Source organism: Nocardia sp. NPDC057455 (assembly GCF_042802775.1).
GTDB lineage: Bacteria > Actinomycetota > Actinomycetes > Mycobacteriales > Mycobacteriaceae > Nocardia.
This window is the reverse complement of sequence record NZ_JBHVDM010000015.1, coordinates 57,079-104,592: the sequence shown is the minus strand read 5'-3', so window position 1 is coordinate 104,592 and position 47,514 is coordinate 57,079. Positions and strand designations below refer to the sequence as shown.

General features: G+C 68.9%; 45 protein-coding genes. 35 read left to right on the top strand and 10 right to left on the bottom strand.

The window, feature by feature from the left end; translation table 11 throughout:
- Nucleotides 1-357: 357 nt before the first annotated feature.
- Nucleotides 358-564, bottom strand: a complete 207-nt coding sequence (locus ACFU5M_RS09125; RefSeq protein ID WP_040867713.1) for a DUF5988 family protein — start codon at nt 562-564, stop codon at nt 358-360.
- Nucleotides 565-605: 41 nt separating this feature from the next.
- Entirely contained in the window at nt 606-1,541 is a 936-nt protein-coding gene (locus tag ACFU5M_RS09120) for an NADP-dependent oxidoreductase (RefSeq protein ID WP_379046288.1), read from the bottom strand.
- A gap of 97 nt (nt 1,542-1,638) precedes the next feature.
- Between ACFU5M_RS09120 and ACFU5M_RS09115 the strand changes: the two genes are divergently transcribed.
- A complete protein-coding gene (locus ACFU5M_RS09115; protein WP_379046275.1) occupies nt 1,639-2,613 on the top strand; it encodes a GlxA family transcriptional regulator in 975 nt (324 codons plus the stop codon).
- Nucleotides 2,614-2,629: 16 nt separating this feature from the next.
- Here the strand turns inward: ACFU5M_RS09115 and ACFU5M_RS09110 are convergent, their stop codons facing one another.
- Nucleotides 2,630-4,075: an alpha/beta hydrolase gene (locus ACFU5M_RS09110; protein WP_379046272.1), complete on the bottom strand. Its 1,446-nt coding sequence runs from the start codon at nt 4,073-4,075 to the stop codon at nt 2,630-2,632.
- Nucleotides 4,076-4,181: 106 nt separating this feature from the next.
- On the opposite strand from ACFU5M_RS09110, the gene ACFU5M_RS09105 reads away from it, so the two are divergent.
- The 5 genes from ACFU5M_RS09105 (at nt 4,182) to ruvB (ending at nt 7,600) form a co-directional block, all read left to right on the top strand.
- On the top strand, nt 4,182-4,697 hold the full coding sequence (locus ACFU5M_RS09105; protein ID WP_379046269.1) for an O-acetyl-ADP-ribose deacetylase: 516 nt from the start codon (nt 4,182-4,184) through the stop codon (nt 4,695-4,697).
- Between the two features lie 105 nt (nt 4,698-4,802).
- Nucleotides 4,803-5,258 carry an acyl-CoA thioesterase gene (locus tag ACFU5M_RS09100; protein ID WP_379046266.1) on the top strand — a complete coding sequence of 152 codons (456 nt, stop codon included), beginning with the start codon at nt 4,803-4,805 and terminating at the stop codon, nt 5,256-5,258.
- A gap of 81 nt (nt 5,259-5,339) precedes the next feature.
- On the top strand, nt 5,340-5,909 hold the full coding sequence (gene ruvC, locus ACFU5M_RS09095) for a crossover junction endodeoxyribonuclease RuvC (RefSeq protein WP_379046263.1): 570 nt from the start codon (nt 5,340-5,342) through the stop codon (nt 5,907-5,909).
- Nucleotides 5,906-6,511, top strand: a complete 606-nt coding sequence (gene ruvA, locus ACFU5M_RS09090; protein ID WP_379046260.1) for a Holliday junction branch migration protein RuvA — start codon at nt 5,906-5,908, stop codon at nt 6,509-6,511. The genes ruvC and ruvA overlap by 4 nt, the downstream gene beginning before the upstream one ends.
- Before the next feature lie 6 nt (nt 6,512-6,517).
- Nucleotides 6,518-7,600 (top strand): Holliday junction branch migration DNA helicase RuvB, encoded by a 1,083-nt coding sequence (gene ruvB / locus ACFU5M_RS09085; protein WP_379046257.1) that lies wholly within the window; start codon nt 6,518-6,520, stop codon nt 7,598-7,600.
- A 37-nt stretch (nt 7,601-7,637) separates the two neighbouring features.
- Here ruvB and ACFU5M_RS09080 read toward each other — a convergent pair whose 3' ends face one another.
- Together ACFU5M_RS09080 and ACFU5M_RS09075 are read right to left on the bottom strand one after the other, a co-directional pair.
- Entirely contained in the window at nt 7,638-8,195 is a 558-nt protein-coding gene (locus ACFU5M_RS09080) for a DivIVA domain-containing protein (protein WP_379046254.1), read from the bottom strand.
- A 151-nt stretch (nt 8,196-8,346) separates the two neighbouring features.
- The gene (locus tag ACFU5M_RS09075) at nt 8,347-9,012 is read right to left on the bottom strand and encodes a TetR/AcrR family transcriptional regulator (RefSeq protein WP_379046251.1); all 666 of its coding nucleotides are present in this window, start codon (nt 9,010-9,012) and stop codon (nt 8,347-8,349) included.
- Between the two features lie 36 nt (nt 9,013-9,048).
- Between ACFU5M_RS09075 and ACFU5M_RS09070 the strand changes: the two genes are divergently transcribed.
- From ACFU5M_RS09070 to ACFU5M_RS09040, 7 genes are all read left to right on the top strand, one after another.
- Nucleotides 9,049-10,539, top strand: a complete 1,491-nt coding sequence (locus ACFU5M_RS09070) for a flavin-containing monooxygenase (RefSeq protein WP_379046248.1) — start codon at nt 9,049-9,051, stop codon at nt 10,537-10,539.
- A 170-nt stretch (nt 10,540-10,709) separates the two neighbouring features.
- The gene (gene yajC / locus ACFU5M_RS09065) at nt 10,710-11,066 is read left to right on the top strand and encodes a preprotein translocase subunit YajC (RefSeq protein WP_379046245.1); all 357 of its coding nucleotides are present in this window, start codon (nt 10,710-10,712) and stop codon (nt 11,064-11,066) included.
- Between the two features lie 120 nt (nt 11,067-11,186).
- On the top strand, nt 11,187-12,866 hold the full coding sequence (secD, locus tag ACFU5M_RS09060; protein ID WP_379046242.1) for a protein translocase subunit SecD: 1,680 nt from the start codon (nt 11,187-11,189) through the stop codon (nt 12,864-12,866).
- A gap of 7 nt (nt 12,867-12,873) precedes the next feature.
- Nucleotides 12,874-14,103 carry a protein translocase subunit SecF gene (gene secF, locus ACFU5M_RS09055; RefSeq protein ID WP_379046239.1) on the top strand — a complete coding sequence of 410 codons (1,230 nt, stop codon included), beginning with the start codon at nt 12,874-12,876 and terminating at the stop codon, nt 14,101-14,103.
- Between the two features lie 17 nt (nt 14,104-14,120).
- A complete protein-coding gene (locus tag ACFU5M_RS09050; RefSeq protein WP_379046236.1) occupies nt 14,121-15,842 on the top strand; it encodes an ABC transporter substrate-binding protein in 1,722 nt (573 codons plus the stop codon).
- 35 nt (nt 15,843-15,877) lie between these two features.
- Nucleotides 15,878-16,450 carry an adenine phosphoribosyltransferase gene (locus tag ACFU5M_RS09045; RefSeq protein WP_379046233.1) on the top strand — a complete coding sequence of 191 codons (573 nt, stop codon included), beginning with the start codon at nt 15,878-15,880 and terminating at the stop codon, nt 16,448-16,450.
- Nucleotides 16,451-16,687: 237 nt separating this feature from the next.
- On the top strand, nt 16,688-18,277 hold the full coding sequence (locus tag ACFU5M_RS09040) for an ATP-binding cassette domain-containing protein (RefSeq protein WP_379046230.1): 1,590 nt from the start codon (nt 16,688-16,690) through the stop codon (nt 18,275-18,277).
- A 287-nt stretch (nt 18,278-18,564) separates the two neighbouring features.
- Here ACFU5M_RS09040 and ACFU5M_RS09035 read toward each other — a convergent pair whose 3' ends face one another.
- On the bottom strand, nt 18,565-18,897 hold the full coding sequence (locus tag ACFU5M_RS09035) for a YnfA family protein (RefSeq protein ID WP_379046227.1): 333 nt from the start codon (nt 18,895-18,897) through the stop codon (nt 18,565-18,567).
- Nucleotides 18,894-19,676 (bottom strand): metallophosphoesterase, encoded by a 783-nt coding sequence (locus ACFU5M_RS09030; protein WP_379046224.1) that lies wholly within the window; start codon nt 19,674-19,676, stop codon nt 18,894-18,896. The genes ACFU5M_RS09035 and ACFU5M_RS09030 overlap by 4 nt, the downstream gene beginning before the upstream one ends.
- Nucleotides 19,677-19,936: 260 nt before the next feature.
- On the opposite strand from ACFU5M_RS09030, the gene ACFU5M_RS09025 reads away from it, so the two are divergent.
- From ACFU5M_RS09025 to ACFU5M_RS08935, 19 genes are all read left to right on the top strand, one after another.
- Nucleotides 19,937-20,911, top strand: a complete 975-nt coding sequence (locus tag ACFU5M_RS09025; protein WP_379046221.1) for an alkaline phosphatase family protein — start codon at nt 19,937-19,939, stop codon at nt 20,909-20,911.
- Nucleotides 20,912-21,293: 382 nt separating this feature from the next.
- Nucleotides 21,294-23,702 carry a RelA/SpoT family protein gene (locus ACFU5M_RS09020; protein WP_379046218.1) on the top strand — a complete coding sequence of 803 codons (2,409 nt, stop codon included), beginning with the start codon at nt 21,294-21,296 and terminating at the stop codon, nt 23,700-23,702.
- A 297-nt stretch (nt 23,703-23,999) separates the two neighbouring features.
- Complete coding sequence (locus ACFU5M_RS09015; RefSeq protein ID WP_379046215.1) at nt 24,000-25,598, top strand: cutinase family protein; 1,599 nt, start codon at nt 24,000-24,002, stop codon at nt 25,596-25,598.
- A 57-nt stretch (nt 25,599-25,655) separates the two neighbouring features.
- Complete coding sequence (locus tag ACFU5M_RS09010) at nt 25,656-26,627, top strand: hypothetical protein (protein ID WP_379046212.1); 972 nt, start codon at nt 25,656-25,658, stop codon at nt 26,625-26,627.
- A gap of 15 nt (nt 26,628-26,642) precedes the next feature.
- Nucleotides 26,643-27,521, top strand: a complete 879-nt coding sequence (locus tag ACFU5M_RS09005) for a MinD/ParA family protein (RefSeq protein ID WP_379046210.1) — start codon at nt 26,643-26,645, stop codon at nt 27,519-27,521.
- Nucleotides 27,518-28,180: a DUF6668 family protein gene (locus tag ACFU5M_RS09000; protein WP_379046207.1), complete on the top strand. Its 663-nt coding sequence runs from the start codon at nt 27,518-27,520 to the stop codon at nt 28,178-28,180. Before ACFU5M_RS09005 ends, ACFU5M_RS09000 begins: the two co-directional genes overlap by 4 nt.
- A 51-nt stretch (nt 28,181-28,231) precedes the next feature.
- Nucleotides 28,232-28,528, top strand: a complete 297-nt coding sequence (locus ACFU5M_RS08995) for a hypothetical protein (protein WP_039799032.1) — start codon at nt 28,232-28,234, stop codon at nt 28,526-28,528.
- A 7-nt stretch (nt 28,529-28,535) separates the two neighbouring features.
- Nucleotides 28,536-28,811 (top strand): hypothetical protein, encoded by a 276-nt coding sequence (locus ACFU5M_RS08990; protein WP_040867663.1) that lies wholly within the window; start codon nt 28,536-28,538, stop codon nt 28,809-28,811.
- Between the two features lie 31 nt (nt 28,812-28,842).
- Nucleotides 28,843-29,499, top strand: a complete 657-nt coding sequence (locus ACFU5M_RS08985) for a hypothetical protein (RefSeq protein WP_379046204.1) — start codon at nt 28,843-28,845, stop codon at nt 29,497-29,499.
- Complete coding sequence (locus ACFU5M_RS08980; RefSeq protein WP_379046201.1) at nt 29,496-30,308, top strand: hypothetical protein; 813 nt, start codon at nt 29,496-29,498, stop codon at nt 30,306-30,308. Before ACFU5M_RS08985 ends, ACFU5M_RS08980 begins: the two co-directional genes overlap by 4 nt.
- Before the next feature lie 62 nt (nt 30,309-30,370).
- Nucleotides 30,371-31,138: a hypothetical protein gene (locus ACFU5M_RS08975; RefSeq protein WP_379046198.1), complete on the top strand. Its 768-nt coding sequence runs from the start codon at nt 30,371-30,373 to the stop codon at nt 31,136-31,138.
- A gap of 38 nt (nt 31,139-31,176) precedes the next feature.
- Nucleotides 31,177-32,604, top strand: a complete 1,428-nt coding sequence (locus ACFU5M_RS08970) for a hypothetical protein (RefSeq protein ID WP_379046195.1) — start codon at nt 31,177-31,179, stop codon at nt 32,602-32,604.
- Nucleotides 32,601-34,091: an SCO6880 family protein gene (locus tag ACFU5M_RS08965; RefSeq protein ID WP_379046192.1), complete on the top strand. Its 1,491-nt coding sequence runs from the start codon at nt 32,601-32,603 to the stop codon at nt 34,089-34,091. Before ACFU5M_RS08970 ends, ACFU5M_RS08965 begins: the two co-directional genes overlap by 4 nt.
- Nucleotides 34,092-34,098: 7 nt before the next feature.
- Nucleotides 34,099-36,243, top strand: a complete 2,145-nt coding sequence (locus ACFU5M_RS08960) for a hypothetical protein (RefSeq protein WP_379046188.1) — start codon at nt 34,099-34,101, stop codon at nt 36,241-36,243.
- Nucleotides 36,240-36,548, top strand: a complete 309-nt coding sequence (locus ACFU5M_RS08955) for a transposase (RefSeq protein ID WP_379046185.1) — start codon at nt 36,240-36,242, stop codon at nt 36,546-36,548. The genes ACFU5M_RS08960 and ACFU5M_RS08955 overlap by 4 nt, the downstream gene beginning before the upstream one ends.
- Nucleotides 36,549-36,585: 37 nt before the next feature.
- A complete protein-coding gene (locus ACFU5M_RS08950; RefSeq protein ID WP_379046182.1) occupies nt 36,586-38,250 on the top strand; it encodes a peptidoglycan DD-metalloendopeptidase family protein in 1,665 nt (554 codons plus the stop codon).
- Between the two features lie 65 nt (nt 38,251-38,315).
- Nucleotides 38,316-38,879, top strand: coding sequence for a hypothetical protein (locus ACFU5M_RS08945; RefSeq protein ID WP_379046179.1), 564 nt, complete (start codon nt 38,316-38,318; stop codon nt 38,877-38,879).
- A 42-nt stretch (nt 38,880-38,921) separates the two neighbouring features.
- Nucleotides 38,922-40,757: a type IV secretory system conjugative DNA transfer family protein gene (locus tag ACFU5M_RS08940; protein WP_379046176.1), complete on the top strand. Its 1,836-nt coding sequence runs from the start codon at nt 38,922-38,924 to the stop codon at nt 40,755-40,757.
- Complete coding sequence (locus ACFU5M_RS08935) at nt 40,754-41,140, top strand: DUF4913 domain-containing protein (RefSeq protein ID WP_233060934.1); 387 nt, start codon at nt 40,754-40,756, stop codon at nt 41,138-41,140. The genes ACFU5M_RS08940 and ACFU5M_RS08935 overlap by 4 nt, the downstream gene beginning before the upstream one ends.
- Nucleotides 41,141-41,222: 82 nt before the next feature.
- Here ACFU5M_RS08935 and ACFU5M_RS08930 read toward each other — a convergent pair whose 3' ends face one another.
- The gene (locus tag ACFU5M_RS08930; RefSeq protein ID WP_379046172.1) at nt 41,223-41,765 is read right to left on the bottom strand and encodes a hypothetical protein; all 543 of its coding nucleotides are present in this window, start codon (nt 41,763-41,765) and stop codon (nt 41,223-41,225) included.
- Between the two features lie 411 nt (nt 41,766-42,176).
- Entirely contained in the window at nt 42,177-43,058 is an 882-nt protein-coding gene (locus tag ACFU5M_RS08925) for a peptidylprolyl isomerase (RefSeq protein ID WP_379046169.1), read from the bottom strand.
- A 139-nt stretch (nt 43,059-43,197) separates the two neighbouring features.
- On the opposite strand from ACFU5M_RS08925, the gene hisS reads away from it, so the two are divergent.
- The 3 genes from hisS (at nt 43,198) to ACFU5M_RS08910 (ending at nt 46,392) form a co-directional block, all read left to right on the top strand.
- Nucleotides 43,198-44,469, top strand: a complete 1,272-nt coding sequence (hisS, locus tag ACFU5M_RS08920; protein ID WP_379046166.1) for a histidine--tRNA ligase — start codon at nt 43,198-43,200, stop codon at nt 44,467-44,469.
- Between the two features lie 152 nt (nt 44,470-44,621).
- Nucleotides 44,622-45,269 (top strand): hypothetical protein, encoded by a 648-nt coding sequence (locus ACFU5M_RS08915; RefSeq protein WP_379046163.1) that lies wholly within the window; start codon nt 44,622-44,624, stop codon nt 45,267-45,269.
- Nucleotides 45,270-45,387: 118 nt separating this feature from the next.
- Nucleotides 45,388-46,392 (top strand): malate dehydrogenase, encoded by a 1,005-nt coding sequence (locus tag ACFU5M_RS08910; RefSeq protein WP_379046160.1) that lies wholly within the window; start codon nt 45,388-45,390, stop codon nt 46,390-46,392.
- Between the two features lie 24 nt (nt 46,393-46,416).
- Here ACFU5M_RS08910 and ACFU5M_RS08905 read toward each other — a convergent pair whose 3' ends face one another.
- The gene (locus ACFU5M_RS08905) at nt 46,417-47,496 is read right to left on the bottom strand and encodes a 2-oxoacid:ferredoxin oxidoreductase subunit beta (protein WP_379046157.1); all 1,080 of its coding nucleotides are present in this window, start codon (nt 47,494-47,496) and stop codon (nt 46,417-46,419) included.
- Nucleotides 47,497-47,514: the final 18 nt, after the last annotated feature.

The window sequence follows — 47,514 nt, the reverse complement described above, 5'->3', positions numbered from 1 at the left end:
CCCCGAGCTTGTCCGGATAGTCCTCCTGCCGAGGTCGCTGTGCGGCACTTGGGCGACCTCGCGTGACCGCTCACGTCGTGTGCCGCGTCCTAGGTCACCAGGCGCGATGCACACATCCGGTCCGGTACATCTCGAGTGCGTCCAGATGGTGGCCGGAAGCGGGCTCGCCACTCGGTGAGCGCCGACAGCGGTCCGATGGGCAGGAGAAACGTCGTCTGCCTGCGCGGTCCTTCGCGCATCAGCCCTCTTCATCCGCAGGTACCCGCATCTGCGGGCGGCTGAAAGCGCAGGCCCGGTGGACTCCCCGGCGGTGCGCCGGGTACCGACGTCACCGTCGCCGGGGAGGTGGAGGCGGGCCTACTCCGCGATCTTGGTGCGCTCGCACCACTCGTAGACGCGCAGTCGCCCTTCGGGGGTGTCCTGCTCCCGCTGGGTGACCTTGAAGTGCTCGTATCCGCCGCGGAACGGCACCTTCAATTCGACTCCGGGCGGGGTGATCGGGACGATGCGCGCGGGCAGATCTTGCGGCCCGCCTTCGAGGACAGCTTTTGCACCAATGCTCATCCTCGGATGGTAGAAGCGGGAACGGCCTGATCGTGGCACATTCAGGGCACGGTGAGTACCAATTTGCCGACGGTTCGCCCGGTATCGCCCGCCGCGTGCGCTTCAGCCGCCTTCGACAGCGGGAACAGTCCGGCGATCGTCGGGCGCAGGGCGCCGGATTCGGCGAGCGCGGCGAGGGCGAGCATGCCCGCGCGATCATGTTCCACCAACATCCGGATCGCGCGGACGCCCCGGGTCTGCGCCTCGTGCGCGAGGTCGACCGTGCCGAAGGCGCGCAGGGACACCAGCAGCCCGCCGGGGCGCAGGGTGCGCAGTGACCGGATGCTGTTGTCGTCGTCGATCGAGTCCAGTACCACGTCGACGTCGCGGACCGCCTCCGCGACATCGGTCTCGCGATAGTCGATCACCTCGTCGGCACCGATCCCGCGCAGGAACGCGTGGTTGGGTGCGCTGGCCGTGCCGATGACGTACGCCCCGCGCGCCTTGGCGATCTGCACCGCGAAGTGGCCGACACCACCCGCGGCCGCGTGGATCAGCACACGGTGCCCCTCCTCGAGGTTTGCGGTGTCGACCAGCGCCTGCCGGGCGGTGAGCGCGGCGAGCGGAATGGCCGCCGCCTGCGTGTGGTCGAGGGCGGCCGGTTTGCGGGCGAAGGCGCGGGCCGGGCCCGCGACGTATTCGGCACAGGAGCCGTGGCCGTGCGGATACGGGAGCATGCCGAACACCTCGTCGCCGGGGCGGAACAGGGTGACGCCGATGCCGGTGGCAGCGACCTCGCCGGAGACATCCCAGCCGAGCACGAACGGCGGTTCCGGCAGGAAAAGTCCCGCGGTAGCGCGGTGGCGCCAATCGGTGGGGTTGAGTCCGGCCGCGCGGACCCGCACCAGGATCTGCCCGGGGCCCGCAACCGGTTGCGGGAGTTCGATTTCGGTGAGCACCTCGGGGCCGCCGAGGGTCTGCTGGCTGATCGCGCGCATGGTCGCGGTGCTGTCGATGTGGGTCACGGGTGTCAGCCTGCCGGGCCCGGACGACGAAGGAAATGGCACGATTGCCATTCTTCGATATGATCGTGCCATGGCGGACTCGACTGTGGCCCATCGGGTGGTGGTGCTGGCGTTGGACGGGGTCTATCCCTTCGAACTCGGTATCCCGAATCGGGTATTCGGTAGTGCCGCAGGCAGATACGAGGTGGTCACCTGTTCGGTCGACGGTCGTCCGGTGCGCAGCGCCGCCGATTTCGACATCGCGGTGGCGCACGACGGCCGGGCCTTGCGAACCGCCGACACCGTGGTGCTGCCGGCCTGCGACATCACCACGGCTCTCACCGGCACGCTGCCACAGCCGGTGCTCGACGCGTTCGCGCAGATCCGGCCGGAGGCCAGAATCGTCGCGATCTGCACCGGCGCCTTCGTCGCCGCGGCCGCGGGACTGCTCGACGGACGCCCGGCCACCACGCACTGGAATCAGGCCGATCTGTTCCGGCGCACCTTCCCGCGGGTGCGCCTCGACCCCGGCGTGCTCTACGTGGACGACGGGAACGTCCTCACCTCGGCGGGCGCGGCGGCGGGACTCGACGTGTGCCTGCACTTGGTGCGGCGCGATCACGGCAGTGCGGTCGCGAACGCGGTCGCGCGTCGCTGCGTGGTTCCGCCGTGGCGCGATGGCGGTCAGGCACAGTACATCGAGCAGCCGGTGCCACCCGCGACCTCGGCCGGGACCGCCGCGGCCAGGCAATGGGCACTGGAGAACTTGCGGCATCCGCTGACCGTGGACGAGTTGGCCGTCCGGGCCCGGATGAGTAAGCGCACCTTCGCCCGCCGCTTCCGGGACGAGGTCGGCATGAGCCCGGGCCGCTGGTTGATCCAGCAGCGTGTCTTCCGTGCCAGGCATCTGCTGGAGACAACGGATCTGACCGTCGATCGCATCGCGGGCGAGGTCGGCTTCGCCACCGGTACCTCGTTGCGCCAGCACCTGGTCGAGGCGATCGGCGTGTCACCGCAGGCCTATCGGCGTACATTCCGTGCGCGAACCGCCCCGGTGGCGAGCTGAGCGGGTTACCGAAAGCTCAGCCGGTGGCCGGAACCGGCAGACCCACGCGGCCGGCGACCCACGGCAAGGACGACGCGAACGCGGCTGCCGCGAACTGCCAGGTGTGCCCGCCCTCGGTGGTGTACACGGTGCAGTCGACGCCGACCGCGCGTCCGGCATCGCACAGTCTGTCGGCGGCACCGACTTCGCCGGAATCGGGCACTTCGTCACGCCCACCGAGGCCCGCGCTGTCGTCGTCGGAAGCCGGAGAGCGCCGGTTCGCGTTGTCGGAACGCTCAGCCGGGACGAGATCGTCGAACAGGCCGGCGACGCCGTTGTAGGGACCGTGGCGTGCCATGACGGTCAGCGGATCGAACGCGTCCCACGCGGCGGCGTCGCCGCCGAAGAGACGGGAGACGGTCTGCTCCTCGGTGCCCGAAGACGGCCCGAGATCGCCGGCGATGTCGACGAACGTGTGCAGCAGATCGGGGTGCATGACCGCCAGGTCCACCGCGCAGGTGCCGCCCATGGACCAACCCACCACCGCCCAGCGCGCGGGATCGGCGGAGGCGCCGAATCGCGCTTCTACGTAGGCGGGCACGTCCTCGGTCAGATGCGCGGCGGCGTGGCCGCGCGGCCCGTTCACGCATTCGGTGTCGTTGTTGAAGCTGCCGCCGGCGTCGACGAAGACCAGGATCGGCGCGAGGCCGCCGTTCGCCTTGGTGAAACCGTTCAGGGCGGGCATGATCTGGCCACTGCGGATCCAGTCCGCCGGAGTATTGAATTCGCCGCCGATCATCATCACCACCGGCAGTGCGGGCGGGGTCGGTCCGGCGAACCACGCGGGCGGCAGGTAGACGTATTCGGTGCGGTGCGCAAACCCGCTGCCCGTGTCGGGAATTCGCACCGGCACCACTTTGCCGTCGGTGAGGGCGGTGTCACGCAGGGCGGGCAGCGCCGAGAGGTCGGTCTGCTGCGGGAGCGGGCCCGCGGTGACCGCGCCCCACGCGGCCTGCACGGTGGGGTAGTAGCCGACCCACTGGTTGAGCACCACCCCGGTGCTCAGCAGCGCCGACGGGATGGCGATGACCGCGATCCCGCGCCGCCACCAGTGCGCGCCCGGCCAGCCGAGCAGCGCGGCCGCTGCCGCCGCGGCGGTCACGCCGACCCACACCCACAGCCGGGCGGGCGCGGGATCGGAAGCCAAACCCTCGTCGGCGACATACCAGGCAGCGGCCAGTGCCGCCGCGACGCCGACCGCCACGCAGGCCGGTAGCCGGATCAACCACCATCGCCTGGTTCGCCGAGCGACGGCGACCAGCAGGACCGCCGCTGCGAGCAGTTCGACGGTCGGCGGCAGCCAGCCGTGTAGCAGCGAGATTCCGGGATGAAACGCGTGCTGCTGGATCAGGACCGGGTTCGCCGGAGAAATCCGAGGCGGCGCCGGAGACGGGGGAGCAGCGAGTACTGACACGTCCGGCATTGTCGCCGCCGTTCCTCCGGGCAGGCTGTGAATCGGCTTCGGCAGTCCTGGGTGACCGGCCTCGCCGCGCTCGTGGGGCCGACGGCGCGCGAGGCAGAATGCGAGCATGGTCGAACTGGTGCTGGTACGCGGCGATATCACCGAACAGGAGGTCGACGCGGTGGTGAACGCGGCGAATTCCGCACTGCTCGGCGGCGGCGGAGTCGACGGCGCGATCCACCGGCGCGGTGGCCCGGAAATCCTCGCGGAGTGCCGCAGGCTGCGGGCGTCCCAGTATGGTTCGGGACTACCGACCGGGGCCGCGGTCGCCACCACGGCCGGTCGCCTGCCCGCGCGCTGGGTGATCCACACGGTCGGTCCGGTGTGGTCGGCTACGGAGGACCGCTCGGCCTTGCTGGCCTCGTGTTATCGGGAATCTTTGCGCGTCGCGGACGAATTGGGGGCGCGGACGGTCGCGTTCCCGGCGATCTCCACCGGCATCTTCGGCTGGCCGATGGAAGACGGAGCCCGAATCGCGGTCGACACGGTTCGCGCGACCTCCACGGAGGTGTCGGAGGCCCGGTTCGTCCTCTTCGACGAGCGTGCTCACGCCGTGTTCGCAAGGCAGGTCGCCAGGGACTGAGCCCGCCCCTTCCCGCTGTAACGCCGGATTCCCCCGTGCCGAGTGACGGAGCCGATCCCCGTCGCTGCGCCGAGCTTGTCGGTGGCCGCTGGCATAGTTCGGCGCGTGTCGTCGTTCAGTACCCATATCGAAGTCCGGGTGTCCGATTTGGACCCGCAATTGCACGTCACCGGCGCGGCTTACCATCAATTCGCCGACCATGCGCGCTTCGCGTGCGTCCGAGCGGCGGGTGTGTCGGTCGACGAGCTGATCGCCTCGGGCCTCGGGCCGGTCAACCTGGAGACCGTGCTGCGCTTTCAGCGCGAACTACGCGGCGGTGACACGGTCGAGGTGTCGTGCGCGTGGCAGTGGGGTGCGGGCAAGACTTATCGGGTCGAGCACACCCTGACGCGCGCCGACGGCGTGGTCGCCGCGACGGTGACCAATGTCAGCGGCTTGCTCGACCTGGCGGCACGGCGGCTGGTCGCCGATCCCGCGCACCAGTGGGCGGTGCGTGCGCGTCGTCCCGAGTTGCTCGGCCTGCCCGGCGCGTCGCGGGAAGCCGATGGCCTCGGCGGATAGCCGGGCCGTGTCGCTGGGCGGCGAAACACCAAGCCTCCGCTAGACTCTCGAACAGTTGTTCGTGTCCGGAGAGGGGTTGTCGTGCGGGTGATGGGCGTCGACCCCGGACTCACCCGCTGTGGCCTCAGCATCGTCGATGGCGGGTCGGGGCGGAAGGTCACCGCCGTGGACGTCGATGTGGTCCGCACTCCCGGAGATATGGATTTGGCCCATCGCCTGCTCGCGGTCGCCGACGCCGCCGAACGCTGGATGGACGCCCACAAGCCGGCGGCCGTCGCCATCGAGCGCGTCTTCGCCCAGCACAACGTCCGCACCGCCATGGCCACCGCGCAGGCGGGCGGAGTGATCGCGCTGGCCGCCGCGCGCCGGGGGATCCCGGTCGCGTTCCACACACCCAGCGAGGTGAAGGCCGCGGTCACCGGCAACGGCACCGCGGACAAGAAGCAGGTGACCGCCATGGTCACCCGGATTCTCGGCCTGGCCGCCGCGCCGAAACCGGCGGACGCGGCGGATGCGCTGGCGCTGGCGATCTGCCATTGTTGGCGGGCGCCGCTGCTGGAGCGGATGGCGGCGGCGGAGGCCAAGGCGGCCGCGGCGCAGCGCCGGTACATCGAACGGCTGGCCGAACAACGGAAGGCGGTGCACGGGTGATCGCGTCGATACGCGGTGAAGTGCTGGAAATCGCCCTCGACCACACGGTGATCGAGGCGGCCGGCGTCGGCTACCGGCTCAACGCCACTCCGTCCACTCTGGCCGGGCTCACCCGTGGCGAGGAAATCCGGCTCTACACCGCGATGATCGTCCGCGAGGACTCGATGACCCTCTACGGGTTCGCCGACACCGAGGCGCGCGACCTGTTCGGCCTGCTGCAAACCGTCTCCGGCGTCGGGCCCCGCCTCGCCATGGCGGTGCTGGCCGTGCTCGAGCCCGAGGCGCTGCGCAAAGCGCTGGCCGAGAGCAACGTGGCGGCCCTGACCCGGGTGCCCGGCATCGGCAAGCGCGGCGCCGAACGCATGGTGGTGGAACTTCGGGACAAGGTGAATCTCGTGCCGGTGCCGTCCGGCCCGCCGGGATCGGCGCCCGCGGCGGCGGGCACGCCGGTGCGTGAGCAGGTCGCCGAGGCGCTCGTCGGCCTCGGGTTCGCCGCCAGACAGGCCGAGCAGGCGATCGATGCGGTGCTGGCCGAACAGCCTGCCGTCGATACCTCCACCGCTCTGCGTGCCGCGCTCGGCCTGCTCGGCAAGAACCGGTAGAGCGTTATGGACCATCACGAGGAACCCGCCGAATCTCAGGTCGGCGCCGACTATCTGAACTCGGACGGCGAGATCGAGGCCAGTTTGCGGCCGAAATCGCTGGACGACTTCATCGGTCAGCCCCGAGTGCGCGAACAGCTCGCGCTGGTGTTGCGCGGAGCCAAACAGCGCGGCGGCACACCGGACCACGTCCTGCTGTCTGGCCCGCCGGGTCTCGGCAAGACCAGCATGGCGATGATCATCGCCGCCGAACTCGGCACCGCCCTGCGGATCACGTCGGGTCCCGCGCTGGAGCGGGCGGGCGACCTCGCCGCCATGCTCAGCAATCTGGTCGAGGGCGACGTGCTGTTCATCGACGAGATCCACCGGATAGCGCGCCCCGCCGAGGAGATGCTCTACCTGGCGATGGAGGACTTCCGGGTGGACGTGGTCGTCGGCAAGGGGCCCGGTGCGACCTCCATCCCGCTGGACATCGCTCCGTTCACCCTGGTCGGCGCCACCACCAGGTCCGGAGCGCTGACCGGCCCGCTGCGCGACCGCTTCGGTTTCACCGGGCACATGGACTTCTACGAGCCCGGCGAACTGCTGCGCATCCTGCAACGCTCGGCGCACATCCTCGGTGTCGTGATCGAGGAGGATGCGGCGGCCGAGATCGCGGGGCGCTCGCGCGGCACGCCCCGCATCGCCAACCGCCTGCTGCGCCGCGTCCGCGACTACGCCGAGGTCCGTGCCGACGGCCGCATCACCCGCGCCATCGCCCGAGCCGCGCTCGAGGTCTACGACGTGGACGTGCTCGGCCTCGACCGGCTCGACCGCGCGGTCCTCGGCGCGCTCGTCCGCAGTTTCGGCGGTGGCCCGGTCGGGGTTTCCACTTTGGCCGTGGCGGTCGGAGAAGAGGCCGCGACGGTGGAAGAGGTATGCGAACCGTTTTTGGTGCGCGCGGGCATGGTCGCGCGGACCCCTCGCGGCCGGGTCGCCACCGCGGCGGCCTGGGAGCACCTCGGTCTTGTCCCGCCGCCCGACCTGGTGTTCGGCTCCATCGAAGTGCGCGGGCGCGAGCCGCACCCCACGCTCGACCTCTTCGAATGAATCGCCCGTCCGGGTGAACGGGTTTCGCGGCCGCCGGTCAGCGGCGATGGCGCAGGGCGGCGGCGACCAAGTCGAGGAAGGCATCGACCTCGTCGCGTTGATAGCCGCGGGTGCCGAGGCGGGCCTCGGTGAAACGGACGGCCTCGACATCGGCGATGGTGAGACTGCCCGGGCCGCCGTGGACGAGCGTGGCGGCGACCAGATCCAGGAAAGCGCCGACCTCTTCCTCGTTGTATCCGCGTCGGCCCACCGCGGCCTGGCTGAATCGCATGCGCCGCACGTCATCGGCGGTGAGCATGGCGTGGCCGCCTGCGGCCGGGACCGGCCGGACCCCGCGCTGACGGAACTCCAGTTCGACGCGTAGCTGGTCGAGATATTCGTCGACCTGGTCGGCGCGGTAGCCGCGCCGGCCGAGCCCGGGCGCGCCGAAGCTGACGTTTCGTAGATCGTCGGCGGCCAGCGCGCCGTGCCCGGCCAGGGTCGCGGCGACGAGTTCGAGGAAGGCATCCACCTCGTCCGCGTGGTAGCCCCGGTGCCCGAGCGTGGGGGGCGCGAAACGGACGCGGCGCACGTCCTCGGGAGTCACGGGCGACATTCTGTCAGGCGCGGTGCGCCGGGCCGTTCGGAAGGGAAAATTCGTGTTTCCCTGGCCTTTTGCGAACAAGGGCCGTCCCCCTGGCGAAAGCGTCGGATCAGTGCGCCTCACCCTAGCGCCGGTGGCGGTGTCAGGGGGATTGCCCAGTCGCTCAGTCTTTGCGAACGCCGTCCACGAGCAGGCGGCGGATCGCCTGGGTCAGCCCGGCGATCGCGGCCTCGTCCGGTTCGCGTAGCGAGTACACGATGCCCGCGATCAGCATGCCGGTCACCGCCCGCGCGGTGTTGAGGGTGTCCAGGTCGGCGCGCAGGTAGCCCTGCTCGACGCCGTGGTCGAGATAGCCCGCGGTCAGCGCGTCGGCTGTGTCGAGCAGCCCGTACAGCCGCTGCGTGAGCTCGTCGTCGATGCCGGTGGCGTGGAAAAGCAGCAGCTGGGCCACCCGGCGATCGGCCAGCAGGATCTCGGTGAGGGCCACGCCGATGCGGTCGATCTGGGCGCGATATTCGTCGAGGTCGGCGGCGGCGTCCGGGGCGTTCTCGGTGCCCAGCGCGGCGATGATGCGCGCGGCCAGGTCGTCGATGACGTGGTCGATGATGTCGCGCTTGTTGCTGAAGTACCGGTAGAAGGTGCCGTGACCGATTCCCAGCTGTCCCGCGATGTCGGCGATACCGGTGGCGTGATAGCCCTTCTCCGCGAAACAGACGAACGCGGTGTCGATGATCTCTTGACGCAGTTCGGCTTTCCGTCGCTCGGCACGCGTGGATGGCTTCGTCACCTTGCCGATGATACAGTCATCACAAACGGAATGATGTGTCATTCTGTGATATGTGGTTCAGCTAGCAGGAGGTTCGGTGTGGCGCCTCAATACGACGCGGTCGTGGTCGGTGCGGGGTTCGGGGGAATGGGAGCGGGGATTCAGCTCGATCGGCTCGGCCTGAGCAATTACGTCATCCTCGAACGCGAGGACGATCTCGGTGGCACCTGGCACGTCAACCACTACCCGGGTCTGGCGGTCGACATCGCCTCGGTCACCTACTCCTATTCCTTCGAACCGAATCCGCGCTGGTCGCGGCTGTTCGCGCCGGGTGAGGAGCTGAAGAAGTACGCCGGACACGTCGCCGACAAGTACGGGCTGCGCCGCCGCATGCGGTTCGGCACCGTCGTCGACGGCGCGCGCTGGGACGAAGAGCAGCAGCACTGGGTGGTCTCGATCGCCGGCGGGGAGACCGTCACCGGCCGCTATCTGCTGACCGCCACCGGATTCCTGTCCCAGCCCTACACGCCGCCGTTCCCCGGCATCGACTCGTTCGCCGGCAAGATCATCCACACCACCGCGTGGGAGGACGGCTTCGACCTCACCGGTCGCAGGGCCGCGATCATCGGCACCGGCGCCACGGCCGTGCAACTGGTGCCGGAGGTTGCCAAGAAGGCGCAGGAACTCACGGTGTTCCAGCGCACTCCGATCTGGGTGGTCCCGAAGATCGACACCGCGATCCCCGCGCCGGTGCGGAAGCTGTTCGAACGGGTGCCCGCCACGCAGAAGGCGGCGCGACTGGTCAACACCAGCCTGCTGGAGGCGTTGATGGTGGTCGGCGTGCTGCACTTCAAGCAGGCCAAGCTGCTGAACCGGGGTGCTGGCGCGCTGGCCAAGGCGCATCTGCGAGCGTCCGTGCGCGACAAGGAAACTCGCAGGCAGCTGACCCCGCACTACGACTTCGGGTGCAAGCGCCCCACCTTCTCCAACCACTACTTCACCACGTTCAACCAGCCGCACGTGCGGCTGGAGACGAACTCGATCGACCACATCGAGCCGGACGGCATCGTCACCGCCGACGGGCACAAGACCGAGATCGACACGCTGATCCTGGCCACCGGCTTCAACCTGTGGGACGTGAACTTCCCCGCCATCGAGATCATCGGCCGCGACGGGGTGAACCTCGGCAAATTCTGGCGCGACAATCGTTTCCAAGCCTACGAGGGCATCACGGTGCCGAAGTTCCCCAACTTCCTCAGCCTCAACAGCCCGTACTCCTACAGCGGCCTGTCCTACTTCACCACCATCGAAGCGCAGATGAAGCACATGGGCCGCTTGCTCGGCGAGATGCGCCGCCGGGGCGAGACCATCTTCGAGGTCACCGAGCAGGCCAACGCGGCGTTCCTGGACCGGGTCACCGCCAAGCTGGGCTCCTCGGTCTTCTACGGCGGCGACTGCGCCACCGCGCGCAGCTACTACTTCAACCCGCACGGCGAGGCGGCCCTGCTGCGGCCCACCAGCACGCTCAACGCGCATCGCGAAGCGGTCGGCTTCCCACTGGAGGACTACGTCTACGGCACGACCGCCTGACGCCCGTGTCCGTCCTCGCCCGCCGGAGTGTCGTTCGGCGGGCGAGGCGGCGTGCGATGAGAAGTTGTAGCTGTCCAGCGGGCGTGCGAGTGTGGCACCCGCGCGGCGAACTGGCAGACTGTGTGGGTACTTGTCCATCCCACCCACGACACTAGGGACTGACTTCGACGATGGAACTGCTGTTTCCGCTGCTACTGGTAGCCCTGCTCGTGCCGATGTTCCTCGGTGTCCGCCGTCAGAAGCGGGAAGCCGAGAAGGTCGCCGGCATGCAGGACAACCTGAAAGTCGGCGATCAGGTCGTCACCACGTCGGGTCTGTACGGCACCGTGGTCGAACTCGACGACACCACGGTCGATCTCGAGATCGCCGAGGACGTGGTCACCACGTGGCTGCGCCAGGCCATCCGTGAGGTGCGCACCGAAGAGGTGAGCATCGAGGAGACCGGCACGGAGACCGGCGGCTCGGATGCGACCGAGGCCGTCGAGGAATCCGCCGAGCAGACCGAGACCCGCCTGACCAAGGACTGATCGTTCCGGATGTGCCCCGGCTCGCCGGATGTCGCCGCGGCCGCTGGTCCGCGCACCCGGCGGCGCTGGAGCACGCCCGCATGTTCCATCCTCGACTTCCCGCCTAGGAGATGACGTACTGTGCCACCTTCCCAGGGATCGGCGCACCCGCTGCGGTTGCTCGGTGTCTACGCCGCGCTGCTTGCCGTGGTCTATGCGCTGGTGTTCTTCACCGGTGACGAGTCCCCGACACCCAAGCTCGGTATCGACCTGCAGGGCGGCACCCGTGTCACGCTGTCCGCGCGTACGCCGGACGGCAGCAAGCCCAGCCAGGACAGCCTGAAAAAGGCGCAGGACATCATCGAGAACCGGGTCAACGGGCTCGGTGTCGGTGGCTCCGAGGTCGTCATCGACGGCGACAACATCGTGATCACCGTGCCCGGTGACGACGGGCAGCAGGCGCGCGCATTGGCGACCACCGCCAAGCTCTACATCCGGCCCGTGCTGCAGGCCGTGCCCGCGGCGGGACGCGGCGCTACCCCGCAGACGACGCCGGGCACGCAGCCCGCGCCGGCCGCGCAGCCGACGACGCCGGAGACGACGCAACCCGCGGCACCGGAGACCACCGAGCCCGCCCCGGCTCCGCAGCAGCGCGTGTTCCCCGCTCAGCAGCCGACGCAGCCACCCGCGGATCCGAGCCTGACGCCCACCGAAGAGGCGACGAAGGAGATCCAGGCGGCCAGGGCGCTGCGGCAGAGTTCCGACCCGTCCGTGCAGCAGACCGCGCTGGCCACCATGGATTGTGGAAAGGCCGATCCGCTCGCGGGCAACGACGACCCGGCTCTTCCGCTGGTGACCTGCTCGACCGACGGCACCGAAGTCCTCTTGCTGGACAAGAGCCGGATCGACGGCCAGGAGATCAAGGACGCCACCTCGGGGCTGAATCAGCAGCAGGCCAGGCACGAGGTCTATCTGGACTTCAGGTCCGGCGGCAGTGACGCGTGGGCGGCGCTCACCGGCGAGTACGTCTACAAGCGGGTCGCCTTCGTGCTCGACTCGAAGGTGGTCAGCGCACCGGTCGTGCAGCAGGGCCCGCAGCAGGGTGGTCGCACCCAGATCTCGGGCAACTTCACCGCGGCGTCCGCGAAGGAACTGGCGAACACGCTGAAGTACGGCTCGCTGCCGCTGTCGTTCCAGACCTCCGAGGCCGAGACGGTCTCGGCGACGCTGGGCTTGTCCTCGTTGAAGGCGGGCCTGCTCGCCGGTGCGATCGGCTTGGTGGTGGTGTTGCTCTACTGCCTCACGTACTACCGGATGCTGGGATTCGTCACCGGTTTGTCGCTGGTGGCCTCCGGATTCGCGGTGTACGGGATCATGGTGCTGCTCGGGCGCTGGATCGGCTTCACGCTCGACCTCGCCGGTATCGCCGGTCTGATCATCGGTATCGGTATGACCGCCGACTCGTTCGTGGTGTTCTTCGAGCGCATCAAGGACGAGATGCGCGAAGGCCGCAGCTTCCGGTCCGCGGCTCCCCGTGGCTGGCAGCGCGCCCGCCGAACCATCCTGTCCGGCAACGCCGTCAGCTTCATCGCCGCGGCCGTGCTGTACATCCTGGCCGTCGGTCAGGTGAAGGGCTTCGCGTTCACCCTGGGTCTCACCACGATCCTCGACGTCGTCGTGGTGTTCCTGGTCACTTCGCCGCTGGTGCTGCTGGCTTCGCGGACGGCGTTCTGGTCCAAGCCCTCGGTGAACGGCCTCGGCGCGATCCAGCAGATCGCCCGCGAGCGGAAGGCGGCCGAGGCCGCCCTCGGGAAGGCGTGAGGACGCGATGACCAACAGCCATACCACCCGCTCGCTCGACAAGACGAGCGCCACGGAGACTACCGACGTGTTCGCGGCGGTCGAGCCGCCGAGCAAGCACGGCTTCTTCAATCGCCTCTACACCGGTACCGGCGCGATCGACGTCATCGGCAAGCGCCGGATGTGGTACCTGATCACCGCCGCGATCGTGCTCGTCTCGCTGGGCAGCATCATCTTCCGCGGCTTCAACTTCGGCATCGACTTCGAGGGCGGTTCCCGCATCCAGTTCCCGGCGGGGAACGCGACCTCCAGTGCGGTGGAGGACGTCTACCGCGGCGCCATCGGCACCGACCCGGTCTCCGTCCAGACCGTCGGCACCGGCGGATCGGCCACCATGCTGATCCGCTCCGAGGCGCTGGACCAGCAGCAGGTCGAGACGCTGAACAACGCACTTTTCACGAAGTTCCAGCCGAAGGACAAAGCAGGCAACCCGAGCCGGGCCGCGATCAGCACCTCCGACGTCAGCGAGACCTGGGGCAGCCAGATCACCCGTAAGGCGCTCATCGCGCTCGCGGTGTTCCTCGTGCTCGTCGCCGTTTACATCGCGGTCCGGTTCGAGACGCACATGGCCATCGCGGCGTTGGCGGCGCTGGCCTTCGACGTCACGGTCACCGCGGGCGTGTACTCGCTCGTCGGCTTCGAGGTCACCCCGGCGACGGTGATCGGCATCCTGACGATCCTCGGGTTCTCGCTCTACGACTCGGTCGTGGTGTTCGACAAGGTCGAGGAGAACACCCACGGCATCCTGCACCTGACCAGGCGCACCTACGGTGAGCAGGCCAACCTCGCGGTCAACCAGACGCTCATGCGCTCGATCAACACCGCCTTGATCGGTATTCTCCCGATCGTCGGCCTGATGGTGATCGCGGTCTGGATGCTGGGCGTGGGCACGCTCAAGGACTTGGCGCTGGTGCAGCTGGTCGGTCTGCTGATCGGCACCTACTCCTCGATCTTCTTCGCGACTCCGTTGCTGGTCTCGATCAAGGAGCGCTGGGGGCCGGTGGCGGCGCACACCAGGAAGGTCCTGGCCAAGCGGGCCGGTGCGGCCGGCGCCCGGGCGGGCGTCGCGGCCGAGCGCCGGGCGAGCATGGCCTCGGGCCGGGATTTCGACGAGACGCCGCGCGCACAGCGCGCGGCAGGGCAGACACCGCGACCCGGTGCGCGTCCGAGCGGTAAGCGGCACAAAAGGCGGAACTGACACCAGACAGGGGTTTCATGCGACAGCCACGCGGTGCGGTACGACTGATCGGAGCGCTCGCTGCGGGCACGCTGGCCGCCGGGCTGATGGCCGGCTGCTCCAGCAAGAACCAGGTGCCCTCCATCGGCTACGCGACCGATGCCACCATCGCCACCTATAACGGCGGCAGCACGCTCGGGGTGAGTTCCGGGTCCTCCGCGGTGTTCTCCCGGGTGCTCACCGGCTTCTTCTACACCGGTCCGGACGGCCAGCAGGTCGCCGACACCGACTTCGGCACCGCCAAGGAGGTGCCGGGCGAGTCGCAGACCGTCCAGTACCGCCTCAACCCCGACGGCGTGTATTCCGACGGGGTGCCGACCTCGTGCGACGACTTGGTGCTGGCCTGGGCAGCCCGCAGCGGGCGATACACCAAACCTGGTGATCGGGGCCCGGTTCCGCTCTTCGACGCCGCGACCACCAACGGCTACGACGACATCGAGCGCGTCGACTGCCAGCCCGGTTCGCGGGATGCCACGGTGGTGTTCCGGCCCGGCCGGCGTTACCTGCCGTGGCGCACCCTGTTCACGGCGGGCGAACTGGTGCCCGCGCACGTCGCGGCCCGAGTCGCGAACGTGCCCAACGTCGTGTCGGCGTTGCAGACCGGCGACCCGAACGCTCTCGGCAGGATCGCGGAGTTCTGGAACACTGGATGGACCATCGCGGCCGATGGCCGACTGGACCTGTCGCGGTTCCCTTCGTCCGGGCCCTACCGCATCGAGTCGTTCGGCAGCGAGGACGGCTTGGTGCTGGTCGCCAACGAGCGGTGGTGGGGCAACAAACCGGCGACCGGGCGAATCGTCGTCTGGCCCAAGACCTTCGACCTGAAACAGAAGGTCGGCGACAACGCCGTCGGCGTACTCGACATCGGTGCGCATTCGGTGAAAGATCTGAACCTGAACGGCTTCTCGGTACAGACCGTGCCCGGCCGGGGCGCCGAGCAACTGGTGCTGGCGACCGGCGGCGTATTCGCCTCGGTGGAGGCGCGCCGTGCGTTCGCGTTGTGCCTGCCGCGCCAGACGCTGTTCGACAAACTCGGCAAGGCGGCGGACGCACCGAAGACCGGCCTCGGCTCCGGCCCGCTCAACGCGCATGTCGTCCAGCAGGACTCCTTGTTCTACCCGGCGGTCATCGGCGCGTCGAACAAATACTCCGGCGGCGACGTAGCGAACGCGACCAGGGCGGTCGCGGCCTCCGGTGCGCCGAACCCCACCGTCCGGATCGGTTACCAGGGCCCGGACGATCGCCGCGCGCAGACCGTCGCCATGATCGCCGAGTCGTGCAAACCGGCGGGCATCACCGTGGTGGACGCCGGTTCGCCCGATTTCACTCCCGCCCGGCTCACCGAGGGCAAGGTCGACGCGGTTCTGGGTAGCACCGGCGCGGCGCCCGGTCCGGCGGGCTCGCTCGGGGCAGAGGTTGCGACGAGCGCGTTGCGCACCGGTAGCGGGCTCAATTTCGGACGGTTCGGCAACGGCCGTTACGATGCGATCACCGATCAGCTCGGGGCCGACGACAGCGCGGCTGTACAGCTGAATCTGCTCACCGAGGCGGAGAACCTGCTGTGGGCGGAGCTGCCGAGCATCCCGTTGTTCGCCACTCCGCGCACGATCGCCTTCGGCAAGGGGCTGCGCAACGGGATCGCCGCCCCCACCCAGGCCGGATCCGGCTGGAATATGGACCGGTGGGTGCTCGAGCGGTGACGACGGTGTGGGTGATGGATCATGGAGAGGTGTCGATGAGTAAGCACGCGGCGATCGAATCCGAGGACGTAACCGCCGAGCGGACCACCAAGGCCGCCGAGGTGGTCGACCGTTTGACCCGTTGGCACGACGATTTCCCCACGGCCGGAGTACGTTTCGCGGATCTCACCCCGGTGTTCGCCGACGCCGAGGGCTTCCGCGCGGTGGTCGACTGCCTGGCCGCGTGCGCGCCCGACGCCGATCTGGTGGCAGGCGTGGACGCTCGCGGGTTTCTGCTCGGCGCCGGTGTCGCCGCATCCCTCGGCACCGGCGTGCTCGCCATCCGCAAGGCGGGCAAGCTGCCGCCGCCGGTGATCAGCCGCGAATACAGCCTCGAATACGGCACGGCCGCGCTGGAGATCCCCGCGGACGGCATCGAACTGACGGGCCGTCGCGTCCTGTTGCTGGACGATGTGCTGGCTACCGGCGGCACGCTCGCGGCGGCCGCCGAACTCTTCAAGCAGGCCGGTGCGGAGGTGGCCGCCGCCGCGGTGGTGCTGGAACTCGGCTTCCTCGGCGGGCGCGCACGGCAGGGCGACTACCCGCTGACCTCCATCGTCCAGCTCTGAGCCATGCCCCGAATCCGCTCGCCATTCGCAGCCGGGTGCGCGTAGCGGACCCTCATCCGCGCGTCATCCTGAAACGGACGTGTGATCCGAATTGCACTGGCGCATTCGCCGGAGTTGTGTCTAATCTGGACAAGTCTTATCCCCGTTGATCGGAGTTCTGCCGTTGCTCATTTGAGGTAGCCACTCGTGCGGCCCGCCTTCGCGCGCCGTCATTCGTCGCAACCTCCAGGAGCCGGCATGACCAATCTGTCTTTTTCCGATCTCACTTTCGGCTGGCCGGACGGCACGCCGGTTTTCGAGGGCCTCGACGCTGTCCTCGGTCCCGGTCACATCGGCCTGGTCGGCGGCAACGGTGCGGGCAAGTCCACTTTGCTGCGGTTGATCGTGGGGGAGCTCGCGCCCGTGCGCGGGTCCGTCACGGTCAGCGGGCAACTCGGGTATCTGCGCCAAGACCTCGGTCTGGGTGCGGGGCAGCGCGTGGATGCGGTGCTGGGCATCGCGGAGGTGCGAAACGCATTGCACCGCATCGAATCCGGGGCGGGCAGTGAGGCCGACTTCGACCTGGTCGGTAGCCACTGGGATGTCGAGGAGCGGGCATTGGCGTTGCTGGCCCGGCTCGGTCTGCACTACGTCGCCGACTCGGTGGAGCAGCTCGATCGCACGCTAGACACCCTCTCCGGCGGCGAGACGGTGCTGCTCGGGCTGGTCGCCGAGCTGCTCGCGGAGCCGGACGTGCTGCTACTGGACGAACCGACGAACAACCTGGACCTGGTGGCGCGTGCACGGCTCTACGAGGTGGTCGGGCAGTTCTCCGGCACGGTGCTCACGGTCAGCCACGATCGTGAACTCCTCGAGCGGATGACGTCGATCGCGGAGCTGCGCCACGGCGAACTGCGGTTGTTCGGCGGCAATTTCGGTGAGTACGAGCGGATCGTCGCCGCCGAGCAGGAAGCGGCCCGCGCCGCGATCCGGGACGCGCGCAGCGATGTCCGCAAGCAGGCCCGCGAACTCGTCGAGGCGCGCATCAAACTGGACCGTAGGCAGCGGTACGGGCAGAAGATGTGGGACCAGAAGCGGGAGCCGAAGATCGTGATGGGCGAACGCAAACGGCAGGCGCAGGTGTCCGCGGGCAAGCTGCGCAACAACCACATCGAGAAGCTCGACACCGCCAAGGATCAGCTCGAGCAGGCCAAGGAACTGTTGCGCGACGATCGGGAGATCCGGGTGGAGTTACCCGACACGCGGCTGTATCCCGGCCAGGACGTGATCGAGCTGGATCAGGTCGAGCTGGCGTGCGGGCCCACGGTGACGGTGCGGGTGTCCGGTCCGGAGCGGATCGCGTTGACCGGTCGCAACGGCGTCGGCAAGACGACGTTGCTGCGGCGCATAGCGCAGGAGGGGCCGAAGGTCCCGTGGCGGATGCTGCCGCAGCGGCTGGACGTGTTCGACGAGCGGCGATCGGTTTTCGAGAACGTCGCCTCGACGGCGCCGCACGCGTCCGCGGAACGAATCCGGGCGCAGTTGGCCCGCTTCCTGTTTCGCGGCGCGGACGCCGATGTCGCGGCCGCGGCGCTGTCCGGCGGTGAACGGTTGCGCGCGGCGCTGGCCATGCTGCTGCTGGCCGATCCGGCGCCGCGACTGCTGCTGCTGGACGAGCCGACCAACAATCTCGACCTGCCCAGCCTGGAGCACCTGACCCAGGCACTGGCGAGCTTCGAGGGCGCGCTGATCGTGGTCAGTCACGACCCACGCTTCCTCGACGACATCGGGGTGACTCGTCGTCTCGAACTCACCGCGGAGGGATTGGCTGAGACGCTGGTGACCTGACCCCGCCGTCGGCCGCGGCGGTTCCGATCGTCGGCGCCGATCGAGCATCGTGCGCGCGTTGCGCGGCGTTCGCACGACGGGGCACAGCGGTCGGTGCCGCATGCGCGAGCGCGTACCGCGCGGTCTCGCCGCTGAGCCGCAGGTGGGAACGCTGTGCGGGGGACCTGGATTTCTGCCACGCCCGTATCGGTCGCGGCGGGCAGCGCCGCCCATGGCGGGTCGGGCAGGATGGGTGGCCGCGGAGCAGTCCGTTGTGTCGACGTCCATCGAAGGCGCTGCCCCCGCGGTCACCGGCGCGGCGCGTACATGATGATCGCGACGCCGACGAGGCAGATCGCCGCACCCAGGTAGTCCCAGCGATCGGGGCGGAATTTGTCCACCAGCACGCCCCAGGCCAGCGAGCCCGCGACGAAGACGCCCCCGTAGGCGGCGAGGATGCGGCCGAAGTTCGGGTCCGGCTGGAAGGTCGCGACGAAGCCGTAGGCGCCGAGGGCGAGGACGCCCGCGGCGATCCAGACGACGCCACGCTGTTCGCGCCAGCCCTGCCACACCAGCCAGGCGCCGCCGATTTCGGCGAGCGCGGCGAGGGCGAACAGTAGCAGTGAACGGGCGACCGTCATGGCGGGGACGGTACTTGCCCGCGATCCATCGGACGCGAGCCAGGGGCGACCTCATAGACGGCGTAGGCGCGCCCGAGCACGGGGTAGGAGACGTTGCGGACCGGCACGCCACCCTGGGTACGCCCGAATTCCGTTCCACCGTGGGCATGTCCGTGCACCGCCAGCACCGCTCCGCCCGCGTCGAGGGCCCCGGCCAGATCATGGCAGCCGAGTCCGGCGTAGATTTTGGGCGGTTCCCCGGCCAACGTGTCGATGACCGGCGCGAAATGCATGAGCGCGACGCGGGTTTCGCAGTCGATCAGGTCGAGTGCCTGGCGGAGGCGAAGGGCGTCGAGTGGGCCGCGGCGCATGCGGGCGCGGTGTTCGGCGGAACCCTCCTCCGGTGTGCCGGGGTGGCCGGGGAAGCCGCCGCTGCCGCCCATGACTCCGGCGATGCCCAACCGGACTCCCTCGATGTCGAGCGTGATCGCGGTGCCGTCCAGCACGTGGACGCCCAACGCGGTGAGTTGTGCCGCGATCAGGTAACCCGATCGTTGATCGTGATCGTGATTGCCGAGGACGGCGACGATCGGTACGGGAAGACCGTCGAGTTCGGCGCAGAGCAGATCCGATTCCGCGCGGGTGCCGCCATCGGTGAGATCGCCTGCCAGCAAGAGGATGTCGGCGTCCGCGGAAAGGCGGAGGAAATCGGGACGGAAACGTCCGGCCACGGCCGCGCGCATATGCAAGTCGCCGACGGCGGCGACGCGAAGACATTCGGTGGTGCGCGCTGCGGTCACGATGGTCAGCCAGCCACAGTGGCGAAGGGCGTGTCAAGCGACAGCGCGTGAGCCGTGAGCCGTGGTCGGTCGACATACAGAGCCGGAACTCGTCGTTCACCTGGCCGCGACCGACCGTGAAGTTCGGATATAGCTTGCCGCTATTCCTTGTTCAGGGCCTGTTCAGTGAGGCTACGGGCAGTGTGGCCTCCGATGAAACGTCCATGAACACTGTCGCGGCAGGCTATCGCGCGTGTCCATCGGTCCCGCATGGTCGCGGTATGAGCCGAGCGCAACTGCTGTCGAAAGTCGTTGCCGTCGCGGCGGCCGTCTTGCTTCCGCTGTCCGCGACCGGAGTCGCCGAGGGGGAGGCTCCGGCGGCCAAAGTGGTCGTGATCGGTTTGGACGGTTTGATGTACGGCAAGGTCGAGCAGGTGCGGGCGCCGAATCTGCTGCGGTTGAGCGGGGAAGGCTTGTTGAGCCGATCCTCGATCGCTCCGCACATCACCATCTCGGGCCCGTCCTGGGCGACCGTGCTGACCGGCGTGTGGGATCGCAAGCACGGCATCACGAACAACCAGTTCACTGCCGCGCCGTTCACGCGGTACCCCACCGTATTCACCCGGCTCGAGCGGGCTCGACCGGCATCGAAGACCCAGTCCATCGCCACCTGGGACCAGATCGCCACCATGACCGGCAGCGGCGACCCGCGCGCCGACGTCGTCGTCTCCACCGCGCCCGTGCCGGAGGACCCGGACGAGTCCCGCACCGACGCCGCCACCACCGACGCCGTGGTCGCCGCGATCGGCAATTTCGCGCCCGACCTGCTGTTCACCCATCTGGACCAAGTCGACCGCGCCGGTCACGACGAGGGCGGCGCCGCACAGGCCTACCTGGACGCCGTGACGCGCATCGACGCTCTGGTCGGCCGCATCGTCGCCGCCGTGGACGCCCGCGCCGCCGCGCACCCGACCGAGCGGTGGACCGTACTCGTCACCGCCGACCACGGGCACACGCCCAAAGGAGGGCACGGCGGACAATCCCAGGACGAGACGACCAACTTCGTCATCGCTCGCGGCCCCGATTTCCGGCCCGGCGCCACCAGTAGCCGAGCGACCCTGGTCGACATCACCCCTACGGTGCTCGACCTCTTGGGCGTCGCTCCCGCAGCCGATCTAGACGGTCGCTCGCTGCGCCCTGAACCCGGACCGGCCCGGACACCATTGTCCGAACCCTTGCCCGCCGCGATCCGCTGACCGGCACTCGCGCACCGATTTCGCGCCCCGAACGCGGGTGATCGCTCGGACTCGCGCGTCGGATGCGCCTGGTGCCGGGAGTCGGGCAATCTCGCCGGAATGCAGGACGATCGCTGATCGTCGCAGGTAGGACCTTATATCGGCGGCGGCGAGCCACAGCATGGCTACCGCGCCCGCCGCGCTGCGGACGTCCGATATGTGTGGGTCGTACCGGGTGGCCGGGACCTCCGCGCGCCCGCCTGGGTTCTTCCTCCGGACACCCCCGTGTCCATCCTTGGTCGGCAGAGCGGACGTGGGTGCTGCGCCCGGACTAAAGTTGGTGGTCCGGGAGGTTGCACCGGTCGGATAGGGTGGTCCGATCGAGGCGCGGAGAGGTGGTGGCATGACTCAGCATCTGGGCGAGGCGAAGGTCGAGCAATCGACGTCGGGCCCGCGGCCTAACGGTGCGGGTGCCACCGACGCCGCACAGTCGGCTCAACCACAGGCGCCGGCGAACGCGACGCCTCCGCGTCAGCCGGGCACCTCTTCCGCCGTCCCGACCTCGGCCTCGCGCCGGGTGCGGGCACGCTTGGCCCGGCGCATGACCGGGCAGCGCGGTATCGCGGCGGTCAAACCGGTGCTCGAGCCGCTGGCCACCGTGCACCGCGAGTTGTACCCGAAAGCGAACCTGACGCTGCTGCAGCGCGCGTTCGACGTGGCCGACGACCGGCACAAGCATCAGTTCCGCAAATCGGGTGACCCCTACATCACCCATCCGCTCGCCGTTGCCAACATCCTCGCCGAACTCGGCATGGACACCACCACGCTGGTGGCCGCGCTGCTGCACGACACGGTGGAGGACACCGGCTACAGCCTCGAACAGCTCACCCAGGATTTCGGCTCCGAGGTCGCCCACCTGGTGGACGGCGTCACCAAGCTGGACAAGGTCAATCTCGGCGCCGCCGCCGAGGCGGAGACCATCCGCAAGATGATCATCGCGATGGCGCGCGATCCGCGTGTGCTGGTGATCAAGGTGGCCGATCGGCTACACAACATGCGCACCATGCGTTTCCTGCCGCCGGAGAAGCAGGCGAAGAAGGCCAAGGAGACGCTGGAGGTCATCGCTCCGCTCGCCCACCGCCTCGGTATGGCGACGGTGAAGTGGGAGCTGGAGGACCTCGCCTTCGCGATCTTGCACCCGAAGAAATACGACGAGATCGTCCGGCTGGTCGCCGACCGCGCGCCCTCGCGCGACACCTACTTGGCGAAGGTGCGGGCCGAGATCGTCAACACGCTGGCCGCCTCCCGGATCAACGCGATCGTCGAGGGCCGCCCGAAGCACTATTGGTCGATCTACCAGAAGATGATCGTCAAAGGTAAGGACTTCGACGACATCCACGACCTGGTCGGCATCCGCATCCTGTGCGACGAGGTGCGCGACTGCTACGCGGCGGTCGGCGTGGTGCACTCGCTGTGGCAGCCTATGGCGGGCCGGTTCAAGGACTACATCGCCCAGCCGCGCTACGGCGTCTATCAGTCGCTGCACACCACGGTGGTCGGGCCGGACGGCAAGCCCCTGGAGGTGCAGATCCGCACCCAGGACATGCACCGCACCGCGGAGTTCGGCATCGCCGCGCACTGGCGCTACAAGGAGACCCGCGGCAAGCACTCCAACGACACCGCCGAGGTCGACGACATGGCGTGGATGCGCCAGTTGCTGGACTGGCAGCGGGAGGCCGCTGACCCGGCCGAGTTCCTGGAGTCGCTGCGCTTCGACCTGAAATCGCCGGAGATCTTCGTGTTCACGCCGAAGGGTGACGTGATCACGCTGCCGCAGAAGTCGACGCCGGTGGACTTCGCCTACGCCGTGCACACCGAGGTGGGCCACCGGTGCATCGGCGCCCGGGTGAACGGGCGCCTGGTCGCGCTGGAGCGTCAGTTGGAGAACGGCGAGGTCGTGGAGGTGTTCACCTCCAAGGCGCAGAACGCCGGACCCAGCCGTGACTGGCAGAACTTCGTGGTGTCCCCGCGTGCCAAGGCCAAGATTCGCCAGTGGTTCGCCAAAGAGCGGCGCGAGGAGGCGTTGGAGAGCGGCAAGGACCAGATCTCCAAGGAGGTCCGCCGCGTCGGGTTGCCGCTGCAGCGTTTGATGAGCGTCGACGCTATGACCGCGGTCGCCCACGAGCTGCACTACACCGACATCTCCACGCTCTACACCGCCGTCGGTGAGCACCAGGTCTCCGCGCACCACGTGGTGCAGCGGCTGATGGCACAGCTCGGCGGCATCGGCGACGTGGAGAACGAGCTGGCCGAGCGCTCCACCCCGTCGACGACGCCGAGCAGGCAGCGGGTCACCGGTGACGCGGGCGTGCTGATCCCCGGCGCCACGGGCACCGTCGCCAAGCTGGCGAAATGCTGCACACCGGTGCCCGGTGACGAGATCATGGGCTTCGTGACCCGCGGCGGCGCGGTCAGCGTGCACCGCACCGACTGCACGAACGCGGGCTCGCTGCGGGAGCAGGCCGAACGGATCATCGACGTGTCCTGGGCGCCGTCGCCGTCCTCGGTGTTCCTGGTCGCCATCCAGATCGAGGCGCTCGATCGCACGCGGCTGCTGTCCGACGTGACCAAGGTGCTGGCCGACGAGAAGGTCAACATCCTGTCCGCGTCGGTGGCCACGCACGGCGACCGGGTGGCGATCAGCAAGTTCACCTTCGAGATGGGCGACCCGAAACACTTGGGGCACTTGCTTAATGTGGTGCGCAACGTGGAAGGCGTCTACGACGTCTACCGCGTCACCTCCGCTGCTTGACCATCCGCCCATCGTCCACGGGTAGGTATTAATAGCTCATGCCGCAAGAGGTTTCGGTCGCCGCCTGGTGTTCGGGCTTGCCTTTCGGCTCGGAGGATCGGAAACTTGTCGGACTGAAACCAGGAACGCGCACGGGTGTGGCGCGTTCATTTCGGTGTGTCTCGGAAGTTTTCCGCCGATGCGGCAGTAATAGCCGGAATCTGTTACCGTCTATTGCGTTTCATGGCGTTGAGGTACCTGCGGCAGACGACTTGATTGCGGATCGCTATGACTGGATACACGGCAAGACTCTCGGGGATGCTGGTAGCACTCGCCGTGGCTGTGGCGACCGCCGGTGTCGCCGCGGCGGAGCCGTCGAATCCCGCCGGACCCTCCACACAGATCCGCCTCGCGACCTGTCCCGCGTTGTACGCGTTGGGGATTCAGGGCACCGGTGAATCCTCGCCGGATGCGGCGCCCAGCACCGACACGGGCATGCTCTCCACTGTTTTCCGGCCGATGATGGCGAAAGCTCCCGACACCGGTCTGGTCGATCGAGCCTATGTGCCGTACGAATCCGGCTTCGGCGGGGCGACAGCCGGTGGCGCGGTGCCTTACTGGGAATCGGTGTCCGGCGGTCTCACCCGTTTGCGGAGCATGGCCGAGACCGTCGCCGACGCCTGCCCGAACACTCGTTTCGCGGTGGTCGGCTACTCGCAGGGCGCGCACGTCGCGTCGATGTTCGCGCAGGAGATCGGCCAGGGCCGCGGCGTCCTGCCCGCCGAGCGGATCGCCGCGGTCGCGTTGTTCGCCGACCCGACCCGCAATCCCGGCGCACCGCTGTTTCCCGGCGCGCCGGGCAAGGCGACACCCGACCCGGCGCCGGGAACCTCCGGAGGCCGGCTGGAATCCATCGCCGCGCTGCCGCAGGCTCCCGCTACCGGCGGCGGTATCGGCCCGGAACGGGACAAGGCCGCGAACTTCGGAGCGCTCACCGGCCGGGTGGCGAGTTTCTGCGCGGCGGGCGATCTCGCCTGCGACGCTCCGGACGGTGCGCCGATCCTGCGGGCGGTCGCCAACGTGGCCGGTCAATCCAAGCTCAGCGGCGGCGACCCGATCGCCTCGCTGGTGTCCATCGCGCAGGCGCTGGCGTTCACCTCGATCAAGACCGCGACCCGGGTGCTCGACGAGGACGTTCAGGGCAATTCGCTGGCCACTCTGTCGATCTCGCCGGAGAAGTCGATCTCACAGCGCCTCGCCGACGCCTCGGACCCGCGCACACCGCTGAATCTGCCCGGCGCGCTGCAGGCGCTGCTGAAGGTCGGCATGATCGGCTTGAACTCGGTGATCGCGGTGGTGCGGACGGTGATCGACTCGGTGAACATCGCCGAGCTGGCCACCGCGGGCCTGGCGAATCCGCCCGCGGCCCTGCTGACGCTGGGCGGAAAGCTGCTCGGCGCCGTTCCGCAGCTGATCCCGCCGACCACCGGGGTCCGGCTGGTCACCCAGGCGTTCGACGCGGTGGTGCAGAACATCACCGACAACAGCGAGCTGCTGAACACGACGACATGGGTGCGCTACTGGGACACCGTTCAGCGCCACACCGGCTACAGCACCGCGACCGTCTCGGCCGACGGCGCCGCGCCCACTCGGTTCGTCGCCGACTGGTTCGCGGCGCTGGCCCGCGACATCGCCGAGGCCTTCGGCGGCAAGACCGAGCCACGGCCGGTGCTGGAGAAACAGCCGACCGGATTCTTCGGGGACGGCTCCGGCGCGTCTCCCACGCCGAGTTCGTCCGGTACGGGACAATTTCCGTTCGGGACGGGAGCCGATGGCGCCTCATCCAGCGGCGTGACATCGATTCCGCCCGCCGATCGAACCGGCATACCCGACGCCTACCCGTTCTCCACGAACTGATCGCCGAGAGGGTCCGACGATGCGATACTGCGTGCCCTGCTCTGCGGGAATGGGGGAATGTTGAAGTCGTACAAACAGCTTTCCCGCTGGTACGGCGCTTTGGAGCCGGAGACCGGTACACCGGAGAAAGACCAGCCGGATGAGGCGAATGTCATCATCCCCGCGGACGACGACGGGCCTTCGCGCTTTCCGGACTACATCCGCGACGACGAGGAGCCGTGGGAGCGCAAGCCCGAGGAGGTCCCCGCGGACCTGCCCGCCCAGCGCAGCGAGTTCACCGGCGGATGGTCGGATTGGGTGGTGACCGGCCATGCGCCCGGTCCCGACGACGACTACGTTGCGCCGCCTCGGCCGCCCGATCCTGTGCCGTTCCCGTGGGCCGACGACGACGAGCCCGAACCGGTCGATCAGCCGCGTCCCGCGGTGTCGCGTGCACTGCGGAAAGCCGCCCGCGACCACCCGGCCGTGCGCAGGGCCCGGTTGTTGCTCATCGTGATCGCGGCGGTGCTGATCATTGCTGTCGCGGCCGTGGGTGTGCTGCTCCTGCTGCGCGCCGCGGCCGATCGCGCCGCGCTGCCGACGGACTCGCATGTGTCCGTGCCGGTGCAGCTCACCGTCGGTGGCGCGCAGGCGGTCGGCAATCCGCGCGCGGTGGGTTCCGGCGCCTGCCCGACCGAACGCAGTGACGCGATCGTGCGCAGCGCGGAAGCGGGTGGCACCGGCTCAGGGCCGGACGTGGTGCTGTCGTTCCAGTACGCGTACTACGTCGAGCGCTCCGGGGAGCGAGCCCGCGCGGTCGTCGCACCGGATGCCGACGTCCAGCCGGCCTGGGTCATCCAGCGGGGCATCGACTCGGTCCCGGCGGGCACGACACACTGCGTGCGGGTCGTGACGGTCGGTGACAACCGGTATTCGGTTGAGGTCACCGAATATCGGCCCGGCGGCGCGCCCGCCACGTACAACAGGCAGACGGTCACCACCGCGGTGTCCGACGGCCGCACCCTGATCACGGGTATCGCGGCCGGATAAAGGAGAGCAGAAGCGATGGGAGAGGACTGGAGCCGCTGGCTCGACGAAGCGCCCGGGGAGGGCGCGGCGTCGAGCCGGCCGGTGCGTTCCAAGGCTCCGGTGGTTCGGTTGCGGCGCGGCAAGGATGACGGCTCCGAGGCGGATCATCCGGCGCAGCGGCCGATCCTGGTGGTCGGCGGGTGCGGTGGTGCGGGTACCACCACGACGGCATTGGGCTTGGCGGGTGAACTCGGCACGGGCGGTACCCAGACGGTGGCGGTGGACGCCACCACGGCGGGCAGCGATCTCGCGCTGCGCGGCGCGGACGAGCATCTGCACCCGATCAGCTTGCAATCCTGGTTGTACGGACGCGGTGACGACGAGCCCGCGCCACTGAAGGAATGCCTGTCGCGCGCGACTTCCGGCATCGGCCTGCTCTGGCGCGACGCCGCGCCGCTGCGCAGGCGTGCGACCTATCTCACGGTCGCGCGTGCGGTGCGCGATGCCGGATACACCGCCGTCTATGACGGCGGGCACCCGATTGCCGCCCGGCAACTGCTTCCTCTGCTCGATGACGCGGATGTAGCTCTGGTGCTTGCCATTCCGGCCCGCACCGACGCGGCCAATCGGCTGCGGGTCGCCCTGGAATGGCTCGACGACCAGTTCGGCGATACCGGAGAAGGGCACGGCGGCGGCGTCGTCGGCGACACCACGATCGTCGTCTCGCATCAGTACCCAGGCGACGACTCCCGGGTAGCCGATCATTTGCGCGAGCATCTGTCCGGGTGGGTCCGCGACATCAAGGAGATTCCCTACGATCCGCACCTTGCTCGTGGTGAACTCGTTCGGCACGCCTCGCTGGCCGCCGAGACGCGCCGGGCGTATGGGCGCTTGCTCGCCGGGGTGGCATCATGACCGCCGCCATGATTTTTCCGCGTCAGCCCGACCCCGCGCCCGCCGGTGTGATCGCCCCGCCGGAGTCCCGCCGTGCCGCCATCTGGGACCGCCCCGTACCGGGTATCGGCCGTGCGCCGCTGGTCTGGCTGCTGGGTGTGCACGGGGGAGCCGGAGCCAGTACCCTCGCGCATGTGCTTGCGCCCGCGGCGGATTCGGGCCGCCGCTGGCCCGGCGTCTTCGACCGCGAAAGCCCCTTCGTCGTCCTCGTCGCCAGAGAGACCATCGCCGGCCTCTCCCGTGCGCACGACCTTCTGCGCCAACATCTTTCGGGTTTCGCCGGTCCCTCCGACGTGCTCGGCCTGATCACCGTCGCGGCACGGCCGGGCCGGATGGCTCCCGAGATCCGGCGCTACCGCGACGTGGTCGGCTCCCTGGCCGGACAGGTGTGGCAGGTGCCGTGGTACGAGGAGTGGACGCTGGTCGAACCGGAGCAGCTGCCGGTGTGGTCGCCCGGTGATCCGGAGCCACCCAGGAAACGCAAGCTCGATCTGCTGGAGGAAGTCCCGCTCGATGTCCGGGAGCTCGGCGCCGACATCGTGGCGGCCGCTCGAACGGCACTGGAGGAGACCGGCTACGACCGCGGGTCCCCGGATCTCCGTAAGCCGCCCGATGAGTGATCGTCCACATCGAACCGGCGACAACCACCCACTATTCGAGAAAGGCATCCGATGAGCACGCTCCTCCTCGCCGTGCAGGACACGTACGGCACCGTCCTCGCGCAAGTCGGTAATCCGACGCCCGAGGCGCCGCCGGGCTCGGAGAAGATCCTGCAACTGGTGCGGTATCTCACCTGGTTCGTGCTGCTGTCCGGGATCTGCGGCATCGTCTACGCGGGCGGCAAGTTCGCCTGGGAGAAGTGGACCGGCGGTGGTCTGGAGTCGCCGAAGATGGTGGCGGGCGCGATGATCGGCGGCGTGGTCGCCACCAGCGCGGGCACCATCATGAACGCCGTCATCGGCACCTGAGGTCGCGATGAGTACCGTGCGCATGCCCGCCGCCGAGTTGCTGGCCTACAAACAGATGCCCGCCGACGTCCTCGCACCGCTGATGCAGCTGCTGAACTGGCTGCTGTGGTTCGTCCTTCTGGTCTGCCTCGCCTGGATGATCGTGTCCGCGGGGAAGCTGTGGCTGACCTTCCGCAGCGACCTGGCCATGAACGACGCCTCGCACGGCGTGCTGATGAGCCTGCTGGGTGCTGTGGTGGCGAGCACGGCGTCGGGGATCGCCCTGGCGTTCCTGCCCGCGTGAGCCGCCGGAGCGGGACGGGGACGACGCGGGAATGACTTCGACAGTACTGCGGCCGGCGGACTCCGCGGCATGGCGGCGCGACATCCGCCGTCCCGCGGCCGGAGTGGTGGGCGCCGCGTTGCTGTTCGCGGCGGTCGGCTGCGGTGGTGGCGCGGACTCGGTGGGGCCGGATCTCTCGGCCGCACCCACCGACGTGCGGTGGCAGCCGTTCCAAGGCGTGCCGCTGCCGCACACCGGCCAAGGGCCGCGATCGACGGCAGACGGCGCGGCGACCGGTTTCGAGCACTCGCCGCGCGGCGCGGCCATCGCCGCGCTGACCCATTCGGTGCGGTTGGCGGTAGCCGCCGACACGCAGTGGGCGAAAGTTGCTGCCGGTGAACTGATTCCGGGCCCCGCCAAGGACGAGTGGGCGATCAACCGGGTTCAGCTGTCGATCACGGGCCCGGCGGCCCCGGAGTTCGCGCCCCGTTTGCTGGGCTACAAGATCACCGGTTACACCGAGCGGCAGTCCACCGTGGACGTGTACACGGAATATTCCGACCGTTCGAAAGCGGTGCACCACACGGCCGTCGAGTGGTTCGGCGAGGACTGGCGATTACGGCTGCCCGATCCGGATTCGACCGCGCGACCCGTTGATTCGATCGACGCATTACCTACCGACATCGTGAAAGTGGAGGCACCGACGTGAGCGACAGGGAGTCGTATTCGCGCGACCGTGTCTCCTTCGGTGTCGTCGCGTCCGCCGCCGTGCTGGCGCTGATCGTGATCGTCGGCATCTTCGTCTTCGTCGGCCGGGAGGACGAGCCCGCGAGCGGCGCCCCCGCCGTCGCCGAAGGCTCCGGCGGCACCGGCTTCGCGAGCCCCGAGGTGGACATCCTCGGCAGGCGGGTGGACATCCCCAACAATCCTGCCGGACAACCGCTTCCGCAGGACCCTTCCCGCCAGCGCAAGCCGGCCGACCCGGACTGGCTGACCGCGGCGCCGGAGGGCACCGCCGAACCGCACGGCTGGCAGCGGGTGTACGGCGCCTCCGTCCCGTTCTCCACATCCGACGGGCCGACGCGGATCGAGGACGACCTGGCCGTCGGGTACGCGCATACCCCGCAGGGCGCGGTGCTCGCCGCGGCGCAGATCACCTACCGGCTCAATGCCCGACCCGCCGACCGCGACCTGTATGTGCGACAGGTCCGGGTCTCCGCCCAGCAGATCGCCGCCTACGACAAGGCGCTGGCCGACGACCGCCTGCCCGAGCAGCAGCCGGAGAAAGTGACCCGCTACTTCGTCGCCTCGGACGCGTTCAAAGTAGACGACTACGCCGACGATCTCGCCATCGTCCGGCTGGCCACCAGGGGGCCGGTGGTCGACGGCAAACAGTTGTGGGCCGCGACGCGCCTGGTCATGGTGTGGGACGCGGGCGACTGGCGCTTGAAGCCCGCGACTACCAACAATGCCCAGACCGAGTACGTCGAGTCGTTGCAGGGGTGGACGCTGTGGTGAGCCGTAGAAGGCCTTCCGAGCACATGCCGCCGGCTGTGCTGGGTGCAGGTGCGGTACTCGCGGTGGCGGTGGCCGCAGTCGTCACCGTGGTTGCTATCCGGGACGACGCGCCGCACGACCAGGTATCGCAACCGACGACGGCATCGGCGAATCCGTCCGACCGGCCGACTGTCGAATCGTTATTCGCAACCTCTGGTAAGGACTCTTTCGGCCATCGCTTCGATGTTTCGAAAGACCCCGCCGGGCAAGCTCTTTCGCAGTCGGGCGTGCCCCGGACGCCGACCGATCCGGAGTGGCGGACCGGTGCGCCCGGCGGGACGAATCAGCCGGGCGGTTGGCAACAGGTGTACGGCGGTCCGATCATTCCTTTCTCGACGACCGATGGACCGGCGCGCATCGATAACGGTGTGCCATCGGGCTTCGCCAAGACCCCGCAGGGCGCCGCGCTGGCCGCCGAGCAGATCTACTGGAGGACCGTGGCACGACCCACTGACCACACGCTGTGGCAGCAGTTGGTGATCCTCGCGCCCGAGGAACTCGCCGATCGGGAGCGCAAGATCGCCGAGGGTAAAGTGCCCGACGTCTTGCCGGAGAGTGCCAAACCACTGCTGTACGCGTCCGACGCTTTTCGAATCGAAAGCTATGGAGACGATTTCGCTGTTGTTCGTGTCGCCCGTAAGACCCGTGAGTTCTTGCACGGCGGGCGAAGTTGGGTGGCCATGAGACTCAACGTGGTATGGCGTGACGGTGGCTGGAGACTGAAGTCGTCCGCGGGCGACGCACAGCCGCTCGAGACGATCGGCTCGATCGATGGGTGGACACAATGGTGAGGCGGCTAGTCACAATCCTTGCGGTCATCTTCACAGTGATGATCGCGACTCCGACCGTGGCCTACGGCCAGACATACGGCTTCGACGATACGTGCAACGAAATCCACGACACTCTCGACGGTGTCGGACTGCCCGGCTTCAGCCTCGGCGACGCCGCGTCCGCCGCGTGCAAGGCGGGCAATGCCGCCTCGCATCCGGACAAGGCGGCGACGGCGGTGAAGGACAAGGCCTGGGATTCCACCTTCGGCAAGGTGGTCGATTCGCTGATGAACGGTCTCGGCGAGGCCATCATCCTGGCGCTGACCTTCTGGATGAAGGTGCCCAACGAGGCGGCCAGCGATTCCGGTTCGCTGTTCACCAAGATCAACGACTACACCTATCAAGCGCAGATCCTGCTGTTGATAGCGTCGGTGATCCTCTCCGGGGCGCGATTGGCCGAAGCCAGACGCGGGGCCACGATGAACGAGGCGGCCGAATCGTTCCGAATGTTCACCCGCGTGGTGTTCAGCTCCTGGATGCTCGGTGCGGTGATCGTCGCGGGCACGCAGGCGTCGGACCGCTTCGCGGAGTGGATCATCGACGACTCGACCAACGGCAACGCCAAGGACCTCGCCGAGCTGATGGTGAAAACCAGCAAGCTGCAGGCCTTTTCGCCGGGACTGGTGCTGATCATCGCGATCGTCGGCCTGCTCGGCGCGCTGGCGCAGATCGTGCTCGCCATCGTCCGGCAGGGTCTGCTGGTGATCGCGGCCGGGGTGCTGCCGCTGGCGGCGGCGGCCTCCGGCATGAACATCGGCAAGCAGTCCTATCAGAAGCTCATCGGCTGGATCATCGCCTTCATGCTGTGGAAACCGGTGGCGGCGATCGTCTACATGATCGCGTTCACCACGGCGGGGCACGTCGACTCGCTCACCCCGACGGGCGGCCTGCCCGACGGTGAGCAGGCCCAGCGCATGCTGGTCGCGATCGTGCTGCTGTGCAGCGTGGCGTTCGTGCTGCCCGCGCTCATGCGACTGGTCACTCCGGCCGTCGCGATCGTCGGCAGCGGCGGTTCCGGTTTCACCGCGGCCGGCGGCACCCTGGTCGGTGTGGCGGCCTTGGGCGCCATGGGCACCAAGGCGGTCGGCGTCAAGGGCACCGCGGCTCCGGGTAGAGCCGGTTACGTGAGCGGCAGCGGCACCGGCCCGCGTCCGGGCGGTGCGGGTGGACCGCGCGGCGGCGGCGCGCCCCGGCCGACCCCACCGCGTGGCGGCGGCGGCCCACAGGGCGGCGCGGCTCCGCGCGCCTCCGGTCCCGCGGGCGCGGCCGGAGTACCGTCCGGAGCGGCCAGGGCGGCCGGCCGGATCGGCGCGGCGCGCGCCGCGAGCGGTGGGCTGAACCGGGCCGACCAAGCCATGGGTGACGTCGCGGGCGATCGCTGGACGAACCGTTCACCCGACCTCGGGAGGAGCACCATTCCGCGATGACACTCACCGACACCTACGAGCGGCGCTCGTACGGACTCTGGCAGAAGCCGCGCAGCGCGGGCCTTTTCGGTCTGCGCTGGGAGGAAACCGTGCTCGGCTTCGCGGTCGTGATCACGGCGTTGATCACCGCGATGGTCGGCGGCTTCCAGTGGGGTGTGATCGTCGGCGGCATCGGTGTCGTCGTGATGGTCCCGCTGGTGTGGCGGACCGGAGGTCGTTCGGGCTACGAGACGGGATTGATGATGTTCAACTGGATGCGCTCGCGCAATCGTGGCGAGCACGTGTACCGCGGCGGCCGCTTCTCCCGGATCCCCGGCGGCGTCACCCGCCTGCCCGGACTACTGGCGCCGTCGAAGTTGTACGAGGGCATCGACGCGGGCGGTTACAGCTTCGGCATGATCCACCTCCCGCAGTTCGCCCAGTACACGGTGGTGCTGCGCGCCTGGCCGCAAGGCCATGAGGCGGTGGACCAACCGGTGATCGACCGCTGGGTCTCGGCGTGGGGCACCTTCCTCGCCTCGGTCGGCCAGACCAGCGACATCGTCGCCGTGGTTCCGGTCATCGACACCGTGCCGGAGACCGGAAACCGCTTGCTCACCGAGGTTTCCACGATCACCAGGCCGGAGGCGCCGGAGCTGGCCCAGCAGGTGATGTACGAGCTGGCCACCGAGCTGCCGCAGGAGCGGGTGCAGTTGCTGCCGCGGGTGGCGATCACGTTCAAGGCCACCACCGCCGAGCGCCGCAAGAACCCGGCGGAGGAGGCCGTCGAGATCGGCCGTCGCCTGCCCGGTATCTGCGCCGCGCTCGCGGAAGCCGGTGTGCGCGCGCAGCCGATGTCGGCCGACGAGGTGATCTCGTTCATCCGCCGCAGCTACGATCCCGCCTCGCAAGCCGACCTGGAGGTGGCCGCGGGCGAACTCGAGGGGCACGGCCTGGACTGGGCGGACGCGGGCCCGGTGTCCCATGACGAGAAGTGGGATCACCTGGTGCACGACGGTGGCCGCTCGGTCACCTGGGAGATGGACGCCGCTCCGGAGGGCGCGGTCGACGAGCGGGTGCTGCAGCGGCTGCTCGCACCGAATCCCGAAGTTCCGCGCAAACGTATCGCGATCGTGTACCGTCCGCACTCAGCCGCCGACGCCGCCGAAATCGTCGACGACGATTTCAAGAACGCGTTGGTGGCTCAACAGAGCGAACGCGGAGTCGTGTCCGCGGCGGCGACGCTGCGGGTGGGCGCGACTCAGCAGGCCCGCGAAGAGCAGGCCAGGGGTCACGGTGTGACCCGCTTCGGGGCGCTGGTGACCATCACCGAGCCCTTGCGCGGTGACCTGCCGCGTATCGAAGCCATCACGCGCGACCTGTCGACCCAGGCGCGTCTGAAGATCCGGCGGTGCTACCGCTACCAGGCGGCAGCCTTCGCGGCCTCCCTCGGGTGCGGAGTGATCCTGCCGGAACACGCGACTATTCCGAAGGCACTGGCGGGGTGAGCGATTCATGGCACGGGACTACGAGCCACCCGTACGGGAACGGGACGAGGACGCACGCCGCAGGCGGCTCGAGCAATCCGGACGGGACGAGTGGGGACAGCGGCCCGAGCGGCGGCGCCCCGCACGGGATTCGGCGCGGGTGAACGACGAGGACCGGCCGGGCGTCGACACGTCCGACCGGCGGCCGTCCGAGCGGCGCGCGCGATCGGGCGCGGGCCGGCCCGACGGCGCGCGCGCTGACCGGGCGCACGCCGACCGGTCTCGCGGCGAGCGGAACTCGCGCATGTCCCGTGAGGCGGTCACCGAGCGCATCGCCGCGCGGCCGGATCGCAACGGCGCCAGGAACGGTCGCGTGGCACGGCCCGCGAAGGTCGACTACACCGCCGACCGCGCGATGGGCGCCCCGAAGACGGACAAGGCGGCCCGCCGCGCGAAGGCGAAGGCGGATCGGCGCAAACAATCCGGGCCACCGCTGCTCGACGACGCCACCCGCGCCAAGCTGGAGATGATCGCCCGGGAGGGCAGTGGGCTGCGGGCCGCGTTCGCGCAGTTCCGGGTCCGCACCGACGACATCCGCCGTCGCAACTACGCGGCCCGCGCGGAGCAGACCATCGAGGACGGGTTCGACCGCAGCACAGCGCAACTCACCGACCGCGGCTACGCGGGACCGGGCGGCGGCCGGATGAACGTGGTCGGCCGCCCGGTCGAGTACCGCGCCACCACCGCCCAGGTCGCGGGCTTGTGGCCCTGGTCGGTCGGCGCGGGCGCGCCGCTGATCGGCACGCCCCTCGGTTCGCATCTGCACACCGGGGCGCCGGTGTGCTTCGACCCGATGAACTGGTTCATGCGCGGCAGCTTCATCACCGCGCCCAGCCTGTTCGTGCTCGGCCTCAACGGTTTCGGCAAGTCCTCGCTGGTCCGCCGGATCGTGCTCGGCGGCATCGCGCAAGGAATCACCCCGTTGATCCTCGCCGACGTGAAACCGGACTACCGCAAGATGGTCGAGCTAGTCGGCGGCCAGGTGATCGACCTGGGTTACGGGCACGGCAAGCTCAACCCGCTGGCGGCGGGCGTACTCGGTGCGGTCGTTCCGCGGCTGGAAGAGTTCCCGGCTCTGCAACTGCAGGTGTTGCAGGACCTGCGGGCCCGGCAGGTGACGTTGATCGCGGGCTTGGTCGAACTGGTGCGCGGCGACCGTGTCCGCGATTACGAGGAGACGCTGATCTCCACCGCGCTGCGCATCCTCTACCGGCCGGGCAGCGGATACACCCCGGATCAGCCGCCGATCATGGAGAACCTGCTCGAGGTGATCGTCGGCGGCGGTGAGGAATTGATGCTGGACGCGGGGGCCGACGACCTCGCGGAGTACCTGGAAGCGATCAAGGGGCTGCGCCGCTCCCTCCGCGCGCTCACCCAGGGACCGTTCGGCGCCGTCTTCAACGGTCAGACCACCGTGCCGATCGACACCAGCGCGGTCGCGGTGTGCATGGATGTCTCACATATCCCGACCGGCGACAAGAAGCTCAAGGCCGCCGTCATGCTGGCCTGCTGGGCCGACGGGTTCGCCTCGGTCGAGGCCGCGCACGTGCTCGCCGACGCGAAGCTCGGCCCGCAGCGCTATTTCCAGGTGGTGATGGACGAGCTGTGGCAGGTGCTCGGACTCGGCGACTTCATGGTCGACCGCGTCGACGAGCTCACCCGATTGCAGCGCGGCATCGCCACCGCGCTGATCATGATCAGCCACACCATCAAGGACTTGCAAGCGCTCGGATCGGAAGCCGCCATCGCGAAGGCGCTCGGCTTCCTCGAGCGGGCGCGCGCCAAGATCTTCGGCGCGCTCCCGGCCGAGGAGATCAACCGGCTGGACAGCACGGTTCCGTTCACGTCGGCCGAGGAGGAGATGGTGACCGGGTGGTCCGCACCGCAAGCGCTGACCGGCGAGGCGCTCAAACCGGGACAGCAGCGCCCGTCCCCGCCCGGCACCGGTAAGTTCCTGCTGAAGATCGGTGAGGACCGTAGGCCCGGTATCCCGTTCCACATGGAATTCACGCTGTCGGAGAAGGAAAGCGGGATCCACGACACCAACCAGCGTTTCAGCGAGTTCACCGAATCGACGTCGCGCGGAACGGATTCACCGGGGAGCGCCGCATGATGCCGCACCGGTCCTACCGTCGCGTCTCGCCGGAGGTGCGCCAAGCGGCGGTCGAACAGGTCATCGCCTTGACCGGCAAGCTGCGCAGTGAATCGGAGGCCTGCCGCGTGGTCGCCGAACAGATCGGTGTGCACACGAACTCGGTGCGGAATTGGGTTCGGGCGGCCGAAGGCCCCGGTCTGGAGCGGATGGACGCGACCGCGCTGCGGCGCAAGGTCGCTGCGCTGCAACAGCAATTGGCGGCCGCCGCCGAGATGAACCGCACGTTGGCCGACACCCTCAACGAAGCCCGGCGCCGGACGTGAACCCGGGCTGCGCGCGGCCCGATGCCGGAGTGCGGCGATGAGCGGCAAATCGGTGCTGTGGACGGCGCTGGGCGCGGTGCTCGGACTGGTGACCATCGTGCTGGTCATCGTCATGCCCGCCGTCGACGACGCCTGCGAGGGCGGCTCCGTCCTCGGCTCGCAGTCGGTGCTTCCGCCGCTGGGCGGTTACGCGCCGGGCGATCGGCGCGCCGCCGCGACCGCAAGTCCCGGCGCGACTCAGACCAATCCGGCGGCGACCGCCACGCCCTCATTGGCGGCGGGAGCGGGTCCGCTGCGCCGCACGTTGCCGATGGCCACCGGAACCTTCACCGTGTCGGACACATTCGGTTCGCGCGGCGGCGCGCACAGGGGCGTCGACCTGGCCGCACCGGACGGTACGCCCATCTTCTCGGTCTCCGACGGCCGCGTGGTCGCCGCCGGTCCGGCGTCGGGATTCGGCAACTGGATCGTCGTCGATTCGGTGGACACCAACGGCCGCTCGTACTCGGCGGTCTACGGCCACATGTGGGACTCCGGCGTGCTCGTCCGGCCGGGGGACACGGTGGCCGCCGGGCAGCACATCGGCGCAGTCGGCTCGGCGGGTGAATCCAGCGGCCCCCATCTGCATTTCGAGATCGTCCCGGGTGGCCGGTTCACCGGCGGACGCCAGATCGATCCGTTGCCCTGGTTGGACGGCGCGCCGACGCCGGACGTCGGCGGTGCCCGCGCCTATTCCAGCGATCCGCGCTGCAGCCTCGGCTTCGGCACCGTCGGTGGTGCGCTGGCCGCGGGCAAGGTGCCGGAAGAGCTGGAGATCTGGTACCGCCGGGCGGGTTCTCTCTGCCCGCAGATCACGCCCTCGCTGCTGGCCGCGCAGGGCAGGCAGGAGTCGGGTTTCCGGCGCGGGGCGACTTCGCCCGCCGGGGCGCAGGGCCTGGCGCAGTTCCTGCCCACCACCGCGGTGAGCATCGATCCCGACGACGGTCGGCCGTACGTCATCGACGCCGATGGCAACGGCGTGGCCAGCGTGTGGGACGACGGTGACGCGATCATCGGTCAAGGGCGCTATATGTGCGCGATCGCGCACAAGATCCAGCAGTGGCAGGCCGAGGGCAGGGTGCAGGGCGACATCGTCGCGCTGACCCTGGCGGCCTACAACGCGGGCGAGGGCGCGGTACTGGCGTCCGGCGGCATGCCGAACCAGGTTGCCGCGCATTACGCCGAGACCCAGCCGTACGTGCGCAACATCCTCACGATGGAAGCCCAATACCGAGCGCCGGGTTCGACCGGCCGTTTCACTCCCGGGCAGGGTTCGACCGGTGAACAGATCGTCGAGGCCGCGCACGAGTGGCTCGGCACCCCGTATGTCTGGGGCGGTGGTGGGCCCCAGGGGCCGAGCGGCGGGGGGCTGGACGGACCGGGGTTGACCGCGGCGGCGGTGTTCGCGGCGTCGTCCGGCACGGTGACGCTGCCGCGCACAGCCGAACAGCAATGGGAGGCGGGTGCGGAAGTGCCGATGCGGAAAGTGCAGCCGGGAGATCTGGTGTTCAGTTCGTTCGGTCCGCGTGGGCCCGCGCAGGTCGGCATCTACGTCGGCAACGGTCGGATGATCCAGTCGGTGCCCGGTGCGGACGCCCGCTCGTCGGGCGGCGTTTCGGAAGTCGCGGTGCCGGGGGACGGACGGGTGAGGAGGGTGCTGTGAGCGGTGACGGGCCCGAACACGCGGCGGCGGAACTGCCGCGACACCCCGGAGTGCGGCTAGCCTGGATGGATAGAGCGAATGCACGCGCGAAACTGGTGGTGATGCTGGTGATGAGCGTCGCGGTGCTGGGTGCGGCCTGTGGCCGCGCGGACCGCGCGGACACGGGATCCGATGCGGCGCATCCCGCTACGTCCACACCCCGATTGCTGGAAGGCGCGCCCGCCCCCGACCCGGTGACGCCCGACGGCGTCGCGGTCGCGGCACTGCGGGAGATCTACAGCTGGCAACCCGCCACCGAGACGCAGGGCGCATCCCTGGGCCGGGCGCGGAAGTTTCTCGGCCCCAGCTTGATTCGTATGCTGGATGCGGCGCCGACCGCGGTGGAGACGCCGAAGTCGACGCTGCAGTGGGCGGATTGGGCGAGGGAGGGGGCAGACGTGGAGGCGTTCACGTTCGCGTCCGGTGAGAAGGCGCCGGCCCTCAGTGACCCGAACGTGCAGCAGTTCAAAATCGGGATCGAGCAGACCGTCGTCTATCCGGACGGACGCAAGGAGCCGCTGCCGCCCGCGACGGTGATCGCCACCGTCGTGCGCACACCCGACGGCTGGCGGCTCGACGCATTCCGCTGACCACCCGCTTTCCGTACCGGACGGCCGACCCAGGAGGCACACATGGCGAAGAAGAAAAAGGTGACGGATCCGGCCATACCCGGACCCGACGTCAGCCTGCTACTGACCTACGCCGGCTTCGCGATCTTCGGAACCCTCTGGCTCGCACTGCATCTGGGCAACATGCTCGCCGGCAGCCCGCAGAAGGTCCCGTTCAATCCGATCGCCATCGCGGCCGATCTGGCGCGGGGCAGGCTGCAATGGCCAGGCGCGGCCACGGTGATCGTGTTGCTGGTGGTCCTGAGCGTCGTCGCATATCTGGTGATCCGCAAGGAGTTGCAGAAGCGCCGGTCCAAGGGCAGGCTGCCGGTGGACGACAAGGCCGACGTGATGGGCAACGGCGGCGCGATCTCGATGCTCACCGAGGCGGGCGTCCGGGAGAAGGCCGAGCAGCTGGGCGTGCGGCTCGGCTACGACGACGCTCCCGGCGTACCGATCGGCGTCGGTGTGGCCGACGGCGTGATGCTCTACGGTTCGTATGAGGATCTGCACTTGGACATCTGGGGCCCGCGTCAGGGCAAGTCGACTTCCCGGGTGATCCCGGCGATCCTCACCGCGATCGGTCCGGTGCTGGCCACCTCGAACAAGCGCGACGTGGTGGACGCGACCCGAGACGTCCGCGAGTCCAAGGGAAGTCCCACCTTCGTCTTCGATCCGCAAGGTGTCGCGGGCGAAGAGACGACCTGGTTCTGGGATCCGCTGTCCTGGGTGGACGCCAAGCGCGAGGGCTGCGAGATGCGCGCGGCACGATTGGCGGGGCACTTCGCCGATGGCGACGACGGCAGCGACAGCAAGACCGACGCGTTCTTCGATCCCGAGGCCGAGGATTTGCTGGCCGGGCTCTTCCTCGCCGCCGCGGTCGGTGATCGCAACGGCAGCAGGCCGATCGTGCAGGTGTGGGAGTGGGTGACCAATCCGCAGGACACCGAACCCATCGAGCTGCTGCGCGCCGCCCGCCATCACTACACTGCCTCGGGCCTGTCGTCGCAGTACAACACCGATCCACGCACGCGCAGCGGCATTTTCGGCACCGCCAAGAAGATGATCCGGTGCCTGAAACTGTCGAACGTGCACCCGTGGATCACCCGTGGCGGCGATCGCAGAGAATTCGACGAGCTGGAGTTCTTGGAGAACAACGGAACGCTTTACAGTCTGTCGCTGGAAGGCCGCGGATCGGCCGCGCCATTGGTGAGCGCGCTCACCGAGGCGGTGGTCGACGTGGCGATGCGCAAGGCGTCGCAGTCGGCCGGTGGGCGACTGGCGATTCCGATGCTCGCGGTGCTCGACGAGGCCGCCAACGTGGTGCGCTGGAAGGATCTGCCCAAGCAGTACAGCCACTTCGGCTCGCGCGGCATCGTCGTGATGACGGTGCTGCAGTCCTGGGCGCAGGGTGCCCGCTGCTGGGGCGAGAGCGGCATGAACGCGTTGTGGTCCGCGGCGAACATCAAGGTGCTCGGCAGCGGCGTGGACGACACCAAGTTCTTGCAGGAGCGTTCGGACGTGCTCGGCGACTACGACGCGATCTCGCAGTCGGTCTCCGAGTCCAAAGGCGGCAAGAGCTATTCGCGCTCGCTGGGTTCGTCCAAGACGTTCTCGGTCAACGGTCTTGCGACGCTGCCGCGTGGCCGGGCGATCCTGTTCCCCTCCGGCGCGCCCCCGGTGCTCATCCGCACCGTGCCGTGGTGGGAGGGTGACTACGCTGCCGACGTGAAGAAGTCCATCTCGCGTCACGACCCGCAGCGAAAGACGGAGATCACCGATCTGATCGGCGCGCCCTCGCTCAGCAAGTCGACGCCGCCGCCGGAATACGGACAAGTCGAGGAGGTTCGGCCGCTGTGACCGAACAGCAGCAACAACCGATGATCTACGCGAGCGTGGTGGAGTTCGTCGAGAACTACCTCAGCCTCGTCTACCGGCGGCAGGTCACCGATCTCAGTGACACGGTGTGGTGCCCGGAGTGGTGGCAGCACGCCGAGGCGGTCGCCCGGCTGGACGCGCTGTGGCGCGCCTGGGAGCACTACCGGCTGGACGGGCGCACCGGATTGAGCGTCTGGTTCCTCGATCACGCGGACCCGCACATGGCGAAACTGTTCGACCCCAAGGGGCCGTTCAAGTATTGCAGTGTGCGCAACGGCCACAAGGACATGCTCAGCCCGCTGCCCCTGAAGTCGCCGCAGCACGGGATGTTCGGCGATCCCACGGTGGGTGACTTCCGCACGTAACAGCCCGAACCGCAGCCGTTCTCGTGCTCGACCGAGGAAAGACGAACGCCCGCCGGAATACGGCGGGCGTTTGTTCGTCCGGCTACCTCGTGCGTTCCAGACCGCGGGATTCCTGTTCCCTGGCCCTGGTGACCGACGGCGCCTCGTCGGGGCGGGTGCGCACGGCCTCACCCGGTGGCTGTGCCTGCCCTACTTCGATCAGCATCCGCACCGCGGCCAGCTCCGGCGCGACACCCATCTTGGCCAGATGGGCCGCGATCGCCATGCGGCGTTCCTGGGAGTCGTACTGCATGGCCGGCTTGGCGGCGGCGTTGGCCGCCATACGGGATGCCTCGGCTTGCGCGGAGAAGCGGTCCTTCTCCAGGGACACGCCCTTTTCCGCGAGCGGCTTCTCGATCAGCCGGGCCAGCTCGGTGTTGCGCGGATCCTTGGCCTTCGCGTCGCGCGCCTCCCGGAGCTGCAATTCCTTGGCCTCTTTGAGCCGGGCCTCGGTGAGCTTGACGCGCGCTTCGGCTTCCTTCTGACCACGCTCGCGGGTCCGCAAGGCGACGAGCGTCGCAAGCTGCAACATTGTCCTCATCATGGCCGCGGTTTCCCGGCCGATGTCGTCCAGTTCCTCGGACATGGCTGCTCCCCGATGCTGCAGTGATCACTATGGATGATGTGGTGCTTCGTTACGGACGCCGCCACGCGAACTGTAGTCCCGTGCAGCGGGTCCCGCCTGCAAACGTGGACACCCGGAGAACTTGTGGTGCGGCACTTCCTGTCCGGGGGATCGCCCGGCCGAGGCCGTACTACGCCGCAAGAACTCCTTGTATCGAGATTACCCGACAAAGGTCGGCACAATCGAACGAGCGTGCCGCTTTATCAGCATATATCGCACATTTCCGGCGTGTCTTCTGGCGCGCCGGATGATCTTCGAACTGAGGGCATCCTAACCGAAGAAAGGTTCGACTATTCTCGCGCCGGCCGGACGGGGTCGGACAAGGCTCGGGCCCGCGGCCGGAGATCGGCGGCGGGCCCGGAGCGTCCGTGCTCAGCGGTCGATACGCACCGACTGGATCGTGACCGGCTGCTTGGGCTTCCCGTCGCCGGGACCGTTGGAGTCGTCCTGGCCCAGCTCCGCGATTTTGTCGAGCGTGCCGAGGCTGTTGTCGTCCACGGTGCCGAAGATGGTGTACTGCGGCGGGAGCATCGAATCCGAGTACACGATGAAGAACTGGCTGCCGTTGGTTCCGGGGCCCGCGTTGGCCATGGCCAGCACGCCGCGCTTGTACGCGATCGGCTCGGAGGTCGCCGCGGGATCATTCGGAGCGTACTGATCGGTGGGGTACTCGTTGTCGAATTCGTAACCGGGCCCGCCCATTCCGGTTCCGGTGGGATCGCCGCACTGCAGGACCTTCAAGCCCTCGCCCGCGGTCATGCGGTGGCAGCTGGTGCCGTCGAAGTAGTTCTGCGCCGCCAGGCTGACGAAGCTGTTCACCGTGCACGGCGACTCGGCGTTGTTCAGGGTCAGCCCGATCGGGCCCTGGCTGGTCTCCATGCTGACGCTGACCTTCGCGTCGACGCCGGTGGTGGGGATGCCGTCGGCCTTCGGCTTGGCGACCGGCTTGTCCGCGGGCTTGGCGCCGTCCCGGTAGGTGCAGTCGACCGTCGCGGGCTTGGCTTTCGCGGAGGGCGGCGCGGCTGCGGCGGGGGTGCTCGACAGCGCGGCGTCCGCGGCGTCGGAGTTGCTGCTGCTGTCGTCGCCTCGGGTCAAGAAGTACACCCCGGTCACGGCGGCGACCACGAGGACGACGCCGAGTACCGATCCGGCGATCGTGAGTTGCTTGCGCTTGCGCGCCCGCTCGGCCCGATTGGCGAGCTGACGTTCCAGCTTGCGTTTCGCCGCTGCTCGTCGCTGTTCGTTGGTCGGCACTACCACGTTCCTCCCGTATCCGGTTACATCGGGATAAGAGTGTGCCATTCCTTCCTGAGACTGCTCCGCAACCATCCTGAGAGGCGGTTCGGCCGATCGGTTGGACTTGCGGGGCCGTAGTGGTGGAAACTGGAGCATCGTGACCAAGACCAGCAGCTTTTCCGCCCCGAAAGGGGTACCGGACTACGTGCCACCCGGCTCCGCCGAGTTCGTCGCGGTGCGCGACAGCTTGCTCCGCGCCGCCCGCCTGGCCGGGTACGGGCATATCGAGCTGCCGGTCTTCGAGGACACGGGCCTGTTCGCCCGCGGTGTGGGCGAGTCCACCGACGTGGTCACCAAGGAGATGTACACCTTCCCCGACCGTGGTGATCGCAGCGTCACGCTGCGCCCCGAGGGAACCGCGGGTGTGATGCGCGCGGTCATCGAGCACGGCCTCGACCGGGGCCAGCTGCCGGTGAAGCTGTGCTACGCGGGTCCGTTCTTCCGCTACGAGCGCCCGCAAGCCGGCCGGTACCGGCAGTTGCAGCAGGTGGGCATCGAGGCGATCGGCGTCGATGATCCGGCACTGGATGCCGAGGTCATCGCCATCGCCGATGCCGGATTCCGTGGTCTGGGACTGGACGGATTCCGGCTCGAGATCACCTCGCTGGGCGACGAGACGTGCCGCCCGCAGTACCGCGAATTGCTGCAGGAATTCCTCTTCGGGCTCCCGTTGGACGAGGAGACCAAGCGGCGCGCCCAGCTCAACCCGCTACGCGTGCTCGACGACAAGCGGCCCGAGGTGCGCGCGATGACCGCGGACGCGCCGCTGATGATCGATCACCTGTCGGAGTCGGCCAAGGCGCACTTCGAGCAGGTGCTCGGTCACCTGGAGGCGCTGGGCGTGCCGTACGTGGTGAACCCGCGCATGGTGCGCGGCCTGGACTACTACACCAAGACCACGTTCGAGTTCGTGCACGACGGTCTCGGTGCGCAGTCCGGCATCGGCGGCGGGGGCCGCTACGACGGTCTCATGGCCGAACTCGGCGGGCAGCCGCTGTCGGGTATCGGATTCGGTCTCGGCGTCGACCGCACCATGCTGGCGCTGGCGGCCGAGGGCAAGTCGGCGGGCAGCCCGGCGCGCTGCGAGGTCTTCGGCGTGCCGCTGGGCGATGCCGCCAAGCAGCGACTGGTCGTGGTGGCCGCGCAGTTGCGCGCGGCGGGCATCCGGGTCGATCTGGCCTACGGCGGGCGCGGTGTGAAGGGCGCGATGAAGGCGGCCGACCGCTCCGGAGCCAAGTTCACCCTCGTACTCGGCGATCGTGACCTCGCGGAGAACACCGTCGGGCTCAAGGACATGGCCACCGGCGACCAGCGGCAGATTCCGCTCCCCGAGGCGGTCGGCGTGATCCGGGAGTCGCTGGCCGGGTAGGGAGTGGCGGGTGCGCGCGCCGCCTTCGGGTTCCGCCGCGCGACCGCCGGGTGCGCGATACTGTGCGCCGAACCCGTCGCGGGCGCGGTGTGCGGGCGGTAGCGTGACCGGCGCGCACACCAGCGGCGCCGGAGTCGCGAGAGGGCGGAGCAGTGTCCACGAATTCTGATGACCAGCAGGCGATCGCGCCGGTGGGGCTCGATCTGGTCGCGCCCGAGTTGTACGCGCCGATGTTGCGCCGCCTCGCGCTGGCCGCGTCGGGCATCGGCATCGGTGCGGCGCTGCTGGCCGCGACCGTGGTGAGCTGGCCGATCGCGGCGGCGATCGGCGTCGTCGTCGGCGTGCCCACCGTGGTGTATGCCGTCGCGCTTCGTCGGCGGCGAATGTGGGTGACCGGCACGATGATTCACGCCCGCAGGCTGTTCGGTGAACGACAGGTGGAGATGTCGGCGGCCACCGGAGTCGAGGTCCTGGTGTTCCCGGCCCGGTTGAGCAGGATCGCCCTGCGGGTCACCGCCGGGGAGATCTCGCAGGTTGTTCCGCTGGCCATGTACACCGACGCGGGCAGCGGCCGCGAATTACACCTGCTGGGGTTGCGCAAACTCGCGGATGCGCTGGCCGCCAGTGATCTGGCCGCGGCCGTAGCGGTTTCCGAGATGTTGCTGCACCAGTTGCGGGCCGAGGCGCGCGACGCGGGGCTGGAGGAACGGCCCCTGTATCGCGCCGTGCGGCTGGCGCGGGCGAAAGACGTGGTGTCGCCGATCGTGCTGACCGACACCGAGGTCGCCACACTCGCCTGACCCACTGTCTTCCGGGAGGCCGGGGCGGTCACTGTCGCGTAGCTCACCGTGAGCCTTCGGCGGCGGTGAGAGTGGCTAGGGTGGGCAGCAGGAATCCGCCGACCGCAAGGAGTTCGCCGTGAGCACCCCCGCTGGGCCCGTGACCGTCACCGTGACCGGAGCCGCGGGCCAGATCGCCTACGGCATGCTGTTCCGGATCGCCTCCGGCGCGATGCTCGGCCCGGACACGCGGGTGCGCCTGCGGCTGCTCGAAGTCCCCGCCGCGGTGGCGTCGCTGGAGGGCGTCGCGATGGAACTGGAGGACGGCGCGTTCCCGCTGCTGGATTCCATCGACATCAGCGACGACCCGTGGATCGGCTTCGCGGGCGCAGGCATCGCCCTGCTCGTCGGCGCGCGGCCGCGCACGGCCGGGATGGAACGCTCGGATCTGCTCGCCGCCAACGGCGCGATCTTCACCGAGCAGGGCGCCGCGATCAACGCCTGCGCCGCGGACGACGTGAAGGTGCTCGTGATCGGCAACCCGGCCAACACCAACGCCTTCATCGCCATGAGCAACGCGCCGGACGTGCCCGCCGAGCGTTTCACCGCCATGACCCGGCTGGACCACAACCGCGCCATCGCGCAGCTGGCCAAGAAGACCGGTGCGCCCGCCCCGGACATCGCGCGGGTCGCCATCTGGGGCAATCACTCGGCGACGCAATACCCGGATATCGCGCACGCCACCATCGCGGGACGTCCCGCCCTCGAGCTGATCGGCGACCCGGCGTGGCTGACCGAGGAGTTCGTGCCCACCGTGCAGCAGCGGGGCACCGCCATCATCCAGGCCCGCGGCGCGTCCTCGGCGGCGAGTGCGGCCAGCGCCGCGATCGACCACATCCACGACTGGGTGCGCGGCACCCGGGACGGTGACTGGGTCTCCATGGCGGTTCCCTCGGACGGCTCCTACGGCGTGCCCGAAGGCCTGATCAGCTCGTTCCCGGTCACCTGTGCGAACGGCGAGTACACGATCGTGCCCGATCTGGCGATCGACGAACTCGCCCGTCCCCGGATCGACGCCTCGGTCGCCGAGCTCGCGCAGGAACGCGGCGCCGTCATCGACCTCGGTTTCGCCAAGCGCGCCTGACCGCTTCGGTGGACGTTCGAACGCTCATCCGACTGTCCAGGTCTCGGGCCCGGTGAGCAAGGACTGGAGCGATTCCGGGCCGACGGGTTTCTTTTCACGGGCGGTGTCGGTCTGGTAGCGCACCGCGTCGTCGTACGTCGGTCGCGAGACGCTGCGGAAAATGCCGGTGACGACATGCTCGAGTCCTTGGTCGGACAACCGCGACAACGCGTAGGCGTACTCGGGGTCGTCGGCATAGGCGTCGTGCACCACGATGTCGGACTCCGCGACGCTGTCGGTGCGAGCCACCGTGAGCCCGAAACCCCGGCGTACGACGGCGAATTCGCTTGCGGCGCCGAACCGGATCGGTTCGGCGTGCCGCAGCGGGATGAGATGGTCCGCGGCGTTCTCGCGGCGCAGCACGTCGAACGAGCCGTCGTTGAAGATCGGGCAGTCCTGCAGGATCTCCACGAACGACGTGCCGCGATGCTCGGCGGCGGCGCGCAGCACCTCGGTGAGTCCCGCGCGATCGGAGTCGAGCGCGCGAGCGGCGAAGGTCGCTTCCGCTCCCAGCGCCACCGACAGGGTGTTGAACGGATGGTCCACTGAGCCCATCGGCGTCGACTTGGTGACCTTGCCCTGCTCCGAGGTCGGTGAGTACTGCCCTTTGGTCAAGCCGTAGATCCGGTTGTTGAACAGCAGGATCGTCATGTTCACATTGCGGCGCAACGCGTGGATGAGGTGATTGCCGCCGATAGACAGCGCGTCACCGTCGCCGGTCACCACCCAGACCGACAGATCCGGCCTGCTGACCGCCAACCCGGTCGCGATCGCGGGCGCACGCCCGTGGATGGAATGGATGCCGTAGGCCTCCAAGTAGTACGGGAAGCGGCTCGAGCAGCCGATCCCGGACACGAACATCAGATTCTCCCTGCGCAATCCGAGTTCGGCGAGGAAGCCGCGCACCGTCGCCAGGATTACGTAGTCGCCGCAGCCCGGGCACCAGCGCACCTCCTGATCGGAGGTGTAGTCCTTCACCTTCTGCGGTCCGTCCGCGGTCGGCACCCCGGACACACCGGTCAGTCCCAGATCGGTGCCGATCAGCGAGGTCTCCACGATGGTCATGCGTTACCCCCGGCCATG

Bases quoted from the DNA above. Each gene is read 5' to 3' on its own strand.
- ACFU5M_RS09115 (WP_379046275.1), top strand. From the start codon at position 1,639: ATGGCGGACTCGACTGTGGCCCATCGGGTGGTGGTGCTGGCGTTGGAC.
- ACFU5M_RS09120 (WP_379046288.1), bottom strand. From the start codon at position 1,541: ATGCGCGCGATCAGCCAGCAGACCCTCGGCGGCCCCGAGGTGCTCACC.
- ACFU5M_RS08960 (WP_379046188.1), top strand. From the start codon at position 34,099: ATGGCACGGGACTACGAGCCACCCGTACGGGAACGGGACGAGGACGCA.
- ACFU5M_RS09010 (WP_379046212.1), top strand. From the start codon at position 25,656: ATGTTGAAGTCGTACAAACAGCTTTCCCGCTGGTACGGCGCTTTGGAG.
- ACFU5M_RS09125 (WP_040867713.1), bottom strand. From the start codon at position 564: ATGAGCATTGGTGCAAAAGCTGTCCTCGAAGGCGGGCCGCAAGATCTG.
- ACFU5M_RS08995 (WP_039799032.1), top strand. From the start codon at position 28,232: ATGAGCACGCTCCTCCTCGCCGTGCAGGACACGTACGGCACCGTCCTC.
- yajC (WP_379046245.1), top strand. From the start codon at position 10,710: ATGGAACTGCTGTTTCCGCTGCTACTGGTAGCCCTGCTCGTGCCGATG.
- ACFU5M_RS09080 (WP_379046254.1), bottom strand. From the start codon at position 8,195: ATGTCGCCCGTGACTCCCGAGGACGTGCGCCGCGTCCGTTTCGCGCCC.
- ACFU5M_RS09045 (WP_379046233.1), top strand. From the start codon at position 15,878: ATGAGTAAGCACGCGGCGATCGAATCCGAGGACGTAACCGCCGAGCGG.
- ACFU5M_RS08970 (WP_379046195.1), top strand. From the start codon at position 31,177: ATGATCGCGACTCCGACCGTGGCCTACGGCCAGACATACGGCTTCGAC.
- ACFU5M_RS08930 (WP_379046172.1), bottom strand. From the start codon at position 41,765: ATGTCCGAGGAACTGGACGACATCGGCCGGGAAACCGCGGCCATGATG.
- ACFU5M_RS09020 (WP_379046218.1), top strand. From the start codon at position 21,294: ATGACTCAGCATCTGGGCGAGGCGAAGGTCGAGCAATCGACGTCGGGC.
- ACFU5M_RS09025 (WP_379046221.1), top strand. From the start codon at position 19,937: ATGAGCCGAGCGCAACTGCTGTCGAAAGTCGTTGCCGTCGCGGCGGCC.
- ACFU5M_RS08990 (WP_040867663.1), top strand. From the start codon at position 28,536: ATGAGTACCGTGCGCATGCCCGCCGCCGAGTTGCTGGCCTACAAACAG.
- ACFU5M_RS09110 (WP_379046272.1), bottom strand. From the start codon at position 4,075: ATGCCGGACGTGTCAGTACTCGCTGCTCCCCCGTCTCCGGCGCCGCCT.
- ACFU5M_RS09005 (WP_379046210.1), top strand. From the start codon at position 26,643: ATGGGAGAGGACTGGAGCCGCTGGCTCGACGAAGCGCCCGGGGAGGGC.
- ACFU5M_RS09015 (WP_379046215.1), top strand. From the start codon at position 24,000: ATGCTGGTAGCACTCGCCGTGGCTGTGGCGACCGCCGGTGTCGCCGCG.
- ACFU5M_RS08985 (WP_379046204.1), top strand. From the start codon at position 28,843: ATGACTTCGACAGTACTGCGGCCGGCGGACTCCGCGGCATGGCGGCGC.
- secF (WP_379046239.1), top strand. From the start codon at position 12,874: ATGACCAACAGCCATACCACCCGCTCGCTCGACAAGACGAGCGCCACG.
- ACFU5M_RS09105 (WP_379046269.1), top strand. From the start codon at position 4,182: ATGGTCGAACTGGTGCTGGTACGCGGCGATATCACCGAACAGGAGGTC.
- ACFU5M_RS08965 (WP_379046192.1), top strand. From the start codon at position 32,601: ATGACACTCACCGACACCTACGAGCGGCGCTCGTACGGACTCTGGCAG.
- ACFU5M_RS09050 (WP_379046236.1), top strand. From the start codon at position 14,121: ATGCGACAGCCACGCGGTGCGGTACGACTGATCGGAGCGCTCGCTGCG.
- ruvB (WP_379046257.1), top strand. From the start codon at position 6,518: ATGGACCATCACGAGGAACCCGCCGAATCTCAGGTCGGCGCCGACTAT.
- ACFU5M_RS08940 (WP_379046176.1), top strand. From the start codon at position 38,922: ATGGCGAAGAAGAAAAAGGTGACGGATCCGGCCATACCCGGACCCGAC.
- ACFU5M_RS09035 (WP_379046227.1), bottom strand. From the start codon at position 18,897: ATGACGGTCGCCCGTTCACTGCTACTGTTCGCCCTCGCCGCGCTCGCC.
- ACFU5M_RS09000 (WP_379046207.1), top strand. From the start codon at position 27,518: ATGACCGCCGCCATGATTTTTCCGCGTCAGCCCGACCCCGCGCCCGCC.
- ACFU5M_RS08950 (WP_379046182.1), top strand. From the start codon at position 36,586: ATGAGCGGCAAATCGGTGCTGTGGACGGCGCTGGGCGCGGTGCTCGGA.
- ACFU5M_RS08955 (WP_379046185.1), top strand. From the start codon at position 36,240: ATGATGCCGCACCGGTCCTACCGTCGCGTCTCGCCGGAGGTGCGCCAA.
- ACFU5M_RS08945 (WP_379046179.1), top strand. From the start codon at position 38,316: ATGGATAGAGCGAATGCACGCGCGAAACTGGTGGTGATGCTGGTGATG.
- ACFU5M_RS09040 (WP_379046230.1), top strand. From the start codon at position 16,688: ATGACCAATCTGTCTTTTTCCGATCTCACTTTCGGCTGGCCGGACGGC.
- ACFU5M_RS08905 (WP_379046157.1), bottom strand. From the start codon at position 47,496: ATGACCATCGTGGAGACCTCGCTGATCGGCACCGATCTGGGACTGACC.
- ACFU5M_RS09075 (WP_379046251.1), bottom strand. From the start codon at position 9,012: ATGACACATCATTCCGTTTGTGATGACTGTATCATCGGCAAGGTGACG.